This is a genomic window from Cellulosimicrobium cellulans (assembly GCF_016921195.1).
In the GTDB taxonomy this organism is placed as follows: Bacteria; Actinomycetota; Actinomycetes; order Actinomycetales; family Cellulomonadaceae; genus Cellulosimicrobium; species Cellulosimicrobium cellulans_F.
In genome coordinates this window covers 1-51,287 of sequence record NZ_JAFGYF010000018.1, presented here as the reverse complement: position 1 = coordinate 51,287, position 51,287 = coordinate 1, and the positions used below count along the sequence as shown (strand labels likewise).

49 protein-coding genes and 2 pseudogenes are annotated in these 51,287 nt (G+C 74.8%); 42 read left to right on the top strand and 9 right to left on the bottom strand.

The window, feature by feature from the left end:
• Positions 1-251: 251 nt before the first annotated feature.
• The gene (locus JN535_RS20155) at positions 252-1,121 is read right to left on the bottom strand and encodes an HAD family hydrolase (protein ID WP_205207585.1); all 870 of its coding nucleotides are present in this window, start codon (positions 1,119-1,121) and stop codon (positions 252-254) included.
• 59 nt (positions 1,122-1,180) lie between these two features.
• On the opposite strand from JN535_RS20155, the gene JN535_RS20150 reads away from it, so the two are divergent.
• Positions 1,181-1,474 (top strand): glutaredoxin family protein, encoded by a 294-nt coding sequence (locus JN535_RS20150; RefSeq protein WP_374100529.1) that lies wholly within the window; start codon positions 1,181-1,183, stop codon positions 1,472-1,474.
• 58 nt (positions 1,475-1,532) lie between these two features.
• Positions 1,533-2,207: a redox-sensing transcriptional repressor Rex gene (locus JN535_RS20145; protein ID WP_205207584.1), complete on the top strand. Its 675-nt coding sequence runs from the start codon at positions 1,533-1,535 to the stop codon at positions 2,205-2,207.
• A gap of 110 nt (positions 2,208-2,317) precedes the next feature.
• Here JN535_RS20145 and JN535_RS20140 read toward each other — a convergent pair whose 3' ends face one another.
• Positions 2,318-2,869 (bottom strand): YceI family protein, encoded by a 552-nt coding sequence (locus JN535_RS20140; protein WP_205207583.1) that lies wholly within the window; start codon positions 2,867-2,869, stop codon positions 2,318-2,320.
• 169 nt (positions 2,870-3,038) lie between these two features.
• Here JN535_RS20140 and JN535_RS20135 point away from each other — a divergent pair, with 169 nt between their 5' ends.
• The 6 genes from JN535_RS20135 to ccsB all read left to right on the top strand — a co-directional run bounded on the left by JN535_RS20135 (position 3,039) and on the right by ccsB (position 8,846).
• Positions 3,039-3,569, top strand: a complete 531-nt coding sequence (locus tag JN535_RS20135; RefSeq protein ID WP_205207582.1) for a MarR family winged helix-turn-helix transcriptional regulator — start codon at positions 3,039-3,041, stop codon at positions 3,567-3,569.
• Between the two features lie 72 nt (positions 3,570-3,641).
• Positions 3,642-4,313 (top strand): histidine phosphatase family protein, encoded by a 672-nt coding sequence (locus tag JN535_RS20130; RefSeq protein WP_205207581.1) that lies wholly within the window; start codon positions 3,642-3,644, stop codon positions 4,311-4,313.
• Positions 4,314-4,440: 127 nt separating this feature from the next.
• The gene (locus JN535_RS20125) at positions 4,441-5,073 is read left to right on the top strand and encodes a TlpA family protein disulfide reductase (RefSeq protein ID WP_205207580.1); all 633 of its coding nucleotides are present in this window, start codon (positions 4,441-4,443) and stop codon (positions 5,071-5,073) included.
• A gap of 101 nt (positions 5,074-5,174) precedes the next feature.
• Positions 5,175-5,930, top strand: a complete 756-nt coding sequence (locus tag JN535_RS20120; protein WP_205207588.1) for a cytochrome c biogenesis CcdA family protein — start codon at positions 5,175-5,177, stop codon at positions 5,928-5,930.
• A 1-nt stretch (position 5,931) separates the two neighbouring features.
• Complete coding sequence (gene resB, locus JN535_RS20115) at positions 5,932-7,830, top strand: cytochrome c biogenesis protein ResB (RefSeq protein ID WP_205207579.1); 1,899 nt, start codon at positions 5,932-5,934, stop codon at positions 7,828-7,830.
• The gene (gene ccsB, locus JN535_RS20110) at positions 7,827-8,846 is read left to right on the top strand and encodes a c-type cytochrome biogenesis protein CcsB (protein WP_205207578.1); all 1,020 of its coding nucleotides are present in this window, start codon (positions 7,827-7,829) and stop codon (positions 8,844-8,846) included. Before resB ends, ccsB begins: the two co-directional genes overlap by 4 nt.
• 55 nt (positions 8,847-8,901) lie before the next feature.
• Here the strand turns inward: ccsB and JN535_RS20105 are convergent, their stop codons facing one another.
• Positions 8,902-9,372, bottom strand: a complete 471-nt coding sequence (locus tag JN535_RS20105) for a PLD nuclease N-terminal domain-containing protein (RefSeq protein WP_205207577.1) — start codon at positions 9,370-9,372, stop codon at positions 8,902-8,904.
• A gap of 31 nt (positions 9,373-9,403) precedes the next feature.
• Between JN535_RS20105 and JN535_RS20100 the strand changes: the two genes are divergently transcribed.
• Positions 9,404-9,754: a DUF4229 domain-containing protein gene (locus tag JN535_RS20100; protein ID WP_205207576.1), complete on the top strand. Its 351-nt coding sequence runs from the start codon at positions 9,404-9,406 to the stop codon at positions 9,752-9,754.
• A 27-nt stretch (positions 9,755-9,781) separates the two neighbouring features.
• Here JN535_RS20100 and JN535_RS20095 read toward each other — a convergent pair whose 3' ends face one another.
• Together JN535_RS20095 and JN535_RS20090 are read right to left on the bottom strand one after the other, a co-directional pair.
• Positions 9,782-10,651 carry a 1,4-dihydroxy-2-naphthoate polyprenyltransferase gene (locus JN535_RS20095; RefSeq protein ID WP_205207575.1) on the bottom strand — a complete coding sequence of 290 codons (870 nt, stop codon included), beginning with the start codon at positions 10,649-10,651 and terminating at the stop codon, positions 9,782-9,784.
• Between the two features lie 54 nt (positions 10,652-10,705).
• Positions 10,706-11,971 carry an AMP-binding protein gene (locus JN535_RS20090; RefSeq protein WP_205207574.1) on the bottom strand — a complete coding sequence of 422 codons (1,266 nt, stop codon included), beginning with the start codon at positions 11,969-11,971 and terminating at the stop codon, positions 10,706-10,708.
• 98 nt (positions 11,972-12,069) lie between these two features.
• Between JN535_RS20090 and JN535_RS20085 the strand changes: the two genes are divergently transcribed.
• Both JN535_RS20085 and JN535_RS20080 read left to right on the top strand, forming a co-directional pair.
• The gene (locus JN535_RS20085) at positions 12,070-13,146 is read left to right on the top strand and encodes a DUF3048 domain-containing protein (protein WP_205207573.1); all 1,077 of its coding nucleotides are present in this window, start codon (positions 12,070-12,072) and stop codon (positions 13,144-13,146) included.
• A gap of 136 nt (positions 13,147-13,282) precedes the next feature.
• Complete coding sequence (locus JN535_RS20080) at positions 13,283-13,540, top strand: hypothetical protein (RefSeq protein ID WP_205207572.1); 258 nt, start codon at positions 13,283-13,285, stop codon at positions 13,538-13,540.
• A 9-nt stretch (positions 13,541-13,549) separates the two neighbouring features.
• Here the strand turns inward: JN535_RS20080 and JN535_RS20075 are convergent, their stop codons facing one another.
• Together JN535_RS20075 and JN535_RS20070 are read right to left on the bottom strand one after the other, a co-directional pair.
• Positions 13,550-14,551, bottom strand: coding sequence for a 1,4-dihydroxy-2-naphthoyl-CoA synthase (locus tag JN535_RS20075; protein ID WP_205207587.1), 1,002 nt, complete (start codon positions 14,549-14,551; stop codon positions 13,550-13,552).
• A 32-nt stretch (positions 14,552-14,583) separates the two neighbouring features.
• Positions 14,584-15,606 (bottom strand): DMT family transporter, encoded by a 1,023-nt coding sequence (locus tag JN535_RS20070; RefSeq protein WP_205207571.1) that lies wholly within the window; start codon positions 15,604-15,606, stop codon positions 14,584-14,586.
• Positions 15,607-15,672: 66 nt separating this feature from the next.
• On the opposite strand from JN535_RS20070, the gene pdxR reads away from it, so the two are divergent.
• From pdxR to JN535_RS20035, 7 genes are all read left to right on the top strand, one after another.
• On the top strand, positions 15,673-17,097 hold the full coding sequence (pdxR, locus tag JN535_RS20065) for a MocR-like pyridoxine biosynthesis transcription factor PdxR (RefSeq protein WP_205207570.1): 1,425 nt from the start codon (positions 15,673-15,675) through the stop codon (positions 17,095-17,097).
• Between the two features lie 62 nt (positions 17,098-17,159).
• Positions 17,160-17,483 carry a DMT family transporter gene (locus JN535_RS20060; RefSeq protein WP_205207569.1) on the top strand — a complete coding sequence of 108 codons (324 nt, stop codon included), beginning with the start codon at positions 17,160-17,162 and terminating at the stop codon, positions 17,481-17,483.
• A gap of 5 nt (positions 17,484-17,488) precedes the next feature.
• Positions 17,489-18,094: a TetR/AcrR family transcriptional regulator gene (locus tag JN535_RS20055; protein WP_205207568.1), complete on the top strand. Its 606-nt coding sequence runs from the start codon at positions 17,489-17,491 to the stop codon at positions 18,092-18,094.
• Between the two features lie 55 nt (positions 18,095-18,149).
• The gene (locus tag JN535_RS20050) at positions 18,150-18,866 is read left to right on the top strand and encodes a DUF1345 domain-containing protein (RefSeq protein WP_205207567.1); all 717 of its coding nucleotides are present in this window, start codon (positions 18,150-18,152) and stop codon (positions 18,864-18,866) included.
• A gap of 59 nt (positions 18,867-18,925) precedes the next feature.
• The gene (locus JN535_RS20045) at positions 18,926-19,927 is read left to right on the top strand and encodes an o-succinylbenzoate synthase (RefSeq protein ID WP_205207566.1); all 1,002 of its coding nucleotides are present in this window, start codon (positions 18,926-18,928) and stop codon (positions 19,925-19,927) included.
• Positions 19,924-21,891 (top strand): 2-succinyl-5-enolpyruvyl-6-hydroxy-3-cyclohexene-1-carboxylic-acid synthase, encoded by a 1,968-nt coding sequence (menD, locus tag JN535_RS20040; RefSeq protein ID WP_205207565.1) that lies wholly within the window; start codon positions 19,924-19,926, stop codon positions 21,889-21,891. Before JN535_RS20045 ends, menD begins: the two co-directional genes overlap by 4 nt.
• 97 nt (positions 21,892-21,988) lie before the next feature.
• Complete coding sequence (locus tag JN535_RS20035; protein WP_205207564.1) at positions 21,989-23,545, top strand: S1C family serine protease; 1,557 nt, start codon at positions 21,989-21,991, stop codon at positions 23,543-23,545.
• Between the two features lie 361 nt (positions 23,546-23,906).
• Here the strand turns inward: JN535_RS20035 and JN535_RS21730 are convergent.
• Positions 23,907-24,338, bottom strand: a pseudogene (locus JN535_RS21730) (GNAT family N-acetyltransferase); the annotation flags it as partial.
• Positions 24,245-25,621, bottom strand: a complete 1,377-nt coding sequence (locus tag JN535_RS20030; RefSeq protein WP_205207563.1) for an isochorismate synthase — start codon at positions 25,619-25,621, stop codon at positions 24,245-24,247. The pseudogene JN535_RS21730 and the gene JN535_RS20030, both read right to left, overlap by 94 nt.
• Positions 25,622-25,713: 92 nt before the next feature.
• Here JN535_RS20030 and JN535_RS20025 point away from each other — a divergent pair, with 92 nt between their 5' ends.
• The 24 genes and pseudogenes from JN535_RS20025 to JN535_RS19910 all read left to right on the top strand — a co-directional run.
• Entirely contained in the window at positions 25,714-26,409 is a 696-nt protein-coding gene (locus JN535_RS20025) for a demethylmenaquinone methyltransferase (RefSeq protein ID WP_205207562.1), read from the top strand.
• A gap of 140 nt (positions 26,410-26,549) precedes the next feature.
• Entirely contained in the window at positions 26,550-27,092 is a 543-nt protein-coding gene (locus tag JN535_RS20020) for an alternate-type signal peptide domain-containing protein (RefSeq protein WP_205207561.1), read from the top strand.
• A gap of 121 nt (positions 27,093-27,213) precedes the next feature.
• Positions 27,214-27,675, top strand: a complete 462-nt coding sequence (locus JN535_RS20015) for a hypothetical protein (protein ID WP_205207560.1) — start codon at positions 27,214-27,216, stop codon at positions 27,673-27,675.
• Positions 27,672-28,148, top strand: a complete 477-nt coding sequence (locus JN535_RS20010) for a hypothetical protein (protein ID WP_205207559.1) — start codon at positions 27,672-27,674, stop codon at positions 28,146-28,148. Before JN535_RS20015 ends, JN535_RS20010 begins: the two co-directional genes overlap by 4 nt.
• Positions 28,141-28,716 carry a signal peptidase I gene (locus tag JN535_RS20005; protein ID WP_205207558.1) on the top strand — a complete coding sequence of 192 codons (576 nt, stop codon included), beginning with the start codon at positions 28,141-28,143 and terminating at the stop codon, positions 28,714-28,716. Before JN535_RS20010 ends, JN535_RS20005 begins: the two co-directional genes overlap by 8 nt.
• Complete coding sequence (locus JN535_RS20000; protein WP_205207557.1) at positions 28,713-29,396, top strand: hypothetical protein; 684 nt, start codon at positions 28,713-28,715, stop codon at positions 29,394-29,396. Before JN535_RS20005 ends, JN535_RS20000 begins: the two co-directional genes overlap by 4 nt.
• 79 nt (positions 29,397-29,475) lie before the next feature.
• A complete protein-coding gene (locus JN535_RS19995; RefSeq protein ID WP_205207556.1) occupies positions 29,476-30,054 on the top strand; it encodes a hypothetical protein in 579 nt (192 codons plus the stop codon).
• Positions 30,055-30,331: 277 nt separating this feature from the next.
• Positions 30,332-31,666 (top strand): geranylgeranyl reductase family protein, encoded by a 1,335-nt coding sequence (locus JN535_RS19990; protein WP_307869029.1) that lies wholly within the window; start codon positions 30,332-30,334, stop codon positions 31,664-31,666.
• A gap of 106 nt (positions 31,667-31,772) precedes the next feature.
• On the top strand, positions 31,773-32,135 hold the full coding sequence (locus JN535_RS19985) for an NADH-quinone oxidoreductase subunit A (RefSeq protein ID WP_047234407.1): 363 nt from the start codon (positions 31,773-31,775) through the stop codon (positions 32,133-32,135).
• Between the two features lie 44 nt (positions 32,136-32,179).
• Complete coding sequence (locus JN535_RS19980) at positions 32,180-32,731, top strand: NuoB/complex I 20 kDa subunit family protein (RefSeq protein ID WP_141389599.1); 552 nt, start codon at positions 32,180-32,182, stop codon at positions 32,729-32,731.
• Positions 32,728-33,501 carry an NADH-quinone oxidoreductase subunit C gene (locus JN535_RS19975; RefSeq protein ID WP_205207554.1) on the top strand — a complete coding sequence of 258 codons (774 nt, stop codon included), beginning with the start codon at positions 32,728-32,730 and terminating at the stop codon, positions 33,499-33,501. The genes JN535_RS19980 and JN535_RS19975 overlap by 4 nt, the downstream gene beginning before the upstream one ends.
• Positions 33,498-34,877, top strand: coding sequence for an NADH-quinone oxidoreductase subunit D (locus tag JN535_RS19970; protein ID WP_205207553.1), 1,380 nt, complete (start codon positions 33,498-33,500; stop codon positions 34,875-34,877). Before JN535_RS19975 ends, JN535_RS19970 begins: the two co-directional genes overlap by 4 nt.
• On the top strand, positions 34,874-35,770 hold the full coding sequence (gene nuoE / locus JN535_RS19965; protein WP_205207552.1) for an NADH-quinone oxidoreductase subunit NuoE: 897 nt from the start codon (positions 34,874-34,876) through the stop codon (positions 35,768-35,770). Before JN535_RS19970 ends, nuoE begins: the two co-directional genes overlap by 4 nt.
• Complete coding sequence (nuoF, locus tag JN535_RS19960; RefSeq protein ID WP_205207551.1) at positions 35,767-37,134, top strand: NADH-quinone oxidoreductase subunit NuoF; 1,368 nt, start codon at positions 35,767-35,769, stop codon at positions 37,132-37,134. Before nuoE ends, nuoF begins: the two co-directional genes overlap by 4 nt.
• Positions 37,134-39,824: an NADH-quinone oxidoreductase subunit G gene (locus JN535_RS19955; protein WP_205207550.1), complete on the top strand. Its 2,691-nt coding sequence runs from the start codon at positions 37,134-37,136 to the stop codon at positions 39,822-39,824. Before nuoF ends, JN535_RS19955 begins: the two co-directional genes overlap by 1 nt.
• Complete coding sequence (gene nuoH / locus JN535_RS19950) at positions 39,821-41,218, top strand: NADH-quinone oxidoreductase subunit NuoH (protein ID WP_205207549.1); 1,398 nt, start codon at positions 39,821-39,823, stop codon at positions 41,216-41,218. Before JN535_RS19955 ends, nuoH begins: the two co-directional genes overlap by 4 nt.
• Positions 41,211-41,942, top strand: coding sequence for an NADH-quinone oxidoreductase subunit NuoI (gene nuoI / locus JN535_RS19945; protein ID WP_205207548.1), 732 nt, complete (start codon positions 41,211-41,213; stop codon positions 41,940-41,942). The genes nuoH and nuoI overlap by 8 nt, the downstream gene beginning before the upstream one ends.
• Entirely contained in the window at positions 41,939-42,904 is a 966-nt protein-coding gene (locus JN535_RS19940; protein ID WP_205207547.1) for an NADH-quinone oxidoreductase subunit J, read from the top strand. Before nuoI ends, JN535_RS19940 begins: the two co-directional genes overlap by 4 nt.
• The gene (gene nuoK, locus JN535_RS19935; protein ID WP_205207546.1) at positions 42,904-43,203 is read left to right on the top strand and encodes an NADH-quinone oxidoreductase subunit NuoK; all 300 of its coding nucleotides are present in this window, start codon (positions 42,904-42,906) and stop codon (positions 43,201-43,203) included. The genes JN535_RS19940 and nuoK overlap by 1 nt, the downstream gene beginning before the upstream one ends.
• A 13-nt stretch (positions 43,204-43,216) precedes the next feature.
• A complete protein-coding gene (nuoL, locus tag JN535_RS19930) occupies positions 43,217-45,247 on the top strand; it encodes an NADH-quinone oxidoreductase subunit L (RefSeq protein ID WP_205207545.1) in 2,031 nt (676 codons plus the stop codon).
• A 13-nt stretch (positions 45,248-45,260) separates the two neighbouring features.
• Positions 45,261-46,931, top strand: coding sequence for an NADH-quinone oxidoreductase subunit M (locus JN535_RS19925; protein WP_205207544.1), 1,671 nt, complete (start codon positions 45,261-45,263; stop codon positions 46,929-46,931).
• A complete protein-coding gene (nuoN, locus tag JN535_RS19920) occupies positions 46,928-48,700 on the top strand; it encodes an NADH-quinone oxidoreductase subunit NuoN (protein ID WP_205207543.1) in 1,773 nt (590 codons plus the stop codon). The genes JN535_RS19925 and nuoN overlap by 4 nt, the downstream gene beginning before the upstream one ends.
• Positions 48,701-48,765: 65 nt before the next feature.
• Positions 48,766-49,770: a polyprenyl synthetase family protein gene (locus tag JN535_RS19915; protein ID WP_205207586.1), complete on the top strand. Its 1,005-nt coding sequence runs from the start codon at positions 48,766-48,768 to the stop codon at positions 49,768-49,770.
• Positions 49,771-50,126: 356 nt separating this feature from the next.
• A pseudogene (locus tag JN535_RS19910) lies at positions 50,127-51,287 on the top strand (Ig-like domain-containing protein); the annotation flags it as partial.

Sequence of the window (51,287 nt, the reverse complement as noted above, 5' to 3'; positions counted from 1 at the left end):
GAACGAGCGGCGGATGGTAGACGCGGCACCACCACCCACCCCGCCCACCCAGGGCGACCACACGCCGTCGCACCCAAGAACCACGGTTCTACCTCGGCCAACCACGGTTCTACCTCGCGCGACCAGGGTTCTCCCTCGGCCCACCAGGGCTCTACCTCGCGCGACCAGGGCTCTACCTTGCTCGACCGCCGTTCCGCTAGGTAACCACGGTGCTCCCTCGCGCGGCCGGGCGTCGCCCTCGCCGGAGGGGCTCAGAGGCGGGCGATGCGGCGGTCGACGGCGCGGCGGACCGAGCGCAGGACGAGGGCGGCGGCCCACGCGGCGCCGGCCCAGCTCGCGGTGCGGACGCTGCTACGGGCGACGCGGCGACGTCGGCCACGGAACTCGCGGATGGGCCAGCCGACGTCCTGCGCGTAGCGGCGCAGCCGCGCATCCGGGTTGATGGGGCACGGGTGGCCGACCGCCTCCATCATCGTGACGTCGTTGAGCGAGTCGCCGTAGGCGTACGACGCCGCGAGGTCGATGTCCTCGCGCTCGGCCAGGGCCCGCACCCCGGCGGCCTTGGCGCGGCCGTGCATCATGTCGCCGACGAGCCGTCCGGTGTAGAAGCCGTCCTCGTGCTCCGCGACGGTGCCGAGAGCGCCGGTCGTGCCGAGCCGGCGGGCGATGAGCTCGCCGATCTCGACCGGGGTCGCGGAGACGAGCCACACCTGGTGCCCGGCGGCGAGGTGCTCGTCGAGCAGCCGGCGCGTGCCGGGGTAGATGCGCAGCGAGAGGACGGTGTCGTAGACCTCCTCGCCGATGGCGGTGACCTCGGCGACGGAGCGGCCGGCGATGAGTGCGAGCGCGCGTGACCGGATGCGGTCGATCTGCTGCTTGTTCTCGCCGAACAACAGGTAGCGCGCCTGGTGGACGGCGAACCGCACGATGTCGAGCGTCGAGAAGAACTCCCGCTGGTACAGGGCGCGCGCGAGGTGGAACGACGACGCGCCGCGGATGATCGTGTTGTCGACGTCGAAGAACGCGGCGGTCCGGTGCGCGGGAGCCGACGGTGCGCGACCGGCGGTAGGCGCGTCCTCGGGTGCGGTCGGGACGGGGCCCGGACCGGAAGACGTCGCCATGTCCCCACTCTAGGCGCTCTCTCGCACCGCCCCCGGACCGTGCTCGTACCCTGGGAGGCGTGACCGCCTCCGACGCTCCGACCCCTCCCGTCCTGCTCTACGGCCGCGCGGGGTGCCACCTGTGCGACGACGCGCGGGCCGTGGTCGAGGCGGTGTGCACCGAGGCCGGGGTCGCCTGGGCGGAGGTGGACGTCGACGCGCCGGGTGCGGACCCGGGCCTGCGCGAGCAGTACGGCGAGTACGTCCCGGTCGTGACGGTCGGCGGCGTCCAGCAGGGGTTCTGGCGCGTCGACGCGCGGCGGCTCGCGCGCGCCGTGCGCCGGATTTCGGCGGGGCGCGCGGACCTGGGATGATTCCTGCGGTGGAGCGTGACCGTCGACGAGGACGGTCCCAAGGACGACGGAGTGACGGGTGGCTGAGCAGGTAGTCGGTGAGGTGACGGCGCCGGGTATACCGAGCGCGACGGTGGCGCGGCTCCCGTCCTACCTGCGGGCGCTGCGGGACCTCGTGGCGCGGGGCGTCGCGACGACGTCCTCGGTCGAGCTCGCGGAGCTCTCCGGCGTCGGGCCCGCGCAGCTCCGCAAGGACCTGTCGTTCCTGGGCTCGTTCGGAACGCGCGGCGTCGGGTACGACGTGGACTCGCTCGCGCAGTACATCACCGAGGCGCTGGGGCTCGTGGACGAGCACCGCATCGCGATCGTCGGGATCGGCAACCTGGGGCACGCGCTCGCGAACTACTCGGGCTACGAGCAGCGCGGCTTCCACGTCGCGGCGCTCCTCGACGCGTCGCCGGACGTCGTGGGGACGCGGGCGGCGGGCCTCGTCGTCGAGCACGTCGACGCGCTCGAGGAGGTCGTGGAGCGCGAGAAGGTGTCGATCGTCGTCCTCGCGACGCCCGCGGCGCACGCGCAGTCCGTGGCGGACCGCGTCGTCGCGGCCGGAGTGCGGGAGATCCTCAACTTCGCGCCGCGCGCGCTGCAGGTGCCCGCGGACGTCGACGTGCGCGGCGTGGACGTCGGCAGCGAGCTGCAGATCCTCGCGTTCCACTCCCAGGCCCGCGCGCTCGCCGAGGCGCAGGACCGCTGAACGACGAGGGGCCGCGTGCTGCTGCACGCGGCCCCTCGGACGGCACCCCTGCCGGTGGGTGCAGTGTTCCGGGGAAATGTCCCGGGGAAGGGTGTCCCGGGAGTCGGGCGTCAGCCCTGCTTGATGGCCGAGACGTCGAGCGCGATCTTGATCTTGTCGCCGACGAGCACGCCGCCGGTCTCGAGCGCCGCGTTCCAGGTCAGGCCGAACTCCTTGCGCGAGATCTCCGTCGTCGCCTCGAAGCCGGCGCGCGCGTTGCCGAACGGGTCGGTGGCGGTGCCCGCGAACTCGGTCTCGAGCTCGACCGGCTTGGTCACGCCGTTGATGGTCAGGTCGCCCGCCACGACGTACGCGTCGCCGTCGCCGGAGATGCTCGTCGACGTGAAGCTCCACGTCGGCTTGTTCTCGGCGTCCCAGAAGTCCGCGCTGCGCAGGTGGTTGTCGCGGTTCTCGTCGCCCGTGCTCACGGACGCTGCGTCGAGCTCGGCGGTCACGGAGGTCGACTCGAGGTCGTCGCCCACGGTGATGGTGCCGGCCGTGATGGCGAGCGTGCCGCGCACCTTGGAGATGCCGGCGTGGCGGACCGTGAAGGCCGCCTGCGAGTGGGACGAGTCGAGGGCGTAGGTTCCGGCGTTGAGCCCGGCGGGCAGCGGCGTGGCCATGAGTGCTCCTGAGAGGTCGAGGTCCCGGGGGACCGGACTTGGTTGAAGGTTCAACTTCGTACGAGCGTATCAACAGCAGGGGTCGATCCGTCTATTCCCGAGGGGGTGGAACAATGTTCCGCGAGGTTCGACCCCCGACCCGCCACAGTCCGCCAGCGCCCGAGGACCTATGACCAGCAACGACGTCGACAAGCCGCCGACGACGGCCGCAACCGGCACCGTCGCGCCCGCGAGCGGGGAGCCGCGCTGGCTCGACGCCGACCAGCAGCGGCTGTGGCGCGCCTACCTCGACGGGACGGTGCGCTTCATCGAGGCGCTGGGGCGCGACCACGAGGAGCGGTCCGAGGTGTCGCTCAACGAGTACGAGCTCCTCGTCCGGCTCTCGGAGAGCCCCGACCACACGCTGCGCATGTCCGCGCTCGCCGACGGCCTCGCGCGCTCCCGCAGCCGCGTCACGCACACCGTGGCGCGCATGGAGGCGCGCGGACTGGTCCGACGCTCGGCGAGCACGGGCGACCGCCGGGGCGTGAACTGCGCGATGACGACCGAGGGCTACCGCGTGCTCGTCGCGTCCGCGCCGGCGCACGTCGCGGCCGTGCGCCGGTTCATGGTCGACGTGCTCACGCCGGAGCAGTTCCGCGCGCTCGGCGAGGCGATGGCCGCGGTCGCCGAGGCCTGCAAGGCGGACCGCGACTCCTGACCGCCGACCGCCGTCTCGGGTCGCCGGGAGGCAGGTGCCGGTCAGAGCCCGGAGTGCGGGACACTGGTGCGCATGGTCTCCACCATCGTCCACCTCCTGCGCCACGGCGAGGTCCACAACCCCGACGGCGTCCTCTACGGCCGCATCCCCGGCTACCACCTCTCCGAGCGTGGCCACGAGATGGCCCGCCGCGTCGCCGCGCACCTCGCGGGCGAGCCCGGTCCCGACGGCACGTCACGTCCGCGCGCCGACCTCGCCGTCGTCGTCGCCTCGCCCCTCCAGCGGGCCCAGGAGACGGCCACGCCGGTCGCCGAGGCGTTCGGCCTCGAGCTCGGCACCGACGACCGGCTCGTCGAGGCCGCGAACCACTTCGAGGGCATGACCTTCGGCGTCGGGGACGGGTCGCTGCGCCACCCCCAGCACTGGCGCTACCTGTGGAACCCGTTCCGGCCGTCGTGGGGCGAGCCGTACACCGAGCAGGTCGCGCGGATGAGGGCGGCCGTGGCCGACGCCCGCGACAAGGCCGCGGGCCACGAGGCCCTCCTCGTGAGCCACCAGCTCCCGGTATGGCTCACGCGCCTGAGCTTCGAGAACCGCCGGCTGTGGCACGACCCGCGCAAGCGGGAGTGCTCGCTCGCGTCGCTCACGTCGCTCCACTTCGAGGACGACCGCCTCGTCGGCCTGCACTACTCCGAGCCCGTCGCCGACCTCCTCCCGGGCGCCGCGACCGTCGCGGGGGCGTGACGTCGGTCATGTCTCGTGCCGTCGTCGCCGTCCGGACGCCCGAACCGTCCCGTTCGGGAGTGGCGGAGGTCACGTCTCTCAGGTGGCGTCCAGGAACCCCGGGCAGGGTGCCTCCCGTGATGACGCCGTGACCGCCAGCTCGCGCGCGCGTGACCCGCGCGCCCTCCCGCCCGTCCGCCGCGTGCTGACCGCGGGCGTCGTGGTCGCCGCGACGCTCGGCCTCGCGGCGTGCGCCCAGGACTCCGGCGCGACGACGGACGTCGTCGGGCAGGGCTACGTCTCCGGCGACGGCTCGGTCCGCACCTGGGACCCCGGCGAGCGGGGCGACGTCGTCGCGCTCACCGGCACCGACTACGAGGGCGAGCAGGTCGACACGAGCGCCTGGCTGGGCGACGTCGTCGTCCTCAACACCTGGTACGCGGCGTGCGCGCCGTGCCGCGCCGAGGCGCCCGACCTCGTGGCGCTCGCGAACGACCGGGCCAACGACGGCGTGCAGGTGCTCGGCATCAACACGACCGACGAGGCGGGTGCCGCGCAGGCGTTCCAGCGCCGGTTCGAGGTGCCCTACCCGTCGATCGACGACCGCAGCGGGGAGGTCGTCGCGGCGCTCTCCGGCACCGTGCCGCTCCAGGCCGTGCCGTCGACGGTCGTGCTCGACCGCGAGGGCCGCGTCGCGGCGCGCGTCATCGGGCTCGCGGAGGGCTCGACCCTGACCGCGCTCGTCGACGACGTGCTCGCCGGGGACGAGGCGGCCGGCTGACCGTGGTCACCCTCGCGTCCCTCGCCGCCACCGTCCCCGCCTCCGCGCTCCCCGCGGCGAGCGTCGGCGACACGTTCGCCGCGACGGTCTGGAGCGGGTCGATGCTGCTGGCGGTCCCGGTGGCGGTGCTGGCCGGGCTCGCCTCTTTCGCGTCGCCGTGCGTGCTGCCGCTCGTGCCCGGGTACGTCGGCTACGTCTCCGGCATGGCCGCGGCGAACGCCGGCAGCGGGCGCGGACCGTCCGGGGGCACGACGACGGCCACCCGGGTCACGGCGCCGAGCCGCGGGCGCGTGCTCGCGGGGGTCGCGCTCTTCGTCGCCGGGTTCACCCTCGTCTTCGTCGCGCTGATGGTCGCGGCCGGCGCGATCGGCGTGCACCTGGTCCGCTGGGAGGACGTCATCACGCGCGTCCTGGGCGTGGTCGTCGTCCTCATGGGGCTCGCCTTCATGGGTGCGGTCCCGTTCCTGCAGCGCGAGCGGCGGCTGCACCTGAGCCCGCAGGCCGGGCTGTGGGGAGCGCCGCTGCTCGGCGTCGTGTTCGGGCTCGGCTGGACGCCGTGCCTCGGTCCGACGCTCGTCGCCGTGCAGTCGCTGTCGCTGAACGAGGCGTCGGCGGGCCGTGGCGCGATCCTCGGGGTCGCCTACTGCCTCGGACTGGGCGTGCCGTTCCTGCTCATCGCGCTCGGCCTGCAGAGCTCGCAGCGCATGCTCGGGTTCCTGCGCCGGCACCGCCTCGCGATCATGCGGATCGGCGGTGGGCTGCTCGTGCTCATCGGTCTCGCCCTGGTCACCGGCCTGTGGACGACCTGGACCACGACCATGCAGGGCTGGATCGACGGTTACGTGACGGTGGTGTGAGATGACCGAACGGACCGGCCAGGCCGCGAAGGCCGGGGAGCAGGCGGAGCGGACGGCGGGCTACCGCCCCGAGGGCATCGACGACGCGTTCTCGGCGGGCGACGGCCCGGGGGACCGGACGACCCCGGGTGGCGGCAGCGGCGCAGGAGGCGACGGCGGCCCGGCGCTCCCGAGGCTCGGCTGGCGCGGCACGCTGCGCTGGACGTGGCGCCAGCTCACGAGCATGCGGGTCGCGCTCATGCTCCTCATGCTGCTCGCGGTCGCGGCGGTGCCCGGCTCCGTCCTGCCGCAGCGCCCGCAGGACCCCGCGGCCGTGCTGCGCTACCTCCAGGAGAACCCGACGACGGGGGAGTGGCTCGACCGGCTCGGCTTCTTCGACGTCTACGCCTCGGTGTGGTTCTCCGCGATCTACCTCCTGCTGTTCGTCTCGCTCGTCGGCTGCATCCTGCCGCGCACGAAGGCGCACTGGCAGGCGCTGCGCACGCGCCCGCCGCGCACGCCGCGGCGCTTCGACCGCTTCCCGGCGCAGGCGCGCGTCGTCACCGACGCCTCCCCGGACGAGGTCGTCGCGGCGGCGAGCACCCACCTGCGCGGCCGCCTGCGCCGGCTGCCGACGTTCCGCGTCGACACCGGCGCCGAGGAGGCCGCCCCGGCGCGCGGCCGCGCCGCTGCGCGCCCCGCGGCGCGCACCGTGTCCGCCGAGCGCGGCTACGTGCGCGAGACCGGCAACCTGCTGTTCCACCTGTCGCTCGTCGGCCTCCTGGTCGCCGTCGCGACGGGCCAGCTCTTGCACTACCGCGGTCAGGCGATCGTCACCGAAGGACGCGGGTTCGCGAACGCGGTCGTCGACTACGACACGTTCGAGAACGGCGCCTGGTTCCGCCCGTCGTCGCTCGTGCCGTTCTCCATGACGCTCGACGCGTTCGAGTCGGAGTTCGCCCAGGACTCCGTCGCGTTCGCGCAGTCGCGCGACTTCACGGCGACGGTCACCGTGCGCGACCCCGACGGTGCGACCCACGAGGAGACCATCAAGGTCAACCACCCGCTCACCGCGGGCGGCGCCAAGATCTACCTCCAGGGCAACGGGTTCGCGCCCGAGGTCACGGTGCACGACGCCGACGGCGAGGTCGCGTTCTCCGGCCGCGTGCCGTTCCTGCCCGAGGACACGATGTACACCTCGCGCGGCGTCATCAAGGTGCCCGACGTGTCGGCCGGCCTCGACCAGATCGGGCTCGTCGGGTACTTCCTCCCCACGGCCGAGATCAGCGAGGACGGACAGACCGCGGCGTCGGTGTACCCGCAGCCGATCAACCCGCTGCTCGTGCTCGAGGTCTACCGCGGCGACCTCGGCCTCGACGAGGGCCTGCCGCAGAACGTCTACCGCCTCGACACCGACGGCCTCACGCCGTCGGTCGACGAGGACGGCGAGCGCGTCAAGCTCCTCGTCGCCCCGGGCGAGACCGTCGACCTGCCCGACGGCCTCGGGACGATCACGTTCGACTCGCTGCCGCGCTACGTCGCGCTCGACCTGCGCCACGACCCGTCGCTCACGTGGGTGCTCGTGTTCTCGCTCGGCGCGCTCACGGGCCTCGCCGTCTCGCTCTTCACCCCGCGCCGCCGCGTGTGGGTGCGCGCCTGGCGCGAGGAGGTGCCCGGGACGGGCGACGACCCCCCGCGCGAGCGCACCGTCGTCGCCGTCGCGGGCCTCGCCCGCGGGGACGACGCTGGCCTCCAGGGCGAGGTGGACTCGCTTCTCGCCGCGCTCCCGGGCGTGGCACCATCGGGTGAGGGCGACCTCACCTCGTCGCCGGGGCGCATCCCGGCGGACGGCACCCGCCCGACCGGGCGTCCCGCACAGGACCCGACCGCGCGCGACCGCGCACGAAAGGCTGACCGATGACCGTAGCCGAGCTGAGCCAGGACCTCGTCTGGGCCGCTGCGACTGCCCTGACCGTCGCGCTCGTCGCGTTCGCGATCGACCTCGCGCGGCTGGCGGGCCGCGCCGACGACGTGCGGGCCGAGGCGCGGGCCGACGCGAAGGTGCCCGGCGCCGAGGTTCTCGCGGGCGCGGGCGCGTCGGCGTCGCCGTACGGCCCGGACGCGCCGGACGCCGTCGACGCCGCGCCCGTCGCCACGCCCGAGCCGTCGCGCAAGGCCGCCAACATCGGGATCTCGCTCACGTGGCTCGGGACGGCGCTGCTGCTCGTCGCGATCGTCACGCGGGGGATCGCCGCGGGCCGCACGCCCTGGGCCAACATGTACGAGTTCACGCTCGTCGGTGCCTTCGTCGCCCTCGCGGTGTTCCTCGGTGTCTCGCTCAAGCGCGACGTGCGCTTCCTCGGGTCGTTCGTGACCGGCCTCGCGGTGCTCTTCCTCGTGCTCGCGCAGAACGCGTTCTTCGTCGCCGCGACGGGCGTGCAGCCCGCGCTCCAGTCCTACTGGCTCGTCATCCACGTGGGCGTCGCGATCATCGCGACCGGCATCTTCACCGTCGCCTTCGTGACGTCCGTCCTCCAGCTCCTGCGCGACTCGCGCGACTCCGGCAACGCGTTCCTCGGCGCGCGCGGCTGGCGCTGGCTCGACTCGACGCCCGGGCCCGTGCAGCTCGAGGCGCTGAGCTTCCGCCTCAACGCGGTCGCGTTCGTGCTGTGGACGTTCACCATCATCGGCGGCGCGATCTGGGCCGAGCACGCGTGGGGCCGCTACTGGGGCTGGGACCCCAAGGAGGTCTGGAGCTTCGTCGTCTGGATCGTGTACGCGGCCTACCTGCACGCGCGCACGACCCGCGGCTGGTCCGGGCGCCGGGCGGCGTACTTCGTGATCGTCGGCTACGCGTGCGTGCTGTTCAACTTCACCGGCGTGAACCTGCTGTTCAACGGCAAGCACTCGTACTCGGGCCTCAACCCGGGCGACTGAGCCCGGCCCGGCGCCGCGCGCTCACCGAGCGCCCGACCGGCGGGTGGTGGGGTGGTCAGCGGGCGGTGTCGTCGCCGTCGTCGGTGCCGTTGCTCGCTCCGGGACGACGCGCGTCGCCGTCGTCCTCGGCCCGGCCGTCCTCCGTCGTGCCCCCGGCCGCCGGAGGAGCGTCGTCCGTCGCGGGCGACGGCGCCTCGTCGCGTGCCTGGCGGCGCTGCTGCTGCTCGAGCCGCCACAGGAACTCGGGGTCGTCGTCGGGGGCGAGGGGCGCGCTGCGACGACGGCGCGCGGCGCCGTTCGACGAGCCGCCCGAGGGGCGGCCGCCCGCGTACCGCGAGCCCGAGCGGGACGCGGACCGCTTGACGAGGATCCACGCGATCGGGCCGAGGAACGGCAGCAGGATGATGAGGACGATCCACAGCCCCTTCGGGATGCCGCCGCGCTCCTCCTCGTCGCTCGAGGCGAGGTCGACGAGCGCGTAGACCGCGAGGCCGACGGCGATGAGGGGGAGCAGCACGCGAAGCATGGCTCCAGCCTACGGGCCGTACCCTGGAGTCGTGCCTGTCGTCGTCTACTCCGTCCTGCGTCTGCTGCTCTTCGCGGTCGCGCTCGCCGCGCTCTGGTTCGCCGGCCTCCGGGGCTGGCTGCTCGTCCTCGTCGCCGCGGTCGTCGCGCTCATGCTGTCGTACCTGACCCTGCGCAAGCCCCGCGACGCGGCCTCGCGCTACCTCGCCGAGCGGGCAGAGCACCGCGCCCGGACGGGTGAGCGGTTCTCGCGCGAGATCGAGGACGACGCGGCGGCCGAGGACGCGGCCCTCGACGCGGCCCTCGAACCCGAGGGGAACGCGACGTCGTCGGGCACGGACGCGACGCCGACCGAGCAGCCCGGGACGTCGTCGGCCCGCTGAGCCGCCGGGGCCGCGGCCTGCCGACGCTCAGAGCGCGAGCCCGACCCCCAGCAGCACGCCGTACGCGAGCTCGAACAGCCCGGTCCCGGCGAGCACCGGCACGAGGAGCGGTCCGCGCGCGCCCGCGATCACCGGGAGCGTGAGGAGCACGGCCGGCAGCAGGAGGACCAGGGTGCCGAGCGCCCAGGGCGACGCGAACGCGCACACGACCACTAGCAGCAGCGGGACCCAGATCATCGCGACGTACGCCCGGCGCGCACGGAAGTCGCCGAGCCGTACCGCGAGCGTGCGCTTGCCCGCGACCACGTCGGTGGGGATGTCGCGGATGTTGTTGACCATGAGGATCGCGCACGCGAGCAGCCCCACCGCGACCGCGCCGACGGCCGAGGGCCACGTGACCACGTCCGCCTGCGTGTAGGTGGTGCCGAGCGTGGCCACGAGCCCGAAGAACACGAACACCCCGACCTCACCGAGGCCCCGGTAGCCGTAGGGGTTGCGCCCGCCCGTGTAGTACCAGCCCGCGAGGATCGCGAGCGCGCCCACGGCGACCAGCCACCAGTGGCCGGTCACCGCGCAGAGCACGAGCCCGAGGACGGCGGCGACGCCGAACGCGCCGAACGCCGCGGCGCGCACCTGCCCGGGTCGCGCGGCGCCGGTCGCGGTGAGCCGCATGGGGCCGACGCGGTCGAGGTCGGTGCCCCGCACGCCGTCGGAGTAGTCGTTCGCATAGTTCACGCCCACCTGGAGCGCGAGCGCGACGCCGAGCGCGAGCAGCGCCGGCCACAACGCGAAACCGTCCACCTGGGCCGCGGCGCCGGACCCGACGATGACGGGCGTCGCGGCGGCGGGGAGGGTGCGGGGGCGCGCGCCCGCGACCCACTCGGTGGTGCTGGCCATGGTGCTCCGTCTCGGTCGTGCGGGTCGTGCGGGGTGGTGGGGACCGCGGGCGGCTCAACCAGGGCGGGACTGGAGGTGCCCGACGGCGAGCCGCGCCACCGCGGCGCGGTCCACCTTGCCGGGCCCCCGGCGCGGGAGATCCGCGACGACGAGCACGCGACGCGGTGCGGCCGCCCGCTCCAGCCTATCCGCGACGTGGTCCCGGACCGTGGCGACGAGCGCGGTCGGGGCTTCCGCGACCACGACCGTGCCCTCGCGACCGGGGCCGGGAGGGGCGGGCGCCGGCTCGGCGGTCGTGACGACCGCGACGACCTCCTGCCCCCACTCCGGGTGCGGCACGCCGACGACGCACGCCTCGCCCACGCCGTCGACCTCGGCGACCAGGGCCTCGACCGCGGCCGGGGCGACGTTGACGCCGCCCGAGACGACGACGTCGTCCGCCCGGCCGAGCACGGTGAGCGAGGGCCCGTCCGGCGACCCGTCGAGCCGGCCGAGATCGCTGGTGCGGAACCAGCGCGTGCCGTCGTCGTCGGTGCGGAACGCGTGCGCGGTCGCGGCCGGGTCGCCGAGGTAGCCGTCGGCGAGGAACGGTCCGGAGAGCTCGATGACGCCCGGGGCGCCGTCCGGCCCGTCCGCGGCCGTCGGGCGTGCGAGGCGCACGCGCGCGCCCGCCAGCGGCACGCCGTCGTACACGCAGCCGCCGCTCGTCTCCGTCATGCCGTAGGTGGTCACGACGCGCGCGCCCGCCGCCCTCGCGCGGCGCAGCAGCGCGGGCGGCGCGGCGGCACCGCCGAGCAGGACGGCGTCGAGGGCGCAGAGCGCGTCGAGGGCCGCCGCGCCGCCGTCCGAGCCCGCCTCCGCCGCGGCGAGCAGGCGGTGGAGCTGCGTGGGGACGAGCGAGACGTACCGGCGCTCCGCACGCGGCGACCGGGCGACGAGCGCGGCGAACCCGGCCGGGGTGAAGGGCTCGTCCTCCGGCGCGACCGTGAGGCCTCGCCCCGCCGCGTGCGCGCGGGCGACCACCTGCACGCCCGCGACGTGCGTCGCGGGCAGCGTCAGGAGCCAGTGCCCGGGGCCGCCCAGCCGCTGGTGCGTCGCGGCGCCGGAGGCGCGCAGCGCGGCCGCGGACAGCACGACCTCGCGCGGCTCGCCCGTCGAGCCCGACGTGCGCAGGACGAGCGCGGCGCCCGGCGGGACGTCGGCGCGCCCTGGCCGGGGGAGCGGCGGGACGGGCGCCACCGGAGGGCCGTCGCCGTCGAGCGCGGCGCCGACCGCCGAGACCAGGGCGCCGAGATCGGCGGGGACGACGGCGCGGTTCACCGGATCAGCGTAGGCCGGGCCGTAGGGTGACGGGGAAGCGCACGTCCGTCGCAGGGGCTGCTCCGGGACCGGGTCCTGGACCGACGGGGAGGTCGAGGATGACGAGGACGGCACGAGGGCCGGGTGCGGCCCGGGCGGGGCTGGTGGTCGCGCTCGCCGCGGCGACCGTCCTGCTCGCGGGGTGCGGCGGCGAGCCCGCCGCGCCCATCACGGAGACGGTCCCCGCGGACGTGTCCGCGGACAAGAGCGCGCCGCCGACGCCGGACGTGCCGCTCGTCTGGCCGCTGACCGGCGTCGCGGCCGAGGAGGTCGCCGACCGGCCGGCTCTCGCGGTGAAGATCGAGAACGCGCCCCAGGCGCGCCCGCAGACCGGCCTCGAGCAGGCCGACGTCGTGTGGGAGGAGGTCGTCGAGGGCGGCATCACGCGCTTCGTCGCGGTCTACCACTCGCAGGTCCCCGCGAGCGTGGGGCCGGTCCGCTCGGTCCGGCCGATGGACCCGGCGATCGTCGGCCCGCTGCACGGGATCCTCGCGTACACGGGCGGGCAGGAGCCGTTCATCGATGCCGTCGGCGCGGCGGGCGTCCAGTCGGTCGTCATGGACGAGGGTGACGACGGGTTCGCCACGACGCGCGCGCGCCGTGCTCCGCACAACGTCTACGGCAGCCCGGAGGAGTTCTGGGCCCAGGCCGACGGCGACCGCACCGCGCCCCCGCCGGCCCAGTTCGTCTTCGCGCGCGAGCCCGGGACAGGCTCGGCGACGGTGACGGGCAGCGCGGCGACGCGGCTCGGCGTGCGGCTCACGTTCGCGAGCAGCGCGGTGTGGGAGTGGGACGCCGGCGAGGGTCGCTACGTCCGCAGCGAGGGCGACACGCCCGCGGTGTCCTCGGACGAGGTGCGGCTCTCGGCGACGAACGTCGTGCTGCTGGCCGCGCCGATGCAGGACACGGCGTTCAAGGACCCGGCCGGGGCTCCCGTCCCGGAGACGAAGCTCGTGGGGACGGGCGAGGGCGTCGTGGCGAGTGGCGGCAAGCACGTTCCGGTGACGTGGTCCAAGGAGACGGTCGAGTCCCCGGTGGTGCTCACGGGCGCGGACGGGAAGCCCGTCGAGCTCGAGCCCGGGACGTCGTGGATCGAGCTCGTCCCGACCGGGTCGGGGAGCTGGGAGATCGGCTGACCGCCGCTCCCTCCCGGCGGCGTCCTGGGTCCTCCCCACGGCGTACGCGTGCTCCGTCCCGGGGTGGAGCGGCCGTCGAACAGGTCGAGTCGCGGGGCCGACGCGGCGACCGGGTCCGGGGCGGCACCGTGGAGTCATGGCAACCGTCGTCCCGCACCCCGTCCACCCGTCCCAGCCCGGCACCCCTGGCGAAGGCGCCTCGCAGCGCTCGGCCGAGGGGCAGCTCCCGCCGTCCTACCCGCCGCGCGCACCGCGCGACGACGAGCCGGGCGTCGCCCGCTCGGCGGCACCCGTCGCGATCTCGGTGGGTCTCCTGTTCGGCCTCGCCGTCGCCGCGGCGTTCGTCGGCCGCGGCCTCATCGAGATGCTCACCAGCATGGTCGGCGGCTCCTGACCCGCCGGGTCAGAACGCGTAGCCGAACCGGCCCCAGTCCGGGTCGCGCCGCTCGAGGAACGCGTCGCGGCCCTCGACCGCCTCGTCGGTCATGTACGCGAGCCGCGTCGCCTCGCCCGCGAAGACCTGCTGGCCCATGAGCCCGTCGTCCGCGAGGTTGAACGCGAACTTGAGCATGCGGATCGCCTGCGGCGACTTCGTCGCGATCGTGCGCGCGTAGTCCAGCGCGAGCGACTCGAGGTCCGCGTGGTCCGCGACCTCGTTCACCGCCCCCCACTCGTACGCGTCCTGCGCCGAGTACTCCCGTGCGAGGAAGAAGATCTCCCGCGCCCGCTTCTGCCCCACCTGGCGCGCCAGGTACGCCGAGCCGTATCCGCCGTCGAACGAGCCGACGTTCGCGTCGGTCTGCTTGAACCGCGCGTGCTCGCGGCTCGCGATCGACAGGTCGGCGACGACGTGGAGCGAGTGCCCGCCGCCGGCCGCCCACCCGTTGACGACGGCGACGACGACCTTGGGCATCGTCCGGATGAGCCGCTGCACCTCGAGGATGTGCAGGCGCCCTGCACGGGCCGGGTCCACCGCGTCGCGCGTGTGCACGTCGCCGCCCCCGTCGGGCGCGGTCGTGTACTGGTAGCCCGACCGGCCGCGGATGCGCTGGTCGCCGCCCGAGCAGAACGCCCACCCGCCGTCCTTCGGGGAGGGCCCGTTGCCCGTGAGGAGCACGGTCCCCACGTCGGACGTCATGCGCGCGTGGTCGAGCACGCGGTACAGCTCGTCCACGGTGTGGGGGCGGAACGCGTTGCGGACCTCCGGGCGGTCGAACGCGACGCGCACCACGGGCAGGTCGCGCACGACCGCGCCGCTCGCGTCGCGCTCGACGCCGCGGTGGTACGTGACGTCGGTCAGCTCCTCGAACCCGGCGACGTCGCGCCACACGGCGGGGTCGAACGTCTCGGACACCTGACGGGGGAGCGCGTGGTCGCGGTCGGCCGGGGCGTCGTCGGCGGGCACGGCGGAGGTGGGTTCGGAGCTGCTCACGGTCGTCACGGTAGCCGCTGCGGGGCGAGGCCCGCGCCCGGCGCGGGCGCCCCCGCGTCGGCGCGGGGAGCGGGCACCGGGGCGTCGGCGCCGTGCGGCGGCGCCGAGAGGCCGAGGACGAGGCCGGCCCCGACGACGAGCGTCCCGAGCAGGGAGCGGGCGTCGAGCGACTCGAACCCGAGGGCGACCGAGGTCACGAGCGCCGCGACGGGCAGGAGGCCCGCGAACAGGCCGGCCCGCGCGGGGCCGATCGCGGCCAGCCCGGAGTACCAGAGCAGGAACGCGACGGCCGTGACGACGACGGCGAGGTACGCGAGCGCGGCGAGCTCGGCGGCGTCGGGCGCGACCAGGAACGGCTGCCCGGTGACGCGCTGCCGGACGAGGCCGAGCACGGCGAGCTGGGGGACGGCCAGGACGCACGCGTACGCGGAGACGCGCAGCGCGCCGAGCGTCGGCAGGAGCGGCACGGCGAGCAGCGAGAAGCAGACCTCGCACGCGAGCGCCCCGAGCGCGAGCGCGACGCCGACCGGGTCCCCGGAGCCGCCGCCCTCGACGACCACGACGCCGGCCGTCACGACGACCGCCGCCGCGAGCGTCCGGACAGCGACGCGGCGCGCCCGGAGCGCGGCGGCCGCGGCGAGCACGACGGGCGAGGCGCCGACGACCGCTCCGACCAGGGACGGGTCCGCGCGCCCCGCGCTCTCGACCACGAGCACGCTGAAGCCGACGAGGCCGGTCGCCGCGAGCGCGGTCAGGCGCACCAGCGCGCGGGGCGAGGGCAGCACCCACGGCACGCGCCGCGCGGCGAGGACGGCGAGCAGGACGAGCGCCGCGACGGCGTAGCGCGCGGCCTGGCCGCCCAGCACCGGGAAGTCGGCGAGGGCGGCGGACGCGACGAACGACGAGCCGACGATCACCATGCCGACGGCGCACCGGACGTCCCCGGCACGCGCGGCGCCGGGGCGACGGGGGACGGCCTGGACGTCCGGCAGCGGACGGCGGGCTGACCGGTGAGGGGACGGTGGCATGCGTCGACCGTACGAGCCGGCTGGACCAGGGTGCAGGGCCAGTTCGTGCCTGGTTCACTGGACCAGATGACGACCCGGATCGATCCCGACGCCCTGCTGCTCGTCCTCGGTCCGCGTCCGGCGCGCGACGTCGGCCGTTGGCTCCACCACGGTCTGCGCGCCGCGGTGGTCGACGGGCGCCTCGAGGCCGGGGCGTTGCTCCCGTCGGGCCGCGACGCGGCGGCGGCGCTCGGGGTGTCGCGGGGCACGGTCATGACGGCCGTCGACGTGCTCGTGGGCGAAGGGCTGCTCGTGTCCCGGCCCCGGTCCGGGGTGGTCGTGGCGGCACTGCCCGCCGCGCCGTCGGGCCGCGCGGCGACCGCGCCGACGGCGGCACGTGGTGCCGTGAGCGTCGGCACGCCGGACCCCGCGCTCTTTCCCCGCGCCGCGTGGGCGCGTGCCGTGCGCGACGGCGTGCGGGGCCTGGCCGACGCCGACCTGGGCTACCCGGACCCCCAGGGGCTGCCGGCGCTGCGCGAGGCGCTCGCGGTCCATCTGCGCCGCGCGCGAGGGGCCCAGGTCACGGCGGACGATGTGGTCGTGGTGAGCGGGGTCGCCCAGGCGCTCTCCCTCCTCGCCCGGCTCCTGGCCGAGGGGCGCGTCGCGGGCGAGCGCCCCGCAGGGCGCGTGCGCATCGCGGTCGAGGACCCGTCGTCGCGCGGCGCGGTCGAGCTGCTGCGGGACGCCGGCCTGCGGACGGTCGGCGTGCCCGTGGACGCCGACGGCGTGCGCGCGGACCTGCTGCCCGACGACGCGCGCGCCGCCCTCGTGACGCCCGCGCACCAGTTCCCGCTCGGGGTCGTCCTCGGGCCCGAGCGACGGCGCGCGCTGCTCGCGTGGGCGGCGGCGGACGACCGCCTCGTGCTCGAGGACGACTACGACGCCGAGCTGCGGTACGACCGTCGGCCCGTGGCCTCCGTGCAGGCGCTGGACCCCGAGCGCGTCGTGCTGCTCGGCTCGGTGTCCAAGCTGCTGTCGCCGGCGCTGCGGCTCGGCTGGGTCGTGGCGCCGCCGCGCGTCGTCGGACCGCTGGTGGAGGCCAAGCGGCACGCGGACCTCGGGACCTCGGTGCCGGAGCAGGCGGCGCTCGCCGAGCTCCTCGCGTCGGGCGCCTACCAGCGGCACCTGCGCCGGGCCCGGCTCGTGTACCAGCGGCGGCGTCGCCTGCTGCTCGACGCGCTCGCGCGTGGTCTGCCGGGGGTGGAGGTGGGCGGGGTCGCCGCCGGGCTCCATCTCGTCGTGCCGCTGCCGGGCCCGGCCGCCGAGCGCACCGCGGTGCACGGGCTGCGCGCGGCGGGCGTGCCCGCGGAGGCGCTGAGCGGGACGGGGGTCGATCGCGCCGAGGCGGGGGTCGTCGTCGGGACGGCGCGCGTGCGCGAGCACGACGTCGCGCGCGTCGTGGCGGTGCTGCGGGACGTGGTCTTGACGGCCGACGAAGAACTGGTACGTTAGTACCAGTTCGCGCACGACGGCGGGCCCTGCCACCCGGTGCGCCGACCCGAGGGAGTCTCCCCATGGCATGGATCGTCCTCATCGCGTCCGGCATGCTCGAGGCCGGCTGGGCGCTGAGCCTCAAGGCGTCGCACGGCTTCACGAGGCTCTGGCCGAGCGTGGGGTTCGTCGTCATGCTCGTCCTGAGCATGGTCGGCCTGAGCGTCGCGCTGAAGTCGCTGCCCGTCGGCGTGGCCTACGGTGTCTGGGTGGGGATCGGGGCCTCGCTCACCGCCGTCCTCGCCGTCGTCCTGTTCGACGAGCCCGTGACCGTCCTCAAGGTGATCTCGCTGGTGCTGATCGTCGCGGGCGTCGTCGGGCTCAACCTCTCCGGGGGAGGGCACTGACACCGATGCCGACCGAGACCGTCGACCCGCGGCCCGCGCCACGCCGTCAGGCGCGCGGGGTCGCGCGCCGTGACGCGATCGTGCGCGCCGCCGCCGACCTCATCCTCCAGGAGGGCCCGGCGGCGGTGACGCACCGGGCCGTCGCGGCGCGGGCCGACGTCCCGCTCGCCGCGACGACGTACTACTTCACCGGCCTCGACGACCTCATCGGCGCCGCCGGCGAGGTCGTCGTCGCGGGCTGGGCGGAGCACGCGCGGGGCGCGGTCGAGCGGGCCGCGCGCGGCGGGGACCGGGCCCGCGAGGACGCGCACGTGCTGGTCGACGCGGTCCTCCCACCCGGCGGGGAGAGCGAGCTGCGCGGGTTCTACGAGCACCTGGTGGGCGCGGGCCGCTATCCCGCGCTCGCCCGCGCCTACGGCGAGGGCCGGCAGGAGCTCGACGACGCCGTCGGGCACCTCCTCGTGGTCCGGGGCCTCGCGAGCGTCCCGCCCGGGCTGCTCATCGCCGTGGTGGACGGCGCCGCGGTGAGCGCGCTGAGCGAGGGTCGCGACGTGCGCGAGCTCGCCGTGCAGCTCGTCGGCGAGCTCGTGCGCCGGCCGCTCGCGAGCTGAGGGCCCGGACGCGGTCCCGCGACCACGGCGGACGTCCGCGGTAGCCTCGCGGGCCATGAGCCGTCGACCGTCCTCGCCCCGCACCGCGCTGCGCGACCGCCTGGTCCCGGAGAGCGTCCGCTCGCTCACGTCGACCGGCGTCGCGCTCGTGCTGGGGCCTCTCGCCGTCGTCCTCGCGGCGCGCCCGCTCGGGCTCGACGACGGCACCGCGCCCGTCGCGGCCGGCCTCCTCGTGTGGGTGGTGCTCTCCGGGACGTACTGCGCGCTCACGTGCGTGGCGTTCGCCGGGCGCCGTGGGCCCGCGCTCGAGCGGGCGCTCGTCGCCGCGCACCCCGAGGGCCGTGGCCGGGCGCACCGGTGGCTGCTGGGCGGCGGTTCCGCCGCCTGGTCGGTCCAGTTCGCGCTCATGGCGCTCCTCGTCGGGTTCGTGCTCGCCCAGGGCGTCGCCTGGGCGGACCTCCCCGTCATCACGGTGCTGGGCCTCGCGGTGATCGTCGTCTCGTGGGTGACCGTCCTCGTCTCCTACTCGGTGCACTACGCGCGGCGCGACGTCGCGGCGGGCGACGGGGGCTTCGCCTTCCCCGGGAGCGGCCCGCGCGCCTACGCCGACTACGTGTACCTCGCCGCGGGCGTGAGCACGACGTTCTCCACGGCCGACGTGACCGTGCTCGACACGGTGACGCGCCGCATGGTCACGACGCACACGGTCGTGGCGTTCGCGTTCAACGCGGTGATCGTCGCGCTCGTGGTCGCCGTGCTCGTCAGCGCCTGAGCGGCGCCCCGGCTCCCCGGGCGACGTGGGGGAGCGCGCGGTGGCCTAGCCTGGAACGCGTGCCCCGAGCCCGAGAGACCGTCGTCTACCGCACCCCTCTGACCACGCGGTTCCGCGGGCTCGACGCACGCGACGGCGTGCTGCTGCGCGGGGACGCGGGCTGGGGCGAGTTCTCCCCGTTCTGGGACTACGACGACGTCGAGTCGGCGTCCTGGCTGCGGGCCGCGCACGAGGCCGCGCACCAGGGCTGGCCCGACGCCGTGCGCGACCGCGTGCCCGTCAACGTCACCGTGCCCGCGGTCGGCCCCGACCGCGCGCGCGAGCTCGTCGCTGCGTCCGGGGGCTGCCGCACCGCGAAGGTCAAGGTCGCGCAGCGAGGGCCCGACGGCGCGCTCGAACCTCTGGGAGCCGAGGTCGCGCGGCTGGAGGCCGTGCGCGACGCGCTCGGGCCGGGCGGGCGCGTGCGCGTCGACGCGAACGGCGCGTGGGACGTCGACGAGGCGCTGCGCCGGCTCCCCGCGCTCGACCGCGCGGCGGGCGGGCTGGAGTACGTCGAGCAGCCGTGCGCGGACGTCGCCGGGCTGGCGGCGGTCCGGCGCGGGCAGCGGGGCGACACGGCCGTGCCCGTGGCCGCCGACGAGTCGATCCGTCGCGCCGCGGACCCCCTCGCCGTGGTGCGCGCCGACGCCGCCGACGTCGTCGTGCTGAAGGTGCAGCCGCTCGGGGGCGTGCGCGCGTGCCTCGACCTCGCCGAGCAGGTCGGGCTCCCCGTCGTCGTGTCCTCCGCGCTCGAGTCGTCGCTCGGCATCGCCGCGGGGGTCGCGCTCGCGGCGGCGCTCCCTGAGCTGCCCTACGCGTGCGGGCTCGCGACGGTGAACCTCTTCGTCGCCGACGTGGCCGACCCGCCGCTCGTGCCCGTCGACGGTGCGCTGCCCGTCGTCCGCCCCGAGCCCTCCACCTCGGCGCTCGCGGCCACCGCACCCGACGACGAGACCGACCGTCGCTGGCGCGAGCGGCTCGGCCGCGTCGCCGGCCTGGTGCTCGCGGGAGGTGCGCGATGAGCGCGCCCGGGGGCACGCCCGGCACCGGCACCCCGCCCCGCGGCTCGGGCCCCGACGCGCTGCTCGACGGCCTGGACGCGCAGCCGCCCGCGGTGCGCAGCGCGTTCGCGCTCGTGCACCGGCTGCTGCACGAGGGCGTCGCGGACGTCGTCCTCGCGCCCGGGTCGCGCAGCGCGCCGCTCGCCTACGCGCTCGCGGCGGCGTCCGACCTCGGGCACCTCACGCTGCACGTGCGGGTCGACGAGCGCGCGGCCGGCTTCCTCGCCGTCGGCCTCTCGCGCGGCGCGGGGCCGGTCGTGCGCGGCGGGGTCGCGCTGCCCCGGCCGGTCGCGGTCGTCACGACGTCCGGGACGGCCGTCGCGAACCTCCACCCCGCGGTGCTGGAGGCGCACCACACGGGCGTCCCGATCGTGCTCCTCACCGCCGACCGGCCGCACGAGCTGCGCGGCACGGGCGCGAACCAGACGACGCACCAGGCCGGGATCTTCGGGCCCGCGGTGCGGTTCGCGGCGGACGTCCCGGCGCCGGACGGCCGCGCGGGGGAGGTGCGCGACCTCCTCGCCGTCACGACGCGGGCCCTCGCCGAGGCGGTCGGCGCGCGCTCGGGGCACGCCGGCCCGGTGCACCTCGACCTCGCCTACCGCGAACCGCTCGTCCCCGACGCCGCGACGGTCACCGACGCCGCGACCGTTCTCCACGCTGCGACCGGCCGCGACGTGCGCGTCCCGGACGGCCCGGACCGGCGCGGCGTGCGCTCCGTCGTGCTGCCCGCCGTGGCGACGCCCGGTGACGTCGCGGCGCTCCGCGGCGCGCCCGTCGCGCCCGTCGTCGTGCCGGTCCCCGGCGGGCGCACCGTCGTCGTCGCGGGCGACGGCGCGGGCGGCGTCGCGCGCGACCTCGCCCAGGCGCGCGGCTGGCCGCTGCTCGCGGAGCCGTCCTCGGGAGCGGCGGACGGCCCGAACCTGGTCGTCGCGCACGCGCTCGTGCTCGGGGTCGACGAGCTCACGGACGACGTGGAGCACGTCGTCGTGCTCGGCCGGCCGACGCTCTCGCGGCCCGTGCAGCGCCTGCTCGGGCGGCCCGAGGTCGAGGTGAGCGTCGTCGCGCCGGGCTCCGGCCCGTGGCCCGACGCCGCGCGCAACGCGTCGACGGTCCTGACGGCGGTCCCCGCGCGATGGCTCGACCCGCGCCCGGGCGCCCTGGACCCGTCCGGGCCCGCGCCCGGGACTGCGCCCGGCCGCGCGACCGACCCGAGGTGGCTCGCGCGCTGGCGCGCGGCGTCGGCCGCGACCGCGGAGGTCGTCGCCGCGGCGACCGACGGGACGCTGACCGACGGCCCGAGCGTCGCGCGCGCCGTCGTCGCATCGTGCGAGCCGGACGACCTCCTCGTGGTCGGGTCCTCCAACCCCGTGCGCGACCTGAGCCTCGTGCTCGGGCTCGACCCCGGGTCGCCGCGGGTCCTCGCCAACCGCGGGCTCGCCGGGATCGACGGCACCGTGTCGACCGCGCTCGGCGCCGCGGTCGCCGCCGGGCGCCCCCACCGGCGCACGCGCGCGCTGCTCGGCGACCTCACGTTCCTCCACGACGCGGGCGGCCTGCTGCGCGGTCCGCACGAGCCCCACGTCGACCTCCAGCTCGTCGTCGTGAACGACGACGGCGGCTCCATCTTCACGGGCCTCGAACCGGGCGGCCTGGGGGAGACGTCGGCGGCGGCGAGCCGCACGTTCGAGCGGGTGTTCGCGACGCCGCACGGCGCCAACCTCGCCCAGCTCTGCGCCGGGTACGGCGTGGACCACCAGCTCGTGCAGGACGTCCCCTCGCTGCGGCACGCGCTCGCGGCACCGAGCCACGGCGTCCAGGTGCTCGAGGTGCGCGTGTCCCGGGCGGAGCGGCGGCGGGCCGGTCTGCGCCTGGGAGAGCAGGTGCGCGAGGCGGTCCGTGCGGCGCTCGTGGAGGACCGCTGACGGCGCCGACCAGAACTCGCAGCGAACTCCCAGGCTCGTTCAAGGCTCGTTCAAGCGCGGTCGTGTGAAGTAGTGGGCAGAACCGAGGAGGCCCACCATGACCAACACCCCGGGCACCGAGCCCACCCCCACCACGCCGGCCCCCGACGCGCCCGCGTCGACGCCGACCGCCACGACGCCGACCGCCACGACGCAGCCGCTCGAGGCGCCGCAGCACGTGCAGCACCTCGCCACGCCGCAGCCGGCTCCCACGGCGCACGCCGCGGCGACGCCGATGCCGAACCCGTACGCACGCCCCGCGCAGACCGGGCCGCACGCGCCGTCCGGGAGCTTCGGGCCCCCGCCCGCGCCGCCGGCCCCGTCCGCGCAGGGCGAGGCGGACGCCCCGAAGCGCCGGCGCACGTGGGTGCCCGTCGTGAGCGCCGCCGCCGCGGCGGCGGTCCTCGCGAGCGTGGGGACGGCGGGCCTGACCGGCGCTCTCGCCCAGGACCAGGGCTCCGCCTCGCTCGCGGACGTCGGTCAGCAGCAGGAGGCCACGGCCGCGCCGGTGTCCGACTCGTCGTCCCAGAACCCCGACTGGGAAGCCGTGACGAAGGCCGTCGCGCCGTCCGTCGTCGCGATCCAGGTGCAGACCTCGCAGGGCGGCGCCGAGGGGTCGGGCGTCATCATCGACGACCAGGGCCACGTCGTGACCAACAACCACGTCGTGTCCGGTGCGGAGAACGACACCGTCCAGGTGACGCTCAGCGACGGGCGCCTCTTCGAGGCGAAGATCGTCGGGCTCGACCCGGCGACCGACCTCGCCGTCGTGCAGCTCGTGGACGCGCCCGACGACCTCCAGCCCGCGACGCTCGGCGACTCCGACGACGTGAGCGTCGGCGAGTCCGTCCTCGCGGTCGGCAACCCGCTCGGCCTCGCCAACACGGCGACGACCGGCATCGTGTCGGCGGTCGACCGCCCGGTCTCCGCGTCGGGCGAGGACGGCGGCACCTCCGTCGTGACGAACGCCATCCAGATCGACGCCGCGATCAACCCCGGCAACTCCGGCGGTCCGCTGTTCGACGCGCAGGGTCGCGTCATCGGCATCACGTCGTCGATCGCGACGCTGTCGGGCGGCGGCGCCCAGTCCGGCTCCATCGGCCTCGGGTTCGCCATCCCGGTGAACCTCGCGAAGTCGATCGGGCAGCAGCTCATCGAGAACGGCAGCGCGGAGCACGCGTTCCTCGGGGTGACGCTCGCGGACGCCACGGCGACCGCCGACGGCGTCACGCGACGCGGTGCCGAGGTCCAGGAGGTGACCGACGGGTCGCCGGCCGCCGAGGCCGGCATCCGGTCCGGTGACGTGATCGTCGCGATCGACGGTCACGCGGTCGGCGGCGCCGAGTCGCTCACCGCGTTCGTCCGCGAGCGCGCCGCGGGCGCGAAGTCCACGCTGACCGTCGTGCGCGACGGGAAGACGACCGAGCTCGACGTCACGCTCGCGACGCGTCCTGCGGACGACGAGAGCCAGGGGTCCCAGGACGGTCAGGGGCAGCTCCCCGGCCAGGGCGAGCAGGGCGGCCAGCAGGGCGGCGACCAGGGTCAGCAGACCGACCCGACCGACCCGGGCAACGTGCCGAACCCGTTCGACTGGTTCTTCGGCGGCCAGGGCTGACCTGACGGACGCCCCGCGAGGGGCGCCCACGATCTGCGGGGGCGGGTCGTCGCGCCGGCACGCGCGACCCGCACCCCGCCCTGTGTCCCGTCGCGACCTCTGACCGCGGCGGGCGGATGACCGGTCCCGCGACGTCCCCGCGCGGGCCGGGCCATCGCACCGAGCGGCCGGCACGGATCTCCGTGCCGGCCGCTCGTCGTCGGTGCGGGCCCGTGCTCAGTCGGTCGGGGGCGGCGCTCGGTGCCCACGGCGCGCCGCCCGCGACCTCGGACGGCACGACAGGTGCCCCTACGCGCTTGGTGAGGAACCCCGCCGTCCCGGCGTAGCCGCCGGAGACGGAGAACTCCTCGGAGAGCCCGGTCGCGAGGCTGATGCGGCGCGCACCGACGTCGGCGGCCCAGTCCTCCGCGCTCGCGAGGAGGAGGTGGCCCACGCCCCGGCGGCGGTGCGCCGGGAGGACCGCGACCTCCTCGACCCGGCACACGACGCCGTTGGACGCGAACGTCAGGTGCCGGTTCGCGAGCAGGTAGCCCACGATGCCGTGGTCCGCGAGCTCGGCGACCGCGAAGTAGGTGTCGAGCGCGGCGAGCAGAGGAATCGGACACCAGCCGAACCTCGCAGCGCGGGGCGTGCCCGGGCCGGGTGTCCCGGGTGACGGTCGGGAGTCAGCGGAGGTGACGTTCCGGGCCCGGTGCCGGGTCAGGACCCGCCGAGCGCGTAGCGCATCGGCTCGAGCTTCGCCTCGGACTCGGCGACCTCGGCCGCCGGGTCGGACGCGGCGACGATGCCGCACCCGGCGAAGAGCCGGACCGAGCGCGGGTCCGTCGCCGAGAGCTCCGCCGAGCGCAGCGCGATGCCCCACTCGCCGTCGCCGTCCGCGCCGAGCCACCCGACGGGCCCGGCGTACCGCCCGCGGTCCATGCCCTCGATCTCCCGGATCAGGTCCCGCGCGACGCTCGTCGGGGTCCCGCACACGGCCGCCGACGGGTGCAGCGCGGCGGCGAGCGCGAGGCTCGTGGGCCCCGCCGCCGCACCGCCCGACGAGCCCGGGACGACGGCGCCGCGGGCGAGGACCGCGGTCACGTCCGACGCGAGGTGCATGACGTTCGGCAGGTGCAGGACGAAGGGCGCGTCGGGGACGTTCATCGACGAGCAGAACGGGGCGAGAGCCTGCGCGACCGACCGCACGGCGTACTCGTGCTCCTCGAGGTCCTTCGACGACCGGGCGAGCTGGGCGGCGCGCAGGAGCGCCTCGTCGTCCGAGAGCCCGCCACGGCGGATCGTCCCCGCGAGCACGCGCGACGTGACGAGGCCCTTCTCGCTGCGGACGAGGAGCTCGGGGGTCGCGCCGACCAGGCCGTCGACGGAGAAGGTCCAGCACGCCTCGTAGGCGGACGCCAGGCGAGCGAGCAGCCAGCGCGGGTCGACCGGCTCGGCCGTGTGCGCGACGACGTCCCGCGCCAGGACCACCTTCTCGAGCGCGCCCGAGCGGATGCGCTCGACGCCCTCCGCCACGACCGCCGCCCAGTCGTCCGCCCGCAGCGCGCCGTCGTGCCACGCCACGTCGCCCGGGGCGGTCACGGGGGCGCGGGGCGTGCGCCGCAGGGCGTCCGCGGGCGAGGACGAGAGCGAGCCGGCGGTGTCGACCGTCGTGAGCCACGCGTGACCGTCGCGCCGCCCGACGACGACGCGCGGCACGACGAGCACCCCGCCCGCGCGGACCGGGTCGTGGGCGTCGTCGCCGGGGGCGGAGTCGTCGAACGCGAAGGACCCGAACGCCACCGGGCCCGTCCCGGGGAGACCGACCTCGTCCCGCACGACGGCGCGCGCGAGCGTCTCGTGCCACGCCGCCTCGGCGTCGGCGAACCGGCCGGGGCCCCAGGTCTCGAGGCGCAGCGCCTCGCCCCAGCCCACGATCCCGTCGCCGCGGCGCACCCAGGCGAGGGGCCGTGCGTCGGGCAGGAGGTCGACGAGGGCGTCCAGACCGCCGGGGAGGTCGGGGACCGGGGTGGTCCTCACGACGATGCTCGGCCTGGGGTGGGGCTGTGCGGCCGTGGCCGACGGTTCTGCAGTCATCGCCTCCCAGCGTAAGCCGCGCGCGCGGGTGCGCCCTGCGGTGCGGGGTCCGGGTGCGGCCCGTCGCCCGCGGACGTGGAAGCATGGGCGGCATGCCCCGCGCCAACCTGGACAAGAAGCCCTCCGAGGTCGCGTCGATGTTCGACGGCATCGCCTCGCGCTACGACCTGACGAACGACCTCCTGTCGCTCGGGCAGGACCGCGCGTGGCGCCGGGCGACGGTGCGCGCGGTCGGCGCGCTGCCGGGCGAGAAGGTCCTCGACCTCGCGGCCGGGACGGGGACGTCGTCCGAGCCGTTCGCCGACGACGGGGTGCGCGTCGTGCCGTGCGACTTCTCGCTCGGGATGCTCCAGGTCGGCAAGGAGCGCCGGCCCGACCTCCCGTTCGTCGCGGGCGACGCGACGCACCTGCCGTTCGCCGACGGCACGTTCGACGCGGTGACGATCTCGTTCGGGCTGCGCAACGTGGTCGACACCGAGGGCGCGCTGCGCGAGATGCTGCGCGTCGTGCGGCCGGGTGGTCGCGTGGTGATCTGCGAGTTCTCGACGCCGACCTGGGCGCCGTTCCGCGTCGTGTACCAGGAGTACCTCGTGCAGGCCCTGCCCCGCATCGCCGCCGCGGTCACGCGCGAGGGCGGGTCGTACCAGTACCTCGCGGAGTCGATCGCGGCCTGGCCCGACCAGGTCCGGCTCGGCCGGCTCCTGCTCCGCGCGGGCTGGGAGAAGGTCGCCTACCGCAACCTCTCCGGGGGGATCGTCGCGCTCCACCGCGGCACGCGCCCCGCCTGACGGCGCCGTCGTCCGCGCCGGGCCGACGGGGATTTCACCCGGCCCGCCCGGCGTCTGGGCGAGCCGTCCCGCGGCACCCGACCTACGGTCGGGGCAGAGCGCGGCCGACGGGGCCGCGCGCGGCATGACAGGGGCAGGACATGGAACGTCTGACCAAGGGTGCGCTGGCGATCGGGGCGGGGGCGCTCCTCCTCCTCGGCGGGGCCGGGACCTACGCGCTGTGGTCCGACTCGCAGGCCGTCGCCGAGTCGGGGGAGATCAGCTCGGGTGACCTCGACCTCGCGCTGGGCACCGCGGCCTGGACGCTCAACGGGACGACGGTCGCAGACGTCACCGCCGTCCGCATCGTCCCGGGCGACGTGCTGGCCCTCAGCCAGCCGATCACCGTGACCGCGATCGGCGACTCGCTCCAGGCGACGCTCGCCGTCAGCGGCACGGACGGCCTCACGGGGGACCAGGCGCTCCTCGACGCGCTCGACGTGACGTTCGCGCTCGACGGCCCGCCGTCGTGGGCGACGCCCAACGGGGACGGCACGTTCGAGGTCGCGCCGTCCACGGCTGCGTACCCGGCGGTCGACGCCGACGTCACCCTGACGTTCGACGCCGCCACGCCCGACCAGGTCGCGACGAGCTCCGTGGTGAACCTGTCGAGCCTGACGTTCACGCTCGAGCAGCACCTCTGAGAGGCCCGCGGTGGGCGTCGAGCTCTCCCGCCGCCGCGCCCGCACCCCGGTCCCGCGTCCTGACGCGGGAGCCGATCGCCGCGGCGAGCCGGGCCGTGCCGCGCGCGCACGGCGAGGTGCCGTGCGCGCCGTCGTCGTGCTCGTGCTCGCCGCGCTGCCGCTCTCCGCGGGTGCGGCGTGGGCCACGTGGTCCGCGTCGCAGGCGGTGAGCGGCGCGCAGGTGCGGTCGGGGTCGTTCGGCGTCCAGACGTCGTGGCAGACCGTCCCCGACCTGGCAGGGATGCTGCCGGGCCAGTCCCGCGACGGTGTGGTCGCCGTGACGCACACCGGCGACGGGACGTGGCGGTACCGGCTCGCGGTGGCGTACGACGGCGTCGTGCGGCCGACCGTCGCGTTCTACCCGGGGGCCACGTGCACCGGGACCGCTCTTCCGGCCGGGACGCTCAGCCCGCAGACGTACGCGCGCGGCGCGACGACCCAGGTGTGCGTCCGCTACACGCTGCCCGCGGGGAGCCCGGGCGACTGGCAGGGGCAGAGCGGGCAGGTCGCGGTGACGGTCACGCTCGAGAGCAGGCCGTCGTGACGCGCCGCGCTCGGCTCCGGGTCGTCGCCGCGCTGGCCGTGGTGCTCGCGCTCGTCGGCGCGCCGGCCGTGGCGTGGTGGACGGCGAGCGCGTCGCTGTCGACGACCGTGTCGGCGGGGACGGTCCCGGCCCCGACCGGGACGACGTGCACCACCACGGGGACGACCCTCAATCGCAGCGCGACCGTCCGGTGGACGGCGCCGACTCCCGCTCCCGCGCGCTACCGCGTCACGATCGCGGGAGGCGGGCAGTCGACGACGACCGAGACCACGGCGACGCAGCTCGTCGTCACCGAGTCCCTGCTCGGTGGGCTCCTCCAGTCGATCCTCGACCTGCTGCTCGGCGGGACGGTGCTGCAGGTCGGCGTGCAGTCGGTGCACGACTCCGGGTGGGTCTCGGCCCCGGGCGGCGCGGTCGCGGTCCGTGGTGCGCTCGTCGCGGGGACCGGGCTGTCGGGGGTCTCCTGTGCCTGAGCGGCGGCACGCCAGGGACGGGGCCCGGCGGCACGGGCCGCTCGCCCGGGCGCTCGGCGCGCTCGCGCTGGCGTGCGCGGTCGTGCTCGCGCTCGTCGGGGTCGTGGTGCCGCTCGTGCTGGGAGCGACGCCGTACACGGTGCTCACCGGGTCCATGCGCCCCACCTACCCGCCCGGCACGATGGTCGTCGTGCGGCCGGTCGCGGTCGAGCGCGTCGTCCCGGGCGACGTCGTCACCTACCAGCTCGCGTCGGGCCGGCCGGAGGTCGTCACGCACCGGGTCGTCGCCGTCGGCGTCGGGGCGGGCGACGAGCGCGTCCTGACGACCCGGGGTGACGCCAACGCGGCCCCCGACCCCGAACCGGTCCGACCCGTGCAGGTGCGCGGGACGGTCGTCTACGCGGTCCCGCTGCTCGGGTGGGTGAGCTCCGCGGTCTCGGGGGACACACGCCGCACCGTCGCCGTCGTGGCTGCCGCCGGGCTCCTCGCCTGGGGCGCCTGGCAGGTCGTGGCCGGGCTGCGCGAGCGCGGCCGGCGTGGGCGGTCGCCCTCGGCGGTGGCGACGTGACCCGGGGTCCGGGGCGGACGACGCACCGCGCGCTCGCCGGGGTGCTGCTCGCGGTCCTGCTCGCTGGGTCGGGGGCGCCTGCCGCGGCGGCGGCCGACACGGCGCCGGGGGGCGACGAGGCGCTCCGGCTGAGCACGGACGGCGCGACGTGGGCGACGCAGCTGCCCGCGTCCCTCTTCGGGCCGGACGCGCTGGTCGTGCCGGGTTCGACGGTCGAGCGCGACCTGTGGGTCCGCAACGACGGCCCGACGGCGGCACGCGTCCTCGTGGACCTCGCCGACGACGTGGACCCCACCGCCGGGGGCGCGGGGCTCGGCGCGTGGCTCGACGTCCGCCTGGACGGCGCCGAGCCGGACGCCGCGACCTGGGCGGGACCCGTCCTCGACCCCGGCGAGGCGGCCCGCGTGGAGGTGGGCGTCGCGATGTCGGCGGACGCGCCGTCCTCCACGCGCCGCTCGGTCGCCGGGGTCCTGGAGGCGGTGCACCTCGTCGGCGTCGCGGACGCCGTCCGACCGCCCGCCGGGCAGCCCCCGACCGGTCCGGGCCTGGCGCGCACCGGGGCCGACGCCTGGTGGCTCGCCGTCGCCGCGGTGCTCGCCACCGGCACCGGCGTGCTGCTCGGTCGTCTCGGCAGGAAGTTCTCAGCCGCGTCCGAGGGAGGTCCCAGGCTGCGCTCCTAACGTCCGGTGGCGCGCGGGGCGGTCCCGCGCCGCCGCGCCGGCACGGTCGCCGGGCGACGCCCGTGCGAAGGGAGCCCGAATGTCCGCCACGCCCACGACCCCCGCACCGCTCTCGCGCGCAGGGCACCGCGCGCGAGCGTCGGCCGCAGAGGACGGCGAACGACGCGCCCGGGTCAAGGCCGCCGCGGTCGACCTGGCGGCCCACCTGCGCGCCCACGGCGCCCGCACGTCGCTCGGCAAGCTCACCCCGCGGCGGGGCACGGTCGCCGTCCGGCAGGACGCGCGGCCGCGCGTGCTCGTCGAGGTGCGCGTGACCGATGACGGCACGCCCCTCTACTCGGTCCCCGCGCCCGGCGCCGGCGCGCGCGGGGACGACGTCATGACCGCGGTCGACGTCGTGAGCGTCCGCCGGGCGGTCCTCGCGCCGCGCCGGCCCTGGGGGAGCATCGGCGTGGCCGTGCTCGTGGTCGTCGCGTGGGTCCTCGCCGGGTCGGCCGTCGCCGTGCTCACGGACGAGGTGCACTGGGCGACGCTCGGAGCGCTCGTCGGCGCGGGCACGGTCGTCACGCTCCTCGTCGCGCTGGTCGCGTCCCGCGCGCGGCTGCGCCGTCGCGAGCGTCGCGCGCGCGAGCTGCTCGGCGGGCGAGGGCGACGGTGACCTGCGGCGACGTCGGGGAGCGGGCAGCCGGGAGCCGGGGCGGACGCGCGGGAGGCTAGGCGATCGGGCGGCCGGCACCCTTGCCCGGTCGTCCCGAGCCACAGGGTCGGGAGCCGGCGCACGGGAGGACCTTCGTCACAGGATCTCCCAGGGAAGGGTCACCTTGCTACACATCTCGCGCCGGGAGTGACTAGAGTGGCGATGTCCATTGTGACCGACTTCACAAGGACCGTGGATGCGCCGTGTCCCAGCCCGGGGCACGGTGGACCACCACGAGGTGACCCGACGACCGGACGGTGAGGTGAGCACGGTGGGCGCGAGGCTCGACGACGCCGACGTCATCGTCGTCGGTGCGGGTCCGGCAGGCTCTGCGGCAGCCCACTACTGCGCCGCGGCCGGGCTGAGCGTCCTCCTGCTCGAGAAGTCCTCGTTCCCCCGCGACAAGATCTGCGGCGACGGCCTGACGCCGCGTGCCGTGGCGGAGCTCGTGCGCATGGGCGTCCCCACGCGCGCCGAGGACGGCTGGATCCGCAACCGCGGGCTGCGCGTCGTCGCGAGCGGCCGCTCCTGGGAGCTCGCGTGGCCGGACCTCGCGTCGTACCCGAGCTACGGCATGGCCCGCGCGCGCCACTCGTTCGACCGCACGCTCGCCGAGCACGCGCAGCGCACGGGCGCCAAGCTGCTCGAGCGCACGGCCGTCACCGGTCCCGTCCTCGACGAGCGCACGGGCCGCGTCGTCGGCGTGACCGCGCGCCCCGTGGACGAGAAGGGCCGGCGCGCCGGAGAAGAGGTCACGTACCGCGCGCCCGTCGTCATCGCCGCCGACGGCGTCTCGTCGCGCTTCGCGCTCGCGCTCGGCCTCGCGCGGCGCGAGGACCGCCCGATCGGCGTCGCCGTCCGCACCTACTTCCGCACGCCCCGCCACGACGACCCGTGGATGGAGTCCCACCTCGAGCTGTGGGAGGGCACGCCCCGCGAGTCGAACCTCCTGCCGGGCTACGGATGGATCTTCTCGCTCGGCGACGGCACGGCGAACGTCGGCCTCGGCTCGGTGAGCTCGACGCCCGCGCGCCAGTCCGCGGCCAACGTCGACTACAAGGACCTCTTCGCCACGTGGATGCGCAACGCGCCCGCCGAGTGGGAGTTCACGGAGGAGAACCGGCTCGCCCCGGTGCGCGGCGCGGCGCTGCCCATGGGCTTCAACCGCACGCCGCTGTACACGCGCGGCGTGCTCCTCGTGGGCGACTCGGGCGGCATGGTGAGCCCGTTCAACGGCGAGGGCATCGCGTACGCGATGCAGGCCGGGCGGGCGGCGGCCGACGTCGTCGCGCAGTCGCGCGTGCGTCTCACCGACTCGGGCCGTGAGCGCGCGCTCCAGACGTACCCGCGGATCATGCGCCGCGAGCTCGGCGGCTACTACACGCTCGGCAGGTACTTCGTGAAGCTCATCGAGCACCCCGAGATCATGCGGATCTGCACGCGCTACGGGCTCCCGCGCCCGGTCGTCATGCGGTTCGTCCTCAAGCTCCTGTCCGACTGCTACGAGCCCCGCGGAGGCGACTGGGTCGACCGCGTCATCGCGGGGCTGACGAGGGTGGTGCCATCGTCATGAGCCCACGAGGTGGGCCGGCAACGACGCCGGCACTCGCTCCACCTGCAGGTCTTCCCGGGCACCGCCCGGGCGTTCCCGTCCCGAGCCCCCACTCGAGGAGTACGCGATGACCAACCCGTACGTCCCGCTGCTCGTCCTCATGGGCGTGGCCGCCGTGCTGGCTCTCGGCGGGGTCGCCGCGAGCGCGGTCATCGGCCCCAAGCGGTACAACCGCGCCAAGCTCGACGCGTACGAGTGTGGCATCGAGCCCACGCCCCACGCGATCGGCGGCGGGCGCTTCCCGATCAAGTACTACCTCGTCGCCATGACGTTCATCGTCTTCGACATCGAGGTCGTCTTCCTCTACCCGTGGGCGGTCGACTTCGCGACGCTCGCGACCTTCGGCCTCGTCGCGATGCTCGCGTTCCTCGCGCTCATCACCGTCCCGTTCGTCTACGAGTGGCGCCGGGGCGGCCTGGAATGGGACTGAGCGCACGGCCGAGAGACCGCCGGCGAGAGAACTAGGAGAACACCATGGGGATCGAGGAAGCTCCCTCGGGCTTCTTGCTGACCACGATCGAGGACCTCGCGGGGTACCTGCGCAAGGCGTCGCTGTGGCCCGTGACGTTCGGGCTGGCGTGCTGCGCCATCGAGATGATGGCGGCCGGGGCGTCGCGGTTCGACCTGTCGCGCTTCGGCATGGAGGTCTTCCGTGCCTCGCCGCGGCAGGCGGACCTCATGATCGTCGCCGGGCGCGTGAGCCAGAAGATGGCCCCGGTCGTGCGGCAGGTCTACGACCAGATGAGCGAGCCCAAGTGGGTGCTGTCGATGGGCGTGTGCGCGTCCAGCGGCGGCATGTTCAACAACTACGCGATCGTGCAGGGTGTCGACCACATCGTGCCCGTGGACATCTACCTGCCGGGCTGCCCGCCGCGGCCGGAGATGCTCATCAACGCGATCCTCGCTCTGCACGAGCAGATCCAGCACGAGCCGCTCGGCGTGAACCGCAAGGAGGCGGCGCGCGCCGCCGAGGCGGCCGCGCTGGAGGCGACGCCCACGTTCCAGATGAAGGGGCTGCTGCGGTGACGGACGAGAAGAGCGGCGGCACGCCCGTGCCGCAGCCCGAGGAGGTCAACGGCCCGCGGTCGGGCGACCTGGTGACCGGGGCCGGCGCGCCGCGCACGCTCGAGGTCGTCGAGGTCCGCGAGGGCATGTTCGGCGTCCGCGGCTCGGGCGACACGTCCGGGTACGGCGGGCTGGTCCAGCCCGTCGCGATGCCCGGCGCGAGCCCGCGCCCCTACGGAGGGTGGTTCGACGAGGTCGTCGACGTGCTGGCCGAGGTGCTGGCCGAGCAGGGCACGCGCTTCGAGGCCGCGGTGGAGCGCGTCGTCGTGGACCCGCCCGGCCCGCACGCCGAGCTGACGATCCACGTGCACCGCGACCACCTCGTCGACGTGTGCCGAGCGCTGCGCGACGACCAGGACCTGCGGTTCGAGCTGAGCCTCGGCGTGAGCGGCGTGCACTTCCCGCACGACGTGGGCCGCGAGCTGCACGCCGTCTACCACCTGACGTCGATCACCCACGGCCGGCGGCTGCGGCTCGAGGTGTCGGTGCCCGACGCCGATCCCCACGTGCCGACCACGACGTCCGTCTACCCGACGAACGACTGGCACGAGCGTGAGACGTGGGACTTCTTCGGGATCGTCTTCGACGGGCACCCGTCGCTCGCGCGCATCGAGATGCCCGACGACTGGCCGGGCCACCCGCAGCGCAAGGACTACCCGCTCGGCGGGATCCCCGTCGAGTACAAGGGCGCGACCGTGCCCCCGCCCGACACGAGGAGGTCGTACTCGTGAGCACGCACACCACGGGCGCCCCTGGCGCCGCCCCGCACGCCACGAAGCCGCCCGTGGGCGACTTCGACCAGGGCGTCCCGAGCTTCGAGGCGTCGGGCGGCGACTGGGCGGACGTCGCCGAGAGCGCCGTCGCCGCGGCCGCGCTCGGCGAGGAGCGCATCGTCGTCAACATGGGCCCGCAGCACCCGTCCACGCACGGCGTGCTCCGCCTCATGCTCGAGATCGACGGCGAGACCGTCACCGAGGCGCGGTGCGGCATCGGCTACCTGCACACCGGCATCGAGAAGAACATGGAGTACCGGACGTGGACGCAGGGCGTCACGTTCTGCACCCGCATGGACTACCTCGCGCCGCTGTTCCAGGAGACGGCGTACTGCCTCGCGGTCGAGAAGCTCCTGGGCATCACGGACGACGTCCCCGAGCGGGCGAGCGTCATCCGGGTGCTCATGATGGAGCTCAACCGGATCGCGTCCCACCTCGTGTGCCTGGGCACCGGCGGCAACGAGATGGGCGCGACGACCGTCATGACCGTCGCGTTCACCGCGCGCGAGGAGATCCTGCGGATCTTCGAGGCCGTCACGGGCCTGCGCATGAACAACGCGTACGTGCGGCCCGGCGGCGTCGCGCAGGACGTGCCACCCGACCTCGTCGAGCAGGTCCGCAAGGCCGACCCGCTCATCCGGCGGTACCTCGGCCAGCTCGGCGACCTCATGCTCGCCAACCCGATCTTCAAGGGCCGCCTCGTCGGCGTCGGGCACCTCAACCTCGCGGGCTGCATGGCGCTCGGCGTCACCGGTCCCGTGCTGCGCTCGACCGGCCACCCGTACGACGTGCGCAAGGCCGACCCGTACTGCGGCTACGAGACGTACGACTTCGACGTGCCGACCTCGACGGGCGCCGACTGCTACGACCGCGTCGTGCTCCGGCTCGAGGAGTGCTACCAGTCGCTGCACATCGTCGCGCAGTGCCTCGAGCGCCTCGAGGTGACGGCCGGGCAGCCCGTCATGGTGGGCGACCGCAAGATCGCGTGGCCCGCGCAGCTGGCGATCGGGAGCGACGGTCAGGGCAACTCGCTCGAGCACATCAAGGAGATCATGGGCACCTCCATGGAGGCCCTGATCCACCACTTCAAGCTCGTCACCGAGGGCTTCCGCGTCCCGGTCGGGCAGGCATGGCAGACCGTGGAGCACCCACGCGGCGAGCTCGGGGTGCACCTCGTGTCCGACGGCGGCACGCGCCCCTACCGGGCGCACTTCCGCGACCCGTCGTTCAACAACCTCCAGGCCGTGGCGGCGATGTGCGAGGGCGGCCAGGTGGCCGACGTCGTGGTCGCCGTCGCCTCGCTGGACCCCGTGCTGGGAGGGGTGGACCGATGACCATCGACGCCGGACCTGCGACGAACGGCGCGCCCGCCGGCGGGCCGCGCCCCGGGTACGACGCGGAGACGACGGCGCGCCTCGCCGCCGACGCCGCGCAGATCGTCGCGCGCTACCCCGAGTCGCGCTCGGCGCTGCTGCCGATGCTGCACCTCGTGCAGTCCGAGGACGGCTACGTCTCGCGCGACGGCATCCTGTTCTGCGCCGAGCAGCTCGGCCTCACCGCGGCGGAGGTCTCCGCCGTCGCGACGTTCTACACGCAGTACAAGCGCCACCCCAACGGCACCTACACCGTGGGCGTCTGCACGAACACGTTGTGCGCGATCATGGGCGGCGACGCCATCTTCGACGAGCTGTCGGAGCACCTCGGCGTCGGGCACGACGAGACCACCGAGGACGGCGCGATCACGCTCGAGCGCGTCGAGTGCAACGCGGCCTGCGACTACGCGCCCGTGATGATGGTCAACTGGGAGTTCTTCGACAACCAGACCCCCGCGAGCGCGACGGACGTCGTCGACCGCCTCCGCGCGGGCGAGCCCGTCGCCCCCACCCGCGGCGCCGCGAGCGTGTGCACCTTCAAGCAGATGAGCCGCGTCCTCGCGGGCTTCCCCGACGGTCGCGCCGACGAGGGCGTCGGCGCGGGCGAGCCCACCCTCGCCGGGCTGCGCCTCGCGCGCGAGCACGGCTGGACCGCCCCCACCACCGACCAGGCCTCCACCTCGTCGGACCAGGCCTCTACCCCGGCAGGCGAGCCGGCTCCCGAGAAGCCCGTGACGGGCGGCGAGCAGTCGAGCGCCGACCGCGAGGCGACGACCGACGCCGACGTCGACCCCGGCGGCAAGGCCGAGTCGCCCGGCACCAAGCCCGACCCGTCGAAGGGAGCGGACGCATGAGCGAGCAGCAGAGCACCGAGACCCGCCCGGCGCCGGACCCGCTGACCCCGGTCCTGTCGGACACGTGGGACGCGGACCGGTCCTGGACGCTCGCGTCCTACCTGGACCGCGGCGGCTACGCGGGCCTGCGCGCGGCGCTGGGGCAGGAGCCCGGTGACGTCGTCGCGACGGTCAAGGCGTCGGGCCTGCGCGGCCGTGGCGGCGCCGGGTTCCCCACGGGCATGAAGTGGGGCTTCCTGCCCGCGCCCGACGGCGGCCCGCGGTACCTGGTCGTCAACGCGGACGAGTCCGAGCCGGGCACGTGCAAGGACATCCCGCTCATGCTCGCGAGCCCGCAGGCGCTCGTGGAGGGGGTGGCGATCACGTCGTACGCGATCGGGTGCCGCCACGCGTTCATCTACGTGCGCGGCGAGGTGCTGCACGTGTACCGCCGGCTGCTGCGCGCGGTCGAGGAGGCGTACGAGGCCGGGTACCTCGGCACGGACATCCAGGGCTCCGGCTTCGACCTCGACGTCACGGTCCACGCCGGCGCGGGCGCGTACATCTGCGGCGAGGAGACGGCGCTGCTCGACTCGCTCGAGGGCCGCCGCGGGCAGCCGCGGCTCAAGCCGCCGTTCCCCGCGGTCGCGGGCCTGTACGCGCGCCCGACGGTCGTCAACAACGTGGAGTCCATCGCGAGCGTGCCGTCGATCGTCGCGCGCGGCGCGGACTGGTTCACGTCGATGGGCACGGAGCGCTCGGCGGGGTTCGGCCTGTTCTCGCTCTCGGGTCACGTGACGCGTCCCGGCCAGTACGAGGCGCCGCTCGGCACGACGCTGCGCGAGCTCCTGGACCTCGCGGGCGGGATGCGCGGTGGCAAGGCGCTGAAGTTCTGGACGCCGGGCGGCTCGTCGACGCCGCTGTTCACCGACGCCCACCTCGACACGCCCCTCGACTACGAGTCGGTCGCGGCGGCCGGCTCGATGCTCGGCACGCGCGCGCTGCAGCTCTTCGACTCCACGACGTGCGTCGTGCGGGCCGTGAGCCGGTGGACGGACTTCTACGCGCACGAGTCGTGCGGCAAGTGCACGCCGTGCCGCGAGGGCACGTACTGGATGAAGCAGGTGCTGGCACGCATCGAGGCGGGCCAGGGCACGGAGGCGGACCTCGACCTCCTCCTCGACACGTGCGACAACATCCTGGGCCGCGCGTTCTGCGCGCTCGGCGACGGCGCCACGTCGCCCGTGACGAGCAGCATCGAGCTGTTCCGCGACGAGTACGAGGCGCACATCACGGAGCACCGCTGCCCGTTCGACCCGGCGGCCTCGGCCCTCTTCGACTACACGCCCCGCCCGGCCCGCGTCCTGACCGCAGGAGTGCACTGATGACGACCACGACCCCCGCCGCGGGCACCGGCTCGGCAGCCGCACCCACGGGTGGCGCGGCCAAGCCACCGGTCCCCGCGGACCACGTGACGTTCACGATCGACGACGTCGAGATGTCCGTGCCGAAGGGCACGCTCGTGATCCGCGCGGCCGAGCAGATCGGGATCCAGATCCCGCGGTTCTGCGACCACCCGCTGCTCGAGCCCGCGGGCGCGTGCCGCCAGTGCCTCGTCGAGGTGGCGACGCCGGACCGCGAGGGCAACGTCCGGCCCATGGCCAAGCCGCAGGCGTCGTGCACGCTCGAGGCGACGCCGGGCATGGTGGTGAAGACCCAGCGCACGAGCCCCGTCGCCGACAAGGCACAGCACGGGATCATGGAGCTGCTGCTCATCAACCACCCGCTCGACTGCCCGGTGTGCGACAAGGGCGGCGAGTGCCCGCTGCAGAACCAGGCGATGAGCAACGGCCGCGCGACCAGCCGGTTCGTCGACGTCAAGCGCACGTTCCCCAAGCCGATCGCGGTCTCGACGACGATCCTGCTCGACCGCGAGCGCTGCGTCCTGTGCCAGCGCTGCACGCGCTTCTCGCAGGAGATCGCGGGCGACGCGTTCATCGACCTGCAGAAGCGCGGTGCCGCGCAGCAGATCGGCCGCTTCGACGAGGCGGTGCTGGACTTCGCCCCGCCCGCGGGGCAGGCGCCGGGCGACCGCCCGGTCGGGCTCGCGCTCGAGGACGAGTCGGGCCTGCCGTTCGCGTCCTACTTCTCCGGCAACACCGTGCAGATCTGCCCGGTCGGCGCGCTCACGGGTGCCGCGTACCGGTTCCGGTCTCGCCCGTTCGACCTCGTCTCGACGCCGTCGGTCGCCGAGCACGACTCGTCCGGGTCGGCGATCCGCGTCGACCACCGTCGCGGCGTCGTGCTGCGCCGCCTCGCGGGCGAGGACCCGCTGGTCAACGAGGAGTGGATCACCGACCGCGACCGCTTCGCGTTCACCTGGCAGTCGGCGCCGGACCGCCTCACGCACCCGCTCGTGCGCGACCGCGAGGTCGCCCCGGACGGGACGGTGTCGCGCGGCGAGCTGCGCCCCGCCTCGTGGGCCGAGGCGCTCGAGGTCGCGGCGGACGCCCTGACGCGCGCACGCGACGCCGGGGGCGTCGCGGTCCTGCCGGGCGGGCGCCTCACGCTCGAGGACGCGTACGCGTACGCCAAGCTCGCGCGCACGTGGCTGCGCACGAACGACGTCGACCACCGCGCCCGCGTCCACAGCGCCGAGGAGGCGGACTTCCTCGCGCACGCCGTCGCGGGTCGCGCCGTCGGCCACCCCGGCGGGGTGACGTTCACCGACCTCGAGAAGGCGCCCGCCGTCCTGCTCGTCGGCCTCGAGGCCGAGGAGGAGGCCGGCGTGACGTTCCTGCGCCTGCGCAAGGGGGCGCTGCGGCACGGCGTGCGGGTGTTCTCCGTCGCGCCGTTCGCCTCGCGCGGCGTGCAGCGCATGCACGGCACGCTCCTCCCGGCCGCGCCGGGCACCGAGGCGGAGTGGCTCGACGGCATCGCCGCCGGCGACCAGGTCCGCACGCTCGACGAGGCGGAGGGCACCGACCTCCTCGCCGACGTGAGCGACGCCCTCCGGGCGCCGGGCGCCGTGATCCTCGTCGGCGAGCGGCTCGCCGCGACGCGCGGCGGGTACAGCGCGCTGCTGCGCGCGGTCGCCGCGACGGGGGCGCGCCTCGCGTGGGTCCCGCGCCGCGCCGGCGAGCGCGGCGGCGTCGAGGCCGGCACCCTGCCGAACCTCCTGCCGGGCGGTCGCCCGGTCGCCGACGCCGCGGCCCGCGTGGACGTCGCGACCGTCTGGGGCGTGGCCGCCACGGAGGACGGGGCCGCCGGGCTGCCCGCGACCGCGGGCCGGGACGTCGGGGAGATGCTCGACGCGCTGTCGGTCGGTCAGCTCGCGGGCGCGCTCGTCGGCGGGCTCGAGCTCGACGACCTGCCCGACCCGGCGCACGCGCGTCGCGCGCTCGAGGCGGCGGACGTCGTCGTCTCGCTCGAGGTGCGGCGCTCGGCGGTCACGGAGCTCGCCGACGTCGTGCTCCCGGTCGCGCCGCCCGTGGAGCGGGCCGGGGCGTACGTGAGCTGGGAGGGGCGCGTGCGTCCGTTCCCGGCGGCGCTCGCGTCCACGGCCATGCCGGACCACCGCGTGCTCGACGCCCTGGCCGACGCCGCGGGCGTGCCGCTCGGCCTGCCGACCGTGGACGCGGTGCGCGCCGAGCTCGACCAGCTCGTGGGCGACGGCGCGTGGGACGGCGAGCGCGCCGCCGCGCCGGACGTCGAGACCACGGAGCCGCCCGCCGTCGCGCCGGGGACCGCGGTCCTCGCGAGCTGGCGGCTCCTGCTCGACGACGCGCGCGGCCAGGACGGCGAGCGCTACCTCGCCGGGACGGCGAAGCGACCCGTGGCGCGGCTGTCCGCGGCGACCGCGGCCGCTGCCGACGTGTTCGACGGCGACGTCGTGCGCGTCTCGACGGACCGGGGCGCGATCACGCTCCCTGTCGTCGTGACGGACATGGTCGACCACGTCGTGTGGCTGCCCCTGCGCTCGCCGGGCTCGTCCGTGCACGCGACGCTCGGCGCGGTGCCGGGCGACGTGGTCCGCCTCGAGACCGTGAGCACCGACCGAGGGGAGGGCGCATGAGCGGCGTCCACGCGATCCACGCGCTCGCTGCCGAGACGCCGGGCGTGCCCGGGATCACGGCGAACTTCTCGCAGGACACCGGGTGGACGTACCTCGTCAAGGCCGTCCTCATCCTCGTGTTCCTGCTGACGAGCGTGCTGTTCGCCATCTGGTTCGAGCGCAAGGTCGTCGCGCGCATGCAGGTGCGGCCCGGCCCCAACTGGCACGGCCCGTTCGGCCTGCTCCAGTCGCTCGCCGACGCGATGAAGCTCCTGCTCAAGGAGGACATCACCGTCAAGGCGGCGGACAAGTTCGTCTACCTCCTCGCGCCGATGATCTCCGTGTTCTGCGCGCTGCTCGTGTTCGCGGTCATCCCGTTCGGGCCCGAGGTGCAGATCCCGTTCACGGACTACGTGACGCCCGCCCAGCTCACCGACTTCCCCGTCGCGACGCTCTACATCCTCGCGTGCGCGTCGCTCGGCGTGTACGGCATCGTGCTCGGCGGCTGGTCGTCCGGGTCGACGTACCCGCTGCTCGGGTCCGTCCGCTCGACGGCCCAGGTCATCAGCTACGAGCTCGCGATGGGCCTGTCGCTCGTCTCGGTGTTCCTCATGGCGGGGTCGATGTCGACGTCGCGCATCGTCGACTCGCAGACGCAGCTGTGGTGGTTCCTCCCGCTCCTGCCGGCGTTCGTCATCTACGTCATCTCCATGGTCGGCGAGACGAACCGCCTGCCGTTCGACCTCCCCGAGGCCGAGGGCGAGCTCGTGTCGGGGTACATGACCGAGTACTCGTCGATGAAGTTCGCGTGGTTCTTCCTCGCGGAGTACATCAACATGCTCAACGTCTCCGCGGTCGCCACGACGCTGTTCCTCGGCGGGTGGCGCGCCCCGTGGCCGCTGTCCGCGATCAACGACGGGATGTTCAACGAGGGCTGGTGGCCCATCCTCTGGTTCCTCGTCAAGGTCTGGGCCGTCATGTTCTTCTTCGTGTGGGTGCGCGGCACGCTCCTGCGCCTGCGCTACGACCAGTTCATGCGCTTCGGCTGGAAGGTCCTCATCCCGTTCGCGCTCGCGTGGCTCGTGCTGCTGGCCGTCGCGCAGGCCGTGCGCCAGTTCCTCGAGGTCGACCTCCGCGTCTTCGTCGGCATCGCCGTCGCGCTCGCCCTCGTGGTGGTCGTCGTCGTGTGGTTCTGGCCCGAGAAGAAGGCGCCGCCCGGTGCGGCACCCGGCGCCGCGGGCACCGGGCCCGAGCCGTTCGACGCGTTCGCGGGCGGGTTCCCCGTCCCGCCGCTGCCCGGGCAGTCGCTCCCGCCCTCGCCGCGCCGTCGCGCCCTCGTGCCCGACGACGCGGGATCGCCCGGGACGTCCGGGACACCTCGAACGCCCCACGACAAGGAGGTCGACCGTGGCTGACGACCAGAAGCCGGACCGGCCCGGCGAGTACGAGGTCCGGCGCCCCCAGGCGAAGGGCCTGCGGGAGGCGCTCGCGCCCGTCGCCGGGTTCGGCGTCACCTTCGCCTCGATGTTCCGCCCGACGGTCACCGAGCAGTACCCGCGCCAGAAGGTGCCGACGAAGCCGCGCTACCACGGCCGGCACCAGCTCAACCGGTACGCCGACGGGCTCGAGAAGTGCATCGGGTGCGAGCTGTGCGCGTGGGCGTGCCCCGCGGACGCGATCTACGTCGAGGGCGCGGACAACGCCGACCTCCCCGACGGCGGCCACATGTCGCCGGGCGAGCGGTACGGGCGCGTCTACCAGATCAACTACCTGCGCTGCATCTTCTGCGGGCTGTGCATCGAGGCGTGCCCGACACGCGCGCTGACGATGACCAACGAGTACGAGCTCGCCGGGCCGACGCGCGAGGGCATGATCTGGGAGAAGCAGGACCTCCTCGCGCCGCTGCGCGAGGGGATGCTCGCCGCGCCGCACCCGATGGTGCCCGGGACGTCGGACACCGAGTACTACCGCGGGGAGGTGAACGGCCCGGTGGCCGAGCAGGTGGAGTGGGTGCGCGAGCACCGTCCGGACGACCCGACGCTCCCTCCCGAGCCCACGGGGCCGCCCCCGGAGGTCCGGCGGGTCGCCCAGCCGTCCGGGCGGTCCGCGCGCCCGTCGGCCCGGAAGGCCGCCCGGTGACCGCGAGCGGCGGCGAGGCGGTCCTCTTCTGGGTCCTCGCCCCCCTCATGGTCCTCGCGGCGCTCTCGCTGCTCTTCGCGCGCAAGGCGGTGCACGCCGCCATCGCGGTCATGTTCGTCATGGTCGACCTCGCGATCCTCTACATCGCGCAGGAGGCGTCGTTCCTCGGCGTCGTGCAGGTGGTCGTCTACACGGGCGCCGTGATGATGCTCTTCCTCTTCGTGCTCATGCTCGTCGGCGTCGACGCGTCGGACTCGCTCGTCGAGACGATCCGCGGCCAGCGCTGGATCGGCGTGCTGCTGGGGCTCGGCCTCGGGGCCGTGCTGGTGGGCGTCGTCTCGCAGGCGGCGTTCCCGCCCGCGGTCGGCCTCGAGGCCGCGAACGCGGTGACGAACCCGGTCGCGCTCGCGCGGGTGCTCTTCGCCGACTACGTGTTCGCGATGGAGGTCGTGGGCATCCTGCTCATCACCGCCGCGGTCTCGGCGCTCGTGCTCACGCACCGGCGCCGCCTCACCCCGAAGGTCGGCCAGCGCGAGCAGGCGGACGCGAAGGTCGCGGCCCTGCCCTCGGGCGGCCGGCTCACGCCGCTCGCCGCGCCCGGCGTGTACGCGCAGAACAACGCCATGGACACCCCGGCGCTCGACCCGCAGGGCCGTCCCATCGAGGAGTCGGTCTCGCGCATCCTGCGCATCCGCGGCCAGGAGCGCTCGGCGGGGACGATCCTCGAGGCCGAGCGCGAGGTGCTCGTCGAGCACGAGCCGCTGCGAGCGCTGCCCGCGCTGCGGGCCCAGGACGCGAACGAGCGCACGGTGCAGACGGCGACCGCCGACCAGCCGGAGGGCGAGGCGCCCGCGGGCGACGTCTCCGGTCCGGACGACCCGGGCCGGTCTCGCGTGCCCGGCGGCCCCGCGGACGCGAACCCGGAAGCCACCCCGGGAGGAAACCGGGGAGGAGAGGACTGATGGAGCTCACCAACTACCTCGTGCTCGCGGCGATCCTCTTCTCGATCGGCGCCGCGACCGTGCTGCTGCGACGCAACGCGATCATCGTGTTCATGGGCGTCGAGCTCATGCTCAACGCGACCAACCTCGCGTTCGTCACCTTCGCCCGGATGCACGGCGACGTGACCGGGCAGGTGCTCGCGTTCTTCGTCATGGTCGTCGCGGCGGCGGAGGTCGTCGTCGGCCTCGCGATCATCGTGTCCATCTTCCGCACCCGTCGGTCCGCCTCGGTCGACGACGTCAACCTGCTCAAGAGCTGAGGGGCCGGCACCGATGACGACGCTCCTTCCCGCCCTGCCCACGGCGAGCGGACTGCTGGCCGCGACCGACGTCGTGCCCGCGTCCGAGACCGTGCCGGGCGCGTTCCTCGCGGCACCGTTCCTCGTGCTGCTCCCGCTCCTCGGGGCAGCCGTCCTCCTGCTCGCCGGGCGTCGCAGCGACCGGTGGGGCGCGTGGTTCGGGGTCCTCATGTCCGGCGCGGCGTTCGTCGTGGGGCTGGTCCTCTTCGTCGCGATGCTCGGCCTGCCCGTGGACGAGCGGGTCGTGGACTACCGCCTCTTCGACTGGATCGTCTCGGGGGGCCTCGACCTCGCCGTCGGGCTGCGGATCGACCCGCTGTCCCTGACGTTCGTGCTCCTCGTGACGTTCGTCGGCACGCTGATCCACGTCTACGCGGTCGCCTACATGGCGCACGACCGCGACCGGCGCCGGTTCTTCGCCTACCTCAACCTGTTCGTCGCGGCCATGCTCGTGCTCGTCCTCGCCGACTCCTACCTCCTGCTGTTCGTCGGCTGGGAGGGCGTGGGCCTCGCGTCGTACCTGCTCATCGGGTTCTGGAACCACCACCGCGCGTACGCCGTCGCGGCCAAGAAGGCGTTCGTCATGAACCGCGTGGGCGACATCGGCCTGATCGTCGCGCTCATGCTCATGTTCGCGACGTTCGGCGCGGTCGACTTCACCACGGTGTTCGCGGAGGCTCCTGAGGCGTCGACGGCGATGCTCACCGCGACGAGCATCGCGCTCCTGCTCGCGGCCTGCGGCAAGTCGGCGCAGTTCCCCCTCCAGGCCTGGCTCGGGGACGCGATGGCCGGCCCGACGCCGGTCTCCGCGCTCATCCACGCCGCCACCATGGTCACGGCGGGCGTCTACCTCGTCGTGCGGTCCGCACCGATCTTCGAGGGCGCGCCCACCGCCCAGCTCGTCGTGGTGATCGTCGGCGCGGTGACGCTGCTCTTCGGGGCGATCGTCGGTTGCGCCAAGGACGACATCAAGAAGGCGCTCGCGGCGTCGACCATGTCCCAGATCGGCTACATGATCCTCGCCGCCGGGCTCGGACCGATCGGCTACGCGTTCGCGATCTTCCACCTCGTGACGCACGGCTTCTTCAAGGCGGGCATGTTCCTCGGGGCGGGGTCCGTCATGCACGGCATGGACGACCAGGTCGACATGCGTCGGTTCGGCGGGCTCGCGCGGTACATGAAGGTCACGTGGATCACGTTCATGATGGGCTGGCTCGCGATCCTCGGCATCCCGCCGTTCTCCGGCTTCTGGAGCAAGGACAAGATCATCGAGGCCGCGTTCGTCCCCGTCGACGGCGAGCCGTGGCGGGCGTGGGTGTTCGGCGGCGTCGCGCTGCTCGGCGCCGGGATCACCGCGTTCTACATGTCGCGCCTGTTCTTCATGACGTTCTCCGGGCGCCGCCGCTGGAACGACGGCAGCGGCTCCGTGGACGGGCTCGGCCCGCAGGACGGCCCGGTCCAGCACCCGCACGAGTCCCCGCGCCTCATGACGTGGCCGATGATCGTCCTCGCGGTCGGGTCGGTCGCGCTGGGCGGCATCCTCGCCGCGGGCTCGCGCTTCGTCACGTGGCTCGAGCCGGTCACCGGGCACGCCGAGCACCACGAGCCCGTGCTCCCGGTGTGGTCGCTCATCACCCTGACGCTCCTGCTCGTCCTCGCGGGCGCGGCCCTCGCGTGGCGCCAGTACGCGATGTCGAGCGTCCCGGTCCGCGCCCCGCGGGGTTCGGTGCTCACGCGCGCCGCCCGTCGCGACCTGTACCAGGACGACGTCAACGAGGCCGTGTTCATGCGCCCCGGCCAGTACCTCACACGCTCGCTCGTCTACGCCGACAAGGAGATGGTGGACGGCGGCTGGATGGGCCTGGCGGGCCTCGTCGGCCGGGTGGGGGAGTGGCTGCGCGGGTGGCAGAACGGCTACGTGCGCTCGTACGGCGCGACGATGCTCGGCGGGCTCGTGGTGGTCGTCGCCGTCGTCCTCGCCCTGACCACCGGCTCCGTGAGCTGAGAGGGAGACACCCATGACCACCTCCGTCCCCTGGCTGTCCCTGCTCGTCGCGTGGCCCGTCGTCGGCGCCGCGGCGGTGTGGCTCACGGCCGCGGCCCGCACGCGCGGCGTCGGCGCGGGCGCCCTGCGCGCCGTGCGCGGCATCGCGCTCGGCGCCGCGCTCGTCGAGCTGGGCCTGCTCGTCGGCGCGTTCACCGCGTTCGACACGTCCGCGGCCGGCACGCACCAGCTCGCCGAGACGTACCCCTGGATCCCGCAGATCGGCGCGAGCTACGCGGTGGGCGCCGACGGCGTCGCGCTCGCGCTCGTCGCGCTGTCGGTCCTGCTCGTCCCGCTCGTCGTGCTCGCCGGGTGGAAGGAGCAGGACGGCGACGTGCGTCGCCTGCGTCACTACCTCGCGCTCGTGCTGCTGCTCGAGGCCTTCATGGTCGCGGTGTTCGTCGCGCGCGACGTGTTCCTCTTCTACGTGCTGTTCGAGGCGATGCTGATCCCGGTCTACTTCATGATCGGCGGGTTCGGGGTCGGGGCGCGGCGACGCTACGCGGCGGTGAAGTTCCTGCTGTTCTCGCTCGCGGGCGGTCTGATCATGCTCGCGGCGGTCATCGCGCTGTACGTGCAGGTGCCGATCGACGCGGCGACGGGCGCGCGCCCCGAGGACGCGTTCCTCACGTCGAACCTCGTGGGGTACTTCGCCGAGAACCCGATGCCGGTCACGACCGAGCGGCTGCTGTTCCTCGGGTTCTTCCTCGCGTTCGCCATCAAGGCGCCGCTCTTCCCCGTCCACACCTGGCTGCCCGACGCCGCGCAGCACGCACCCGCGGGCACCTCCACGCTCCTCGTGGGCGTGCTGGACAAGGTCGGCACGTTCGGGATGCTCACGCTGTGCCTCCCGCTCTTCCCGCACGCGAGCGCGTGGGCGGCCCCGGTCGTGATCGTGCTGGCCGTGGTCTCGATCCTCTACGGCGCGCTCATGGCGATCGGGCAGAGCGACCTCATGCGCCTCATCGCCTACACGTCCGTGTCCCACTTCGGGTTCATCGTGCTCGGCATCTTCGCGTTCACGTCGCTCAGCGTGTCCGGGTCGTCGCTGTACATGGTCAACCACGGGATCTCGACGGGGGCCCTGTTCCTCCTCGCGGGCTTCCTCATCGCCCGGCACCCGGAGCGCTCGCAGCGCATCGCGGACTACGGCGGCCTGCAGAAGGTGGTCCCGGTGCTCGCGGGGACGTTCCTCGTGGCCGGCCTGTCCGCGCTCTCGCTGCCGGGCCTGTCCACATTCGTCAGCGAGATCATGGTCCTCGTCGGGACGTTCGCGCGCAGCCCGTGGGCCGCGCTCGTCGCGGTGCTCGGCGTCGTGCTCGCCGCGCTCTACGTGCTGCTGACCTACCAGCGGATCTTCACGGGCAGCACCCGTGAAGGGCTGGACCAGCTCCCGGACCTCGGGGCGCGCGAGAAGTGGGTCGTCGCGCCGCTGATCGTCGTCCTCCTGGTCCTCGGCTTCTACCCGGCTCCCGCGCTCGACCTCGTGCGCGAGCCCGCCGAGGTCACCCTGTCCGACCTCGCGGTCGCCGGCGTCGAGGACCCGCCGCGCTCCGACCCGTTCGCCGGGGGGACCGAGCTGGTCGCCTTCGAGAGCCAGGGGTCGTCCCTCACCCGTAGCACCGACGAAGGGAGCGAGTCGTGAACGACTCCTTCGTGGCCCCCACGGTCGACTGGCTCTACCTCGCCCCGATCCTCGTCGTGCTGGGTGCCGGCGTCGTCGGTGTGCTGATCGAGGCGTTCGTCCCGGCGCGCGTGCGACGGACCACGCAGGTCGTCCTCGCACTGCTCGCGACCGCCGCCGCGTTCGCGCTCGTCGTCGTGCTGTGGCGGGACCCGGCCGTCCAGGGGAGCGACGGCGCGCCCTACGGGGTGCGGGTGCTCGGCGGGTCGATGGTGATCGACCCGTTCGGGCTCGCGATCCAGGGGATCGTCGTCCTCCTCGCGTTCCTCGCGATCCTCGTCATCGCCGACCGGACGTCCACCGGGCAGGACGCGTTCGCGCCCTCGGCGGCGGCCGTCCCCGGCTCTCCGTACGAGGACCTCACTCGGCGCAAGGGCCTCGAGCAGACCGAGGTCTACCCGCTCGTGCTCTTCGCCGTCGGCGGCATGATGATCTTCCCCGCGACCGGCAACCTCCTCGTGATGTTCGTCGCGCTCGAGGTGCTCTCGCTCCCGCTCTACGTGCTCTCGGCGATGGCCCGCCGCCGTCGCCTCCTGTCGCAGGAGGCGTCGTTCAAGTACTTCCTGCTCGGGGCGTTCGCGTCCGCGCTGTTCGTGTTCGGCGTCGCGCTCGTCTACGGCTTCGCCGGGTCGGTCGACCTCGTCGAGGTCTTCCAGGCGCTCGCCGCACCCGAGGGCCCGCTCGCCACGATGCCCGGGCTCGTCGTCGTCGGCGTCCTGCTCATCCTCGCGGGACTCCTGTTCAAGATCGGCGCCGCGCCGTTCCACGCGTGGACCCCCGACGTCTACCAGGGCGCCCCGACGCCCATCACCGGCTTCATGGCCGCGTGCACCAAGGCGGCGGCGTTCGGTGCGCTGCTGCGCGTGCTGTACGTCGTGAGCCTCGGGCTCGCGCAGTCGTCCCTGGCGACGCGCGAGGACCTCTTCGTCGCGCTGTGGATCGTCACGCTGCTCACGATGGTCGTCGGCACCGTCGTCGGTGCCGTGCAGACCGACGTCAAGCGCCTGCTCGCCTACTCGTCGATCGCGCACGCGGGCTTCATCCTCGTCGGTGTCGTCGGGTTCTCACAGCTCTCCCTCCGCGCGACGGTCTTCTACCTGCTCGTCTACGGCCTCGCGACGGTGGGCGCGTTCGCCGTCGTCACGCTGGTGCGGGAGACCGCGCCGGTGCGCGAGCGCGTGCCTGCGGCCGTGGGTGCGGGGGCGTCGGACGGAGCCGACGCGGACAACGTGACGGACGGGGCGACGGAGCAGCCCGTCGCCGTGCTCGGGGAGGCGACGCACCTCGCGCAGTGGGCGGGGCTCGGACGCCGCAGCCCGTGGCTCGCGGGCACGTTCTCCCTCTTCCTCCTCTCCATGGCGGGCATCCCGCTCACCGCGGGGTTCGTGGCGAAGTTCACGGCGTTCGGCGCGGCCATCGCCGGGCCCGACGGGCAGGGTGGCGGCTCGACGTGGGTGCTCGCCGTGGTCGGCGTGCTCGCCTCCGCGGTCGCCGTGTTCTTCTACGTCCGCATCATCGTGCTCATGTTCTTCACGGCCCCGGCAGGCGGGGCCGCGGATGACGCGAGCGACGACGGCGGCGCGATCGAGGGACCGGGAGTGACCGTCGTCCGGTCGACCGGCCCGACGACGATCGCGATCGCCGCGTGCGCGCTCGGGGTGCTCCTCCTCGGTGTGTTCCCGTCCCCGGTTCTCGATCTGGCGGCCGAGGCGGTTAAGTTCGTCCCGTGACCTCTGTGCCTTCCGTGCCGCCCGTGCCCGCCGGGCCTCGCGGCCCGCGCGACCGGACCGCGCCCGTGACGACCACCGCGATCCCGATCTCGGACCCCGAGCTCGCGGCCGCCCTCACCGAGCGGCTCGCCGGGGTCGAGGCCCGGCTGCGCGACGCCGTCGCGCACGCCGACCCGCTCGCCGACACCGCGTCCCGCCATCTCGTCAACGCGGGGGGCAAGAGGCTGCGGCCGTTGCTCACCCTGCTCGCCGCCGAGCTCGGGGACGGGACGCGTCCGGAGGTCGTGGAGTCCGCGGTCGTCGTCGAGCTCACGCACCTCGCGTCGCTGTACCACGACGACGTCATGGACTCCGCTCCGGTGCGTCGGGGAGCTCCGTCGGCGCACGCCGTCTGGGGGAACTCCGTCGCGATCATGGTGGGCGACCTGCTCTTCGCGCGCGCGGCGTCGACCGTCGCCGCGCTCGGGCCGGAGGCCGTGCTGATCCAGGCGAGGACGTTCGAGCGGCTGTGCCTGGGCCAGCTCCACGAGACGATCGGTCCGGAGGAGGGCGACGACCCCGTCGAGCACTACCTCGAGGTGCTCGCCGACAAGACGGCGTCGCTCCTGTCGACGTCCGCGCGGCTCGGTGCGATGTTCGCCGGGTGCCCGGCCGACGTCGTCGACACCGTCGCCGCCTACGGGGAGAAGCTCGGGGTCGCGTTCCAGCTCGCCGACGACGTGCTGGACCTCGCGTCCTCGGGTGACGAGTCCGGCAAGACGCCGGGTACCGACCTGCGCGAGAAGGTGCCGACGATGCCCGTCCTCCTGCTCCGCGCCCGGATCGCGAACGGGACGGCGAGCGAGGCGGACGCGGGTCTCGTCGAGCTCCTCGACTCGGACCTCACGGACGACGCCGCGCTCGCCGCGGCCGTGGCCGCGCTGCGATGCCACGAGGTGCTCGGGGAGACGCGGGCGCTCGCGGTGCGCTGGGCGCGCTCCGCCGTGGAGGAGCTCGACGCGCTCCCCGCAGGCCCCGTCACCGACGCCCTGCGCTCCTTCGCGGAGGCGCTCGCCGACCGCGCCGCCTGACCGTCGCGCGAGGGTGATCTTCTTCCCGGTCCGCGGCGGCCAGGACCGGCGGCGCGCCCTGACGGCATCGTTGCCTCCGTCACCGAGGTGACCTGCTCGGACGTCCCGTCCGGGGAGTCGAGGCTCGCCGTGGCCGCGGCGTCCGGAGGTGCAGGGTGGGGAGTGCTCCCCATAGGACGGGTGTCGGTTTTCACCCGGTCCCCCGTTATCCTCGGTTGCGCGATCGGTGGGGCCGCCTGGTACGTGCGAGATCGAGGGGGCTGGGGAAGAGGGCCGATCGTCTCCCGTTCCAACTCCTCGGAGGGCCTGTGGGTTTCCTGGCGCGTCTGCGCGAGCACCGCCGTACCGTCGCGTCGGTGAGCACCGTGTCGGTGTTCTCGACGGCGTTGGTGGGCATGGCGTTCCTCTACGAGGGCGAGGCCACGGCGGACGTGGACCTGAACGACTCGGGCGTGTGGGTGACGAAGACGTCGGCCGGGCTGCTGGGTCGGTTCAACTACGAGTCGCAGGCGCTGGACGGGACGCTGAACGCGGGCAGCACGTCGTTCGACGTGCAGCAGGACGCGGGCCGGGTGCTGCTCGACGACACGAGCACAGGCACGGCCTCCCCGGTGAGCGTGGCGCACCTCAAGCTGGACGGGCAGGTCCGTCTGCCGGCGGGGGCGCAGGTGGTGTCGGGTGGTGCGACGACGGCGATCCTCGACGGCGAGGAGGGGCTGCTGTGGGTGCTGCCGTTCGACGGCGCAAGCTCGTTCGACGCGGAGAAGACCGAGCCCACGGCGGAGGTCGAGGGGAGCGGCGACCTCGCGGTGTCCCAGGACGGGACGGTGTTCGCGGCGATCCCCTCGACGGGGACGTTGTGGACGGTGAAGACGACGTCCCAGGGCACCGCGGACGGTGACCCCACGTCGTCCTCCCTCCCCGTGGGGAAGGGCGCCGAGGTCGAGGTGACCGCGGTCGGTGACCGACCGGTGGTCCTCGACCGGTCGGCGTCGCAGCTCGTTCTCCCCGGTGGCAAGACGGTGGCGCTGGACGGCGGCGCCGAGGCCCGCCTTCAGCAGCCGTCGGCCGGCTCGGAGAACGTCGTGGTGGCGACGACTACGGGACTGGTCACGCAGCCGCTGAAGGGCGGGGACGCCCTGCGTCGCGCGGCCGAGGGGCGCCCTGGCGCCCCGGTGCAGCTCGGGGCGTGCACGTACGGGGCGTGGGCCTCGACGGGTCAGGTGATCCGTGACTGCGACGGCACCGACCGCGACCTGGACACCCGCCTGGAGGGGATCGATCCGCAGGCGCGCCTGGAGTACCGGGTGAACCGGCAGGTGATCGTGCTGAACGATCTGTCGGCGGGGACGTTGTGGATGGCGGCGGACGAGTACCAGAAGGTCGACGACTGGGACGTGCAGATGCCGGAGGAGGCCGAGGGTGAGGAGTCCGACGCGGAGCTGACGAACCCGGAGCAGGTGGACCAGTTCATCGCGGACCGGACCCAACCGAACAAGCCGCCCCAGCCCAAGGAC

What these genes read in the sequence shown, in the direction of transcription:
- JN535_RS20080 (WP_205207572.1), top strand. Translation starts at nt 13,283, where the DNA reads ATGGCAACCGTCGTCCCGCACCCCGTCCACCCGTCCCAGCCCGGCACC.
- JN535_RS19985 (WP_047234407.1), top strand. Translation starts at nt 31,773, where the DNA reads ATGACCAACCCGTACGTCCCGCTGCTCGTCCTCATGGGCGTGGCCGCC.
- nuoK (WP_205207546.1), top strand. Translation starts at nt 42,904, where the DNA reads ATGGAGCTCACCAACTACCTCGTGCTCGCGGCGATCCTCTTCTCGATC.
- JN535_RS19995 (WP_205207556.1), top strand. Translation starts at nt 29,476, where the DNA reads ATGTCCGCCACGCCCACGACCCCCGCACCGCTCTCGCGCGCAGGGCAC.
- JN535_RS20105 (WP_205207577.1), bottom strand. Translation starts at nt 9,372, where the DNA reads ATGCTTCGCGTGCTGCTCCCCCTCATCGCCGTCGGCCTCGCGGTCTAC.
- JN535_RS20120 (WP_205207588.1), top strand. Translation starts at nt 5,175, where the DNA reads ATGCTGCTGGCGGTCCCGGTGGCGGTGCTGGCCGGGCTCGCCTCTTTC.
- JN535_RS20055 (WP_205207568.1), top strand. Translation starts at nt 17,489, where the DNA reads ATGCCGACCGAGACCGTCGACCCGCGGCCCGCGCCACGCCGTCAGGCG.
- menD (WP_205207565.1), top strand. Translation starts at nt 19,924, where the DNA reads ATGAGCGCGCCCGGGGGCACGCCCGGCACCGGCACCCCGCCCCGCGGC.
- pdxR (WP_205207570.1), top strand. Translation starts at nt 15,673, where the DNA reads ATGACGACCCGGATCGATCCCGACGCCCTGCTGCTCGTCCTCGGTCCG.
- JN535_RS20135 (WP_205207582.1), top strand. Translation starts at nt 3,039, where the DNA reads ATGACCAGCAACGACGTCGACAAGCCGCCGACGACGGCCGCAACCGGC.
- JN535_RS19980 (WP_141389599.1), top strand. Translation starts at nt 32,180, where the DNA reads ATGGGGATCGAGGAAGCTCCCTCGGGCTTCTTGCTGACCACGATCGAG.
- JN535_RS20050 (WP_205207567.1), top strand. Translation starts at nt 18,150, where the DNA reads ATGAGCCGTCGACCGTCCTCGCCCCGCACCGCGCTGCGCGACCGCCTG.
- nuoF (WP_205207551.1), top strand. Translation starts at nt 35,767, where the DNA reads ATGAGCGAGCAGCAGAGCACCGAGACCCGCCCGGCGCCGGACCCGCTG.
- JN535_RS20155 (WP_205207585.1), bottom strand. Translation starts at nt 1,121, where the DNA reads ATGGCGACGTCTTCCGGTCCGGGCCCCGTCCCGACCGCACCCGAGGAC.
- JN535_RS20025 (WP_205207562.1), top strand. Translation starts at nt 25,714, where the DNA reads ATGCCCCGCGCCAACCTGGACAAGAAGCCCTCCGAGGTCGCGTCGATG.
- nuoE (WP_205207552.1), top strand. Translation starts at nt 34,874, where the DNA reads ATGACCATCGACGCCGGACCTGCGACGAACGGCGCGCCCGCCGGCGGG.
- JN535_RS20070 (WP_205207571.1), bottom strand. Translation starts at nt 15,606, where the DNA reads ATGCCACCGTCCCCTCACCGGTCAGCCCGCCGTCCGCTGCCGGACGTC.
- JN535_RS20085 (WP_205207573.1), top strand. Translation starts at nt 12,070, where the DNA reads ATGACGAGGACGGCACGAGGGCCGGGTGCGGCCCGGGCGGGGCTGGTG.
- JN535_RS20020 (WP_205207561.1), top strand. Translation starts at nt 26,550, where the DNA reads ATGGAACGTCTGACCAAGGGTGCGCTGGCGATCGGGGCGGGGGCGCTC.
- JN535_RS20060 (WP_205207569.1), top strand. Translation starts at nt 17,160, where the DNA reads ATGGCATGGATCGTCCTCATCGCGTCCGGCATGCTCGAGGCCGGCTGG.
- nuoL (WP_205207545.1), top strand. Translation starts at nt 43,217, where the DNA reads ATGACGACGCTCCTTCCCGCCCTGCCCACGGCGAGCGGACTGCTGGCC.
- JN535_RS20130 (WP_205207581.1), top strand. Translation starts at nt 3,642, where the DNA reads ATGGTCTCCACCATCGTCCACCTCCTGCGCCACGGCGAGGTCCACAAC.
- JN535_RS19955 (WP_205207550.1), top strand. Translation starts at nt 37,134, where the DNA reads ATGACGACCACGACCCCCGCCGCGGGCACCGGCTCGGCAGCCGCACCC.
- resB (WP_205207579.1), top strand. Translation starts at nt 5,932, where the DNA reads ATGACCGAACGGACCGGCCAGGCCGCGAAGGCCGGGGAGCAGGCGGAG.
- ccsB (WP_205207578.1), top strand. Translation starts at nt 7,827, where the DNA reads ATGACCGTAGCCGAGCTGAGCCAGGACCTCGTCTGGGCCGCTGCGACT.
- JN535_RS20035 (WP_205207564.1), top strand. Translation starts at nt 21,989, where the DNA reads ATGACCAACACCCCGGGCACCGAGCCCACCCCCACCACGCCGGCCCCC.
- nuoH (WP_205207549.1), top strand. Translation starts at nt 39,821, where the DNA reads ATGAGCGGCGTCCACGCGATCCACGCGCTCGCTGCCGAGACGCCGGGC.
- JN535_RS20140 (WP_205207583.1), bottom strand. Translation starts at nt 2,869, where the DNA reads ATGGCCACGCCGCTGCCCGCCGGGCTCAACGCCGGAACCTACGCCCTC.
- JN535_RS20030 (WP_205207563.1), bottom strand. Translation starts at nt 25,621, where the DNA reads ATGACTGCAGAACCGTCGGCCACGGCCGCACAGCCCCACCCCAGGCCG.
- JN535_RS19925 (WP_205207544.1), top strand. Translation starts at nt 45,261, where the DNA reads ATGACCACCTCCGTCCCCTGGCTGTCCCTGCTCGTCGCGTGGCCCGTC.
- JN535_RS20095 (WP_205207575.1), bottom strand. Translation starts at nt 10,651, where the DNA reads ATGGCCAGCACCACCGAGTGGGTCGCGGGCGCGCGCCCCCGCACCCTC.